Source organism: Streptomyces sp. NPDC017202 (assembly GCF_044331705.1).
In the GTDB taxonomy this organism is placed as follows: Bacteria; Actinomycetota; Actinomycetes; order Streptomycetales; family Streptomycetaceae; genus Streptomyces.
Genome location: NZ_JBIRNP010000033.1, coordinates 1 through 46,057 on the forward strand (window position 1 = coordinate 1; position 46,057 = coordinate 46,057).

The following is a 46,057-nucleotide window of genomic DNA, read 5'->3' on the forward strand; positions in this document are numbered from 1 at the left end:
GGACACCGGGGGCGGGACGCGCGGACCGCGAAGCCCACGGCCACGCCCTCGCCCTCGGCCTCGGTCTCGCCGACGACCCCTCCCGCCACCGCGGCACCCCCCCCCGCCCCGCCCCCCGCGCCCCCCCCCCGGGCGCCCCCCCCCCCCCCCCCCCCCCCCGACCCCCCCCCCCCCCCCCCCCCCCCCCCCCCCCCCCCCCCCCCGGCCCGCCCCCCCCCCCCGCCCCCCGCCCCCCCCGCCGTCGGTCACCTGTGTCTCACGCCGTGGAGTCGCGCTCCCAGCGGTAGAAGCAGTGCGCCATCGCGTCCTTCGGCGAACGCCAGGTCGCGGGGTCGTAGGCGCTGACGTACGCGGTCAGCCGCTCACTGATGGCCCGGAACTCCGGATGCCCGGCCAGCTCGGAGATGGCGGGCGTCGGGTCCTGCTCGGCCTCGACGAGATGCATGTACACGTCGTCGAACTGGAAGAGGCTGCGCCGCGAGACGCCGATGAGGTGCGGCAGCTCCCCGCGGTCCGACTCCGCGAACAGCTTGGCGATGTCCGGGGCGGACCCCGGGGCCATCCGGGCGACGATCAGGGTCTGGTGCGTCATCCTGTCCTCCGTCCGGCTCAGTCGGCCAGGCTCGGCACGGGCCGGTGCTCCGTGGCCGCCTGCTCGATGCGGTCCCGGATCAGCGCCATCTGGACCTTGGAGTTGCGGTTGATGTTGTCCGTCATCCAGGCGTCGTCGACGGGGGCCTCGGGCTTCATCTCGAAGTCCTGGGTCCACACCATCCGGGTGCCCTGCGGCACCTCCTCGTAGCGCCACCGGATGTTCATGTAGGCGAACGGTCCGGTCTCGACGCGGCGGGCCCGCACGGTGAGCGCGGCGCGGTCCGCCTCCCGCTCGGAGACCCAGCTCCACACCTTGCCGTTCTCGTCGGGGTGCATGGTGAGCCGGAAGGTGGTCTTCCCGTCCTCCTGCTTCAGGATCTCGGCCGAGGCGTACTCGCTGAACAGCTGCGGCCAGTTCGCCACGTCGTTGGTCATGTCCCAGACCAGGTCCAGCGGCGCGGCGATGACGATCTCGTTCTCGGTGTGTCCGGACATGTCACGCCCCTGCCGGCAGAGCACTGTTGACCTGGTCGAGGAACTGCCGGGGCGTCTTGCTGCGCTCCGCGTCCTGGGGCATCGGCGTGCCGTAGCGGTTCTCCAGCTCGCCCACGATGCCGAGCAGCCCGAGCGAGTCGATGCCGAGGGCGTCGAAGCCGACGTCGTACTGCCGCTGGAGGTCGTCCGGGGCGACGGTGACGCCGACGGACTTCTTCATCAGTTCGGCCAGTTCCTCGACCGTGATGCGGTCACTCATGCGGTTCCTCTCCTTCTGCTGTGTTGCTGCTGCTCCGTGCTTCCTGGACGCGCCTCGTCACGAGGCGCCGGTGGCGCCGTGCCGCAGCACCAGCGCCGAGTTCGACCCCATCAGGCCCCGGCTGAGGACCAGTGCCGTGCGCAGTTCGGCGGGGCGGGCCCGGCCGGTCACCAGGTCGAGGTCGTGACAGACGTCGAAGACGTGCGGGGTGGGCGGGATCAGGCCGTGCTCCATGGCGAGCACCGCCGCCGCGGTGTCCAGCACCGGCGCCGCGCAGTAGCCGCGGCCGGTCCCGGTCTTCGGCGCGGTGACCGGCACCCGCCTGCCGTGCGCGCCGAGGGCGTCGGCGATCGCCAGCGCCTCGGCACGGTCCGCCTCCGGCACGCCGAGCGCGTCGGCGAAGACCACGTCGATCTCCTCCGGCGCGCACCCGGCGTCCGCCAGTGCCGCGCGGACGGCTTCCGCGAGGCCCTCCCGGGACCGCTCCCACCGGGAGGCGCCGGTGAACGTCGCCGCGTGCCCCGCGAGGGTGGCCCGCACCCGCGCCCCGCGTTCCCGGGCCGCGGCCTCCTCCTCGACGACGAACATGGCGCCGCCCTCGGCCGGCACGAACCCGCAGGCCCCCTCCGTGAACGGACGGTAGGCCCGCTCGGGGTCGTCGACGGTGCTCAGCTCCTCGTAACCGAGCTGGCACACCACCGAGTACGGGGCGAGCGGCGCCTCGGTCGCGCCGGCCACGATCACCCCGGTGCCGCGTCGCACCGCCCGCGCCGCGTGCGCCAGGGCGTCCAGCCCGCCGGCCTCGTCGGAGGCGACGACCGAGCACGGCCCCTTGAAGCCGCGCCGGATGGAGACCTGGCCGGTGCTGGCGGCGTAGAACCAGGCGATCGACTGGTACGGCCCGACGAAGCGGCTGCCCTTGCCCCACAGCTGCTGGAGCTCGCGCTGGCCGAACTCACCGCCGCCGGAACCGGCCGCGGTGACCACGCCCACCGAGTACGGCGCGTCACCGGTGTCGGCCTGGCCGAGGCGGGCGTCCTCCAGCGCGAGGTCGGCCGCGGCCAGCGCGAAGTGCGTGAACCGGTCGGTCTGGACGAGGTAGCGCTCCTCGACCGCGGCCGTCGGCTCGAAGTCCCGCACCTCGCCCGCCACGCGCAGCGGGAGGTGTTCACAGCCCTCGCGGGTGACCCGGCCGAGGGCGCTGATGCCCTCCTGGGTGGATTTCCAGAACGACTCGGTGCTGGCTCCGTTGGGCGCGACCACACCGATACCGGTGACGGCGGCACGCCGCGGACGGGGTTCGGTCATCGTTCCCTCTCCCTCTCCCTCGGCCGGTTGAGGACCACCGCCGACTGGAAACCGCCGAACCCGCTGCCCACGGAGAGCACGCTGTTCAGCTTCCGCTCGCGCGCGTCACGCGGCACGTAGTCCAGATCGCACTCGGGGTCCGGGGTCTCGTAGTTCGCGGTGGGCGGCACCACCTGGTGGACCAGGGCCAGCACACAGGCGACGACCTCGATCGCGCCGATCGCGCCCAGGGAGTGCCCCACCATCGACTTGATGGAACTCATGGGCGTGGCGTAGGCGTGCTCGCCCAGGGTCCGCTTCACGGCGGCGGTCTCGTGCCGGTCGTTCTGCTTGGTCCCCGAGCCGTGCGCGTTGACGTAGTCGACCTCGGTGGGGTCGACCCGGGCGTGGTCGAGGGCGTCCTCGACGGCCCGCGCCATCTCCAGGCCCTCGCTGGTCAGACCGGTCATGTGGTACGCGTTGCCGAAGGTCGCGTAGCCGCCCAGCTCGCAGTAGACGTGCGCACCGCGGGCCCTGGCGTGCTCCAGTTCCTCCAGGACGAGCACCGCACCGCCCTCGCCCATGACGAAGCCGTCACGGTTGGCGTCGAAGGGACGCGAGGCGTGCGCCGGATCGTCGTTGTTGCACGACGTGGCCTTGATGGCGTCGAAGCAGGCCATGGTGATCGGGGAGATCGGCGAGTCCGAGGCGCCGGCGATGCAGATGTCGGCCCGGCCCTCCTCGATCGTGTGGAAGGCGTACCCGACCGCGTCGAGCCCGGAGGTGCAGCCCGTCGACACCGTCTGCACCGGCCCGCGCGCCTCGAACCGCTCCGCCACCGTGGAGGCCAGCGTGCTGGGCGAGAACGCGCGGTGCAGGTGCGGCCGGGCCCGGCTGTGGTCCACGTCCCAGCGCTGTCCACCATGGCTGACCAGCACGTAGTCGTGTTCCAGGCGGGTGGTGCCGCCGACCGCGGTGCCCAGCGAGACACCCACCCGCCAGGGGTTCTCCCGGCCCAGGTCGAGACCGGAGTCCCGCACCGCCTCCTCCCCGGCGACCAGGGCGAACTGGATGTACCGGTCGCACCGGGCGACCTGCTCCGCGTCCAGCCCGTGTGCCGCCGGGTCGAAGTCGCACTCGGCCGCGATGCGCGACCGCAGGCCCGCCGGGTCGAAGAAGGTGATGCCCCGCGTCGCGGTGCGCCCGTGGGACAGCAGGTCCCAGAACGCCGGCACCCCGATGCCGCCCGGAGCGACGACGCCTATGCCGGTGACGGCCACCCGCCGGTTCATGAACCGACCTGCCGTCGTCCTGCCGTGCGGACCGCACCGCCGTGGGCGCCGTCCGCCGCCGCGGCGACGGGCTCGGTCTCCTCCGTGTCGACGTGACCGAGCGGCGGGCTCGGCGCCAGCGGGCCCAGGTGGAAGACCAGGCGTGCCTCGACCTTGCCCACGTTGCGGAACCGGTGCCGCATGTGCATCGGGATCATCAGCCCCTGCTCGGGCTGGAGCGGGTGCGGTTCGCCGTCGAGGTCGACCTCCAGCTGCCCGCACACCACGTACACGAACTCCTCGGAGTACGGGTGGTAGTGCTCGCCGATGCGGTCACCCGGCTGGATGAGGGCCACGCCCATGAAACCGCTGGTGGCGCCGGACGTGGTGGGTGTGAGCATGGCGCGCAGGTCACCGCCGCGCCGGGTATTGGGCTCGACCTCGCTGAGGTCCACGATTCTGGGACGGGATGTGATCACGACGTTGCTCCGTTTCGTGTGCTGTGTCGGCGGGGGCGGCCGGCGCCCCGCCTGCCGGACGGCTCAGGCGTCGGGCGAGCGGCGGTCGGTGACGAGCTGCATGCGGGCGAGGGTGAGGAGACGGTCGGCGGCCCCGTCCCGCAGCGCGGAGGCGTCCACGCCGACCGCGGAGGCGTCCAGCAGTGCCGTCAGCTCCGCCGTGCGGGCGCGGTCCGTCATGCCGAGCACCTGACCGGCGTCGGGGTCTCCGCCGCGCACGTCGACCAGGCGCACCACGACGTCGTCGCGCTGGAAGATCGTGCTGCGCAGCACCGGGCTGCCCGGGTCGTCCGCGGCCTTCTCGTCCTGCTGGGCGAGGAGTTCGGCCAGCCGCAGGCCGCCGCCTTCCCGCGCCGGGTAGTACAGCGCGTGCCGTACGGCGTCCTGCCGCTCCTCGCCCGCCGACACGTGGTGGACGGCCGGCAGCGCCGCACGGGTGAAGAAGACCCGGGCCGACTCGGGGTCGTCGAGGTCCCGGTCCTGCTCCAGGTAGGGGTTGATGGCCTCCTCGACGGCCCGCACCTCGGGCTGCCGGGCGACGTGCCGCAGCGCGGCGAGCAGGTCGCCCCGCACCTCGATGGCCCGCACCACCCGGTTGCCGTGCATGAAGAGGGAGGTGCGGATCAGGCGGGTGGTGTCGTCGACCCGCGGTTCCGGCGAGGCGTAGTCGCTGAGGATCTTCGCGACGGCCTCCTCGCTGCCCGGCTTCACCGTGAAGGTGAGCGCGTGACGGATCACGCCGTCGCCGATCCGGGGCGAGGACTGGAGCCGGCGCTCGCCGGGCTCGGCCAGTGCGGCCGGGCCGCCCGTCTCGCGGACGACGTGGAACCGCAGCGACCTGGTGTCCCGCACGCAGCTGTGCAGCGGCTCCACCATCCGGACGTGCTCCTCGCTGTTGACCCAGGTGAGGAACGGCGGGGCACTCTCCCACTCACTGGTGATGAGCCACTGGGAGGGGTTCTCGATCGACTGGCACAGCTGGTCGCTGACGTGCCCGGGAACCGCCGCGATCTGGTTGCAGAGCTGCTCGTACGCCTCCAGGAACTGCTGCTGGGCCCCGTCGTAGACGTCCACCAGCAGGACGACCCGCAGGTGGGAGCCGTCGAAGACGGACTGGGAGACGCGCTGCGACACCTGGCGCGTCAGGTGTTCGGAAGCGGGGGCGGACGTGGTGGTCATGGTGGGGATCTCCTTCGGGGGGCGAGGCGGAACCTCGGCCGCGGTGAGGCGACGTGAGCGTGTCTTGATCCTGTGGCGGTCCGCACCGGTGCGCGACCGGGAGGGACTGGGTGGGTGACCGGCTCCCCTCGTCCGTGTGAGGTTGCGTCACCTGAGGTGCGCGAAGACGACGAGGTTCTCCGTGTAGTCCTTGATCGTGCGGTCGTAGTCGCCCGCGCAGGTGATGAGCCGCACCTGGGCGTCGGGGGTGTCCCCGTAGACCCGTTGGCTGGGGAAGTGGTCCTTGTCGAACTTCTCGACGCTGTCGACCACGAAGACGGGCGTCCGTCCGTCGGCCCGCCGCACCCGGAAGACGTCACCCTTCTTGAGCGCGTTCAGTTCGGCGAAGACGGCGGCGGAGGTGGCGGTGTCGACGTGCCCGGCGATGATCGCGGTGCCCGTCTCACCGGGCGAGGCGCCCTTGGCGTACCACCCGACCAGGTTGGTGTCGTGCGGCGGCGGGGCCTGGAGCTGCCCGCCCGCGCCGATGGCGAGGTCGGTGAAGGGGGCGTCGACGGAGATCTTCGGGATGAGCAGCCGCACGGGGCTGGACCGCGGCAGGTGTTTTCCCACCGGCCCGGTGCCGGGCGAGGCCGGTGCGGCGGCCCGCGGGTCGGACGGCGGACTGGGCGCGCCCGCCTGCGGGGTGTCGTTGCCGAGCAGGCGCACCGCCAGCAGCAGCAGGCCCCCGGCGCACAGCATGGTCAGGCCCCGACGGGGCCGCCGGGCCGGTGCCGACCTGTCGGAGGGGGAGGCGGAGGAGTGGACGGCCATCTGAGGTGACCTCACTAGCTGGTTCACGGCGGCGGGACGGGCGGGGGGCGGAAAGCGATCCGGGCCGCCACGTCCAGCTCAGGTGGCGGCCACGGCTGCTATGTCGCCCGGCACGGGTCAGGCCAGGCCGGCGGCCGACTTCTTACGGCGCGCGGCGTACAGGCCGGTCGCGGCGACGGCCAGGACGGCCAGGCCGCCCGCGGTCGTGGCGGGCGCGTCGAGCGCGCCGCCGCCGGTGTGCATGCCGCCGCGCGGCTTCTCCTCGTCGTCCTTGCTCCAGGAGGAGTCCTTGCCGTGCTCGCTGTCCTTCTTGTACGTCTCCGGGTCGTGCTTCGGGTCGCGTGCGGTGCCCCAGTCGTCGGCCTTGATCGTGTTCAGCGCGCCGCCGCCGGTGTGCATGCCGCCGCGCGGCTTCTCCTCGTCGTCCTTGCTCCAGGAGGAGTCCTTGCCGTGCTCGCTGTCCTTCTCGGACGTCTCCGACTTGGACGCCTCCGACTTGGACGCCTCCGAGTCGTGCTTCGGGTCGCGCGAGGTGCCCCAGTCGTCGGCCGTGACCGCGGTCAGCGCACCGCCACCCGTGTGCATGCCGCCGCGCGGCGCGTCGTGCTTGCTGCCGTGCTCTTCCTCCTTGCTGTACGAGGAGTCGTCCTTGCTGCCGTGGTCCTCTTCCTTGCTGTACGAGGAGTCGTCCTTGCTGCCGTGGTCCTCTTCCTTGCTGTACGAGGAGTCGTCCTTGCTGCCGTGGTCCTGCTCCTTGCTGTAGGAGGAGTCGTCCTGCTCCCAGTCACCGCCCGCCGCGTACACGCCGGGCGCGGCGATGGCGAGGGCGGCCGAAGCCGCCGCGGTGGCCAGGATCATGCGTGTCGAGCGCATATGAGGGTCCTTCCGTCGGCCGGGCAGCTGGCAGTTCGTCAGCTGAGAGAACCCGGCCCCGACGTGATCCACCGTCAGCCACTCCGCCGGGTTCCACCACTCGAAGCGCTCAGCCGGGTGAGGGCGGGTGGCACTCGGGGGAACGACGAGGGGGCTGTGCCGGCCTCCCGGGGGAGAGCCGGCACAGGCCCCGCGGACACCGCCACGGCATCCGACGACCGGTCAGGCGAGGTCCAGCACCGTGGTCAGGACGCGCCGCAGCACCGGTTCGGGATCCGGGACCGGGCCGGGCGAGCGCCAGGCGACGAACCCGTCCGGCCGCACCAGGACGGCACCTCCGACCGCCGTGCCGTGCCGTTCCCGCCAGTCCGCGCCGTCCTCGGGCACCAGCGCGGCGTCGGGTCCCGCTCCCACGCGGTACGACACGAGGGGGACGGACAGTGCCTCGGCCAGCCGGACGGCTGCCTCGTGCCAGCCGTTCGGCCCGTCGGCCCCGGCATCGCCGTCGCTCAGCAGGACCAGGGACCGCTCGTACAGGTCGAGCGTGGACAGCCGCCTGCCCTCGTGCCGGACCCACAGGTGGGGCGCCCGGGTGCCGGGGGCGCCGTCGAGGGCGAGCTTCTCCGGGACCACCGGCGAGGTGGGGTCGGTGCCGACGACGGCGCCCTGCGGGTAGCGGTAGCCGAGGGCCACGTTGAGGATGCCGCGCTGCGGCCCGCCCGCGCCCGCGCCGGCCGGCGGGGCGAAACCGGGGTGGCTGTGCTCGGCCGACCGGACCGCGGCGCGGGCACTGGTCGCCTCCGCCACGGGGCGGCGCTCGAGGTCGTAGGAGTCCAGCAGGCGGTGCCCCGCCCAGCCGCCGAGCACCGCCGCCAGCTTCCAGGCCAGGTTGTGCGCGTCCTGGATGCCGGTGTTGGAGCCGAAGGCCCCGGTGGGGGACATCTCGTGGGCCGAGTCGCCCGCCAGCAGGACGCGGCCCGAGCGGTAGCCGCGGGCCACGCGCTGGGCGGCGTGCCAGGGCGCCCGCCCGGTGACCTCGATGTCGAGGTCCGCCCGGCCGACCGCCCGCCGGATGTGCTCGGCGCAGCGCTCGTCGGTGAAGTCCTCCAGCGTCTCGCCGCGTTCGGGGTGCCAGGGGGCGTGGAAGACCCAGTTCTCCCGGTTGTCCACCGGCAGCAGCGCGCCGTCGCCGTCCGGGCTGGTGAGGTAGCAGACGATGAACCGGCGCTCGCCCACCACGTCGGCGAGGAGACGGGAGCGGAAGGTGATGCTGACGTTGCTGAACAGCTCGCCGGGGCCGCTCTGGCCGATGCCGAGCTGCTCGCGGACGGGGCTGCGGGGGCCGTCGGCGGCGACCAGGTAGTCGGCGCGGATCTTGGTGTGCTCACCGGTCTCCCGGTTCTTGACCAGCGCGGTGACCCCGTCGGAGTCGGTGTCGAACGACAGCAGTTCGGTGGAGTACCGCAGGTCGCCGCCGAGCGTCGTGGCGTGGTCGAGCAGGACCGGCTCGAGGTCGTTCTGGCTGCACAGGCACCAGGAACTCGGGCTGAAGCGGGCCAGGCCGCCGCCCGGGTCGATGTCCTTGACCAGCCACTCGCCCGCGTCGTCGACCAGGTCGCGCGCCTGGAGGATGCCGTGGTTGTCGGCCAGGGTGGCCGCGGCCCGGTGGATCGCCGGCTCGACGCCGGCCACCCGGAACAGCTCCATCGTGCGGACGTTGTTGCCGCGTCCGCGGGGGTGGCGGGAGGTGCCGGAATGGCGCTCCACCAGGGTGTGGCGCACCCCCATCCGGCCCAGGAACAGCGAGGTCGACAGGCCCACCAGGGAGCCGCCGACGATCAGGACGGGGACCCGGTGGATCGGGCCGCCCGGTTGGTCGGTTCTGTGTTTCATGATGTGTCTCCAGCACGTCGTGTCCGCCGACACGGCCGTTTGCGGCCGGACGGCCGGGACTGTCATGCATGCCCCGCCCGGCGAACGGCGGCCCAGGCTTCACCCGCCTGACGGTGCGTGACCGCGGTGGCCGGAGCTCCGGCGCGCGCGAGGGCCGCCGCACGCGCCGGGGAGACGGTTCCGGCGGCGGCGACGGCCCTCGCGGGGTCCGTCCGGGCCGTTCACGACGGCCCTTCGGAGGCTGCTACGGGTCGCTCAGATGCCCGATCCGAGGGAGTTCGTCGTGTAGGCGCACTCCGTGTAGATGTAGCCGGACTCCAGCTTCGCGGTGTCCGTGGCGGGCGTGGAGGAGGTGGAGGAACCGCTCGACGCCGACTTGTGCACGAAGTAGGTGGTGCCGGGGGGCAGGCTGATCGTGCGCTGCGGGTAGTTCTTGCCGCCGCTGCACGGCTCGAAGCCGGGGGTGAGGGTACTGCCCAGGGAGTACGCCTTGCAGCCGCCGCAGGCCTTGAGGGTGAGGCTGCCCGTCACCGGGCCGGTGTAGAGGACGGTGACCTCGTCGGGGCTGTCGTTCTTCACCGTGACCGAGATGCTGCCGCCGGACCGCGTCGTGGGCAGGGTCTTGCCCGCGGCCGGCAGGGTCTGGGCGATCTCCGCCGCGATCGCTATCTTCTTCGCCCGGGGCGTGTTCTTGGCGGTCCGGTGGGCCGAGACGTACTCGTTCATCGTCGTCTGCGCGGCTTCGAAGTCACCGTCCCGGTACTGGTCCACACCGCAGGTGTACGTGCCCGAGTCGGCGCTGCTCGTGGCGCGTCCGGCGTCCTTGGTGAGGGCGGCCTCGATGCCCGCCTCGTCGCCCGGCAGGTCCGCGATGCTGGAGCCGAGGTCGCGCAGCCGCTCGACCGCCGTGCAGGGTTCGGCGCCGGAGAGGCCCTTGACCTCGCGGGTGACGGCGGCGGCCACGGCCGGCTGGACCTTGGCGGCCTGGTCGGAGTCGGGGAAGGTGGTCAGCAGTTCGCCGAACTGGGACGCCCAGGTGGACTGGTCGGAGGCCAGGCCCCGTGAGGCGCATTCGTACAGGGAGGTGGCCAGCCGGTCGTCGGGCCACTTCTCCAGGGTGCCGAGGTCGGTGGAGGGCAGGGCCTCGGGGACCGTGCGCAGGTAGGTCAGGGGCGCTATCGCGGTGCAGTAGTCGGCGTCCTCGTACGGGGCGGCGACCGTGGTGTAGAAGGTCTTCATCCGGGTGGGCACCCGCTGGGCGGCGCGCGAGTCGGGGTGGTCGGACCTGAGGTCCTCGTAGGCCTTCAGCGCCTTGCGGTAGCCGGCCCGGCCGCTGCCGAAGTCCTCCTTGCCGGACGCCGTGACCAGCCTGTCGGCCTCGTCGAGCCGGTCGAGGAGCATCTGCTCCGTCGCCTCCTCCCGCGCGTCGTCGTACAGCACGACGCCGCCGGCCGGTACGGCGAGCAGGACCAGACCGAGCAGCAGGGCGAGGGGTGCCCGTCGCACGATCGCCGTGCGGGAGCGCAGGCCGACGAGCGCGCCGTGCGCCGCGACCCCGGCGAGGAACACGGCGTACAGCAGGAGGGCCGCCACCGGGACGCCGTCCGGGTCGGCCGGGAGGGCCACGAGCAGCAGCACGGCGGTGGCGGTCCAGCACAGCAGCATGAGCACCCAGCGGCGCAGCAGCGCGTACCCGAGTCCCAGGCCGCTGAGGTTGAGGACCGCGACCGCGACGGCGCGCGCGCCGTCCGGTGGCGCGGGCGGTGCCGGTGGCGGCGCCGACGGCATGGGCGGCACCTGGAAACCGTGGTCGTGCATGCCGTACTGATCTGCGGACATGGCTGTCCTCCCCCATCAACAGCGCCCGGACTTCGGTGACTTGTCAGTCTACGGGTGCCGTTGCCCTGCTGACAGGGATGTCCGGCGCCCTCTCTGCCCGGAGGGACCGGCGCGCTGGAACGGAATGGGGGCATCCGCGCGACCCCCGGCCCGGCGCGGGGGACCGCGCGCCGACGGGACTAGTAAATGAAAATGGTTATCGATAGCGTGTGGGGGTGCGCGGCTCGGCGTCCCCACCCTCCGGTGGGGCTTCGCCGGGCTGCCCCGACGTCTGAACCCGCCGTGGGAAAAGGGGAACTGTGGCTCATCTGCTGATGGTCGAGAGCTGGGTCGGATCGATGAGCAGGCTGCTGCCCCGGGCGATCGGGGAGGGCGGGCACACCTTCACCTTCCTCACCCGCGACCTGCACCACTACCTGCGCTCGGCCCCCGAGGGCGCGGCGCACCCGCTGCTCGGCGCCCGCAACGTCATCACGGCGGACACCAACGACGTCGAGGCCCTGCTCCCCGAGGCCGAACGGCTCCACACGGCCCTGCGCTTCGACGGCGTCCTCACCTCCTGCGACTACTACCTGCCGGCCGTGGCCCGCATCGCCGACCGCCTCGGCCTGCCCGGCCCCGGCCCCGAAGCGGTCGGCAACGCCTGCCGCAAGGACGCCACCCGTCGCGTCCTCGCCGAGGCCGCGGTGCCCGGCCCGCGCTTCGCCCTGCACGAGGAGTGGGACGACCTCGCCCGGTCGGCGCGGGAGATCGGCTACCCGCTGGTCGTCAAGCCGGTCGACCTGTGCGCCGGCATGTACGTGCGCCGCGTGGACGACGAATGCGAACTCGCCGACGCCGTACGGGCGCTGGCCGGATTCCCGGTGAACGCCCGCGGGCAGCGGCGGTCGTCCGCCGTCCTGCTGGAGGAACTGCTGGACGGACCCGAGGTGAGCGTCGAGACGGTGTCGCACGCGGGCGCGGTCCAGGTGGTCGGCGTCACCGACAAGAGCGTCGGCGGGGCACCCGCCTTCATCGAGACCGGCCACATGTTCCCCGCCGACCTGCCGCCCGCCGACACCGAGGCCGCCGAACAGACCGCCCTGGGCGCGCTCAAGGCCCTCGGCCTGACCGACGGGGTCGTGGCGCACACCGAGATCAAGCTGACCCCCGACGGACCCCGCGTCGTCGAGGTCAACCCCCGTCCGGCCGGCAACCGCATCACCGAACTCGTCCGCCACGTCACCGGCGTCGACCTCGCCGCCGCGTTCGTGGACGTCGCCCTCGGCCGCGCCCCCGACCTGCGGCCGGCCGACACCGGAGTGCGCAGCGCCGCCATCGGCTTCCTGGTGCCGGACCGCGCCGGCACCCTGGAGGCGCTCGACGGCACCGGCGTCCGGGACGCGGACGGCGTGCTCGAGGTGGAACTCGCCGAGCCCGGCCGGGCGGTGCGGGCCGCGGGCAGCAACAACGAGTACCTGGGGCACGTCATGGCCGCCGACACCCGCGGCCCCGGCGCCCGCGCCCGCGTCGAGGACCTGCTGACCGGCCTGCGCACGGGACTGGTGGTCCGATGACCCCCACGACCCTCCCCACCTACGACACCTACGACGACCTCGTCGCCCGCGTCCGCGACGGCGCCCTCGGCCCCGACCCGGCCACGCTGCGGATCGCCGTCGCCTTCACCACCCGGCAGGCGGTACGCCACGACGGGCGCGGCACCGGCTACCGCAACGAGGTGCTCAGCCTCCGCCTCGGCGAAGCCGTCGGCTCCTGCGCCGTCGAGCCGGGAGAACTGCCGGACAGCGTCCTCGACGACTGCGTCGGCGCCGACGTGGCCCGGCTCCTGCGCCACCCCCTGCCGCCGGTGCGGGTCGCCGCCCTCGACGCCTACCTCATGCGGGTCACTCCGCACACCCCCGAGCACGGCGCCCGGCCGGTCCCGCTGCCCGCCGGATCCTCCCTGGTGAAGTCCCGCGCCCGTGCCCGCGCCGTCGTCGACCTGCTCGACCTGCCCGCCGGGGCGACGGTCCTCGTCGTCGGCGTCGTCAACTCCCTGCTCGAAACGCTCCGTTCCCGCGGACTCAGGTACCTCCCGAGCGACCTCAAGGGCGGCACCACCGAGTGGGACGAGCCGGTCCTCACCGACGCGCTCGCCGCGGCCGGCCGCTGCGACGCCCTCCTCGTCTCCGGCATGACCCTCGGCAACGGCACCTTCGACCCCCTGCGCCGGCACGCGCTGACGCACGGCAAGCAACTGGTGGCGTTCGCCCAGACCGGCAGCGCCGTCCTGCCCCGCCTCCTCGGCCACGGGGTGAGCGCGGTGTGCGCCGAGCCCTACCCCTTCTTCTGGCTCGACGGCGGGCCGGGCACCGTCCACCGCTACGGCTGTCCGGGAGGTGTGCGATGACGACGACCGCCGTCCTGCCCGACGCGCGCCGGGAACTCCTGGCGCTGCTCGGCCGTACGCCCGTGGTGCGCGTCACCGCCGACCTGCCCGGCGCCCACCCCGGCTTCTGGGCCAAGCTGGAGGCCCTCTCGGCCGGCGGGATGAAGGCGCGGGCCGCGGTGTCCATGCTCCTCGGCGCCCGCGAACGCGGTGAACTGCGCCCCGGAGCACCGGTGGTGGAGTCCACCTCCGGCACGCTCGGCATCGGCCTCGCCTTCGCCGGACAGGCCCTGGGCCACCCCGTCGTCCTGGTCGGCGACCGCGAACTGGAACCGTCCATGCGGCAGTTGCTGCGCGCCCACGGCGTCCGCCTGGAGATCGCCGACCGGCCCGCCCCGCAGGGCGGCTGGCAGGCCGCCCGCCTGGCCCGGCTGCGCGAACTCCTCGCCGAACTGCCCGGCGCCTACTGGCCGGACCAGTACAACAACCCCGACAACAAAGCCGGTTACGCCTCCCTCGCCGCCGAACTCGCCACCCAGCTCGACCATCTGGACATCCTGGTGTGCAGCGTCGGCACCGGCGGTCACAGCGCGGGAGTCGTCGCACCGCTGCGCCGCCACTGGCCCGCACTGCGGCTGATCGGCGTCGACGCCACCGGCTCCACCATCTTCGGCCAGCCCGCCCGCCCCCGCCTGATGCGCGGCCTCGGCAGCAGCATCCATCCGCGCAACGTCGCCTACGACGCCTTCGACGAGGTCCACTGGATCGGCCCCGCGGAGGCCGTCGACAGCTGCCGCAGGCTCGCCCGGGGCAGCTTCGTCACCGGCGGCTGGAGCACCGGCGCGGTCGCCCGCGTCGCCGCCTGGGCGGCCCGCGTGCACCCCGGCGCGGTCGTCGCGACCGTCTTCCCCGACGGACCGCACCGCTACCTCGGCACCGTCTACGACGACGACTTCACCACCGCGCACGGCCTCGATCCCGCCACCGCCGCCACCCGGCCCGTGGAGATACCGCACCCGCACACCGCCGAGGCGACCGGCTGGGCCCGCTGCACCCGGGTCACCGACCCCCTCGGAGCCCTCCCCGCCCAGGAGGGAAGCCGGTGAGGACCGACCTGCGGACCGTACGCCTCGTGCTCGCCGAGCCGCTGCGGATCTCCCGCTCCACCATGGCCGCCCGCGACGCCGTGTGGCTGACCGTGGAGCACGACGGACTGCGCGGCCACGGCGAGGCCGTCACCAGCGTGTACTACGGCCTCGACACCGCCACCCTGCTGCGCCTCCTGGCCGCCGTCGACCTGGACCGCTTCGCCGACCCGGAGAGCGCCCTGGAAGCCCTGCCCCGCGTCGTCCCCGACGCGCCGCCGGCGGTGACCGCCGCCGTCGAGGCCGCGCTCCTCGACCTCGTGGGCAAGCGCGCGGACACGCCCGTCCACCGGCTCCTCGGGGCACCCGCGCCCCCCGTGGCCGCCACCGCCCGCACCCTCGGCATCACCTCCCTCCCGCACGCGGCGGCCGAGGCCCGGCGGCTCGCCGCGAGCGGCTTTGGGATCATCAAGGTCAAGGCCGGCGCCCCCGACCCCGAGGACGACGTCGAACGCGTCCGCGTCGTCCGGGACGCGGCGCCCGGCGTACGGCTGCTCCTCGACCCCAACGGGGCCTGGACGCTCGGCCAGGCGGAGGCGCTGCTGCCCCGCTTCGCCGACCTCGGCGTCGAGGCCGTCGAACAGCCCCTCGCCCCCGGCGACCCCGAGACGCTGGCCGCCCTCGCCGAACGCTCACCCCTGCCCGTCATCGCCGACGAGGACGCCGTCGGCCTGGAGGACGCCCGCCGCCTCGCCGGACGCGTGCACGGCGTCAACGTCAAGCTCGCCAAGTGCGGCGGCGTCCGGGCGGCCCTGCGCGTCGCCGAGGCCGTCGAGGGCAGCGGCACCGCGCTGATGCTGGGCTGCCTCACCGCCAGCAGCCTCGGCCTCGCGCCCGCCGTCCACCTCGCCGACCGGGCCCGCTGGGCCGACCTCGACGGACACCTGCTGCTCGCCCACGACCCGTGGAGCGGCATCGGCGGCACGGACGGATTCGTCCGCGCGAGCGACCGGCCGGGACTGGGGGTGACCCGTGCGGACCTGGCGTGAGATACGTCGCTTCCCCTTCGCCGTCCGGCTCCTGCTGGTCAACCAGCTCGGCGTGAACACCGGCTTCTACCTCCTCGTCCCCTACCTGGCCGTCCACCTCGGCGAGAACCTGGGCCTGTCGGCGGCCGTCGTCGGCATCGTCCTGGGCGTGCGCAACCTCAGCCAGCAGGGCCTGTTCCTCATCGGCGGCTCCGCGGCCGACCGGCTCGGCGCGCGGGGCGTCATCATCGCCGGGTGCGCCCTGCGCACGGTCGGGTTCGCGCTGTTCGCACTGGGCGACGGGCTGCCGGTGCTGCTCGCCGCGTCGGTGCTCAGCGGACTCGCCGGCGCCCTGTTCAACCCGGCCGTGCGCACCTACCTCGCACAGGAGGCGGGGGAGCGCAAGGCGGAGGCGTTCGCCCTGTTCAACGTGTTCGCCACCACCGGCGCCCTGATCGGCCCGCTGCTGGGCAGCGCGCTGCTCCTCGTCGACTTCCGCACCTGCGCGCTGACCGCCGCCGGCGTCTTCGCCGTCCTCACCCTGGCGCAGGCACTCGTGCTGCCCGCGCGGACGGTGCCGCCCAGCGGGGGCGGTGTCCTCGCGGACTGGCGCGAGGCGGCCGGCAACCGGGCCTTCCTCGGCTTCGCCCTCGCCATGGTCGGCATGTTCACCCTGGAGAACCAGCTCTACCTGCTGCTGCCCGACGGCGCCCGGCGGGCCACCGGCTGGGACGGCGCCGCGGGCCTCGTCCTCCTCGTCGGCACGCTCACCAACCTCACCCTCCAGCTGCGCGTCACCCGCGCCCTCAAGTCACGCGGCCACGGCGGCCGTTGGATCGCCGTCGGGCTGACCCTGATGGGCCTGGCGTTCCTGCCCCCCGCGGCGGTGTCCGGCTCGTCGTCCGACGGGTGGCTCGACGCCGTGCCCGTCCTGCTCGGCGCCCTCCTGCTCCACCTCGGCATCATGATCGCCTCGCCGTTCGTCATGGAGCTGATACCCGGCTTCGGCCGCCCCGAGCTGACCGGCACCTACTTCGGGATCTTCTACGTCGTCTCGGGTGTCGCCGCCGCCCTCGGCAACGCGCTCGTCGGCCAGGCCATGGACACGGGCGGGCGGACCGGTGCCGGGTGGCTGCCGTGGGTGTGCTGCGCCCTCCTCGGCCCGGCGTCGGCGGCCGGGGTGGCCCGGCTGTACCGGCGCGGTGCGCTGCCCGGAAGCCCCGGAAGCCCCGGAAGCCCCGGAGCCGTTGCCGTGGCGTCGGCTGCTCCGACGGCTGCACCGGCCTCCCCGGCGCCGTCGGCTGCCCCGGTGGCTTCCGCGGACCCGGCGGGTCCGGCCGGGGAGAGGAGCAACGCGTGACGGTACCCCCGGGCACGAACCTCCTCACCGACCGTCCCGCGCTCTACGAGGCCCGCTTCCCCGACCCCGACCGGCTGGCCGGACGCTGGGCCGAGGACCGCCTGCGCCGCCACCACGCCGGTCCGCGGGTCCTCGACATCGGCTGCGGCACCGGTCGCGACGCCGCCCACCTGCACCGGGCCGGCCGCACCGTGACCGGCGCCGACCTCTCCGAGGCGATGCTCGGCCATGCCCGCGCCCACCACCCGGGTCCGGCCTACCTGCGGGCCGACCTGCACGGCTTCGACCTCGGCCGGGCCGCCTTCGACGCGGTGATCTGCCTGGACAGCTCCCTGCTGTACTGCCACACCAACGAGCAGCTCGACGGCTTCCTGGCCTCCTGCCGGCACGCCCTCGGGCCCGGCGGGCTGCTGGTCGCGGAGATGCGCAACGGCGCGTACCTCCTGGGCCGCACGGACCTCCTCGACACCCCCAGGGCCGACACCTTCACCTGGCGGGGCGTCACCCACCGCTCCGTCACGACCCTGTCCGTCGACCGGCACGCCCAACTCCTGCGCCGGGTGCGGGTGTGGGACGCCGGCGACGGCACACCGCCCGTCGAACAGCACTCCGCCTGGCGGCTCCTGTTCCCGCAGGAGCTGCGGCACCTCCTCGCCGCGCACGGCTTCGAGGTCCTCGAACTCCACGACGGTCCGGGCCCGCGCACCGAACCCCCGTGGCGCGAGGGCGACCCGCCCCGCACCACGGCCGACGGGGACCGGCTGCACCTCGTGGCCCGCCTGAGCAGCGCTCCCCGAGCAGCCCGCGCCCCGTTCGGCTCCGCCCCCTTCCACCCGTCTCCACCCGATCCCACTCCGAGGAACAGCCATGCATGACGAACATCTCCCCGGCCTGCGCCGACGCGGCTTCCTCGCCGCCGGGACGGGGGCCGCCGCCCTCGCCCTCGTCGGCTGCGGCAACGGCACCGGCGACGACCGGGCCGACAGCGGGGACGGCAAACCCCGCAAGGGCGGGCGGCTGCGCGCCGCGTTCGCCGGCGGCGGCGCGAGCGAGACCCTCGACCCGCACCTGGCCAACCTGTTCGCCGACGTCGCCCGCGCCAAGGCCCTCTACGACAAACTCGCCGACTACGGCCCCGACCTCTCCGCGCGGCCCCGCCTCGCCGCCTCCTGGGAACCCGACAGCACACTCGCCCGCTGGCAGGTCACCCTGCGCGAGGCCACCTTCCACGACGGCAGGCCGGTCACCGCCGAGGACGTCCTGTACAGCTACCGCCGTATCGCCGACCCGAAGCAGGCGTACCGGGCGAAGGCGTCCCTGGAGCCCGTCGACCTCGACGCGAGCCGCGCCACCGGCACCCGCGGCATCGAGTTCGTCCTCAAGCGGCCGACGGCCGAATTCCCCAACGTGCTCGCCGCGTTCGGCGCGTACATCGTCCCCGCGAACGCCGGCGGCCTCGACACGAAACCGGTCGGCTCCGGGCCCTTCCGGTTCGTCTCCTTCGCGCCGGGCCGCTCGGCCGTCTTCCGCCGCAACGACGCCTACTGGGACGGCGCCCCGCACCTCGACGAGCTGGAACTCGTCGTCGCCAACGAGGAGTCGGCCCGCGTCAACGCCCTGCTCGGCGGCCAGGTCGAGTACGCCCACGAACTCAGCCCCACCACCGCCCGCGCCCACGAGGACGGGGGGCGGATCGACATCGTGCGGCTGCGGGGCAGCGCCATGCAGGGCTTCTGCATGAAGACCGACCGCGCCCCCTTCGACGACAGGCGGGTGCGCGAGGCGTTCTTCCTCATCGCCGACCGCCGGGAACTCGTCGACGGCGCCCTGTCCGGCGCGGGCGTCGTCGGCAACGACCTGTTCGGCAAGGGCTACGAGTACTACGCCGACGGCCTCCCGCAGCGCACCCAGGACCTCGACCGGGCCCGCGCCCTGCTGAAACAGGCCGGCGCCGAGAAGCTCAGGGTCACCCTGGACACCTCGGCCGTCGCCGCAGGATTCACCGAGGCCGCCGGCATCTTCCGCGACCAGGCCGCCCGGGCCGGAGTCACCGTCGACGTGCGGACGGGCAGCAAGGACTCCTACTGGAGCGACATCCTCGACAACGGCACCCTGTGCTGCTACCGCTCCGGCGCCATGCCCATCGAGGCCCACATCTCGCAGCGCCTGCTCACCGGCTCCACCACCAACGCCACCAAGTGGCGGCACCAGGACTTCGACGCCCTGTACCAGCAGGCGCAGTCCACCCGCGACAAGACCGAACGGGCCGCCGTCTACGAGCGCATGCAGCGCCGTCTGCACGCTGAGGGCGGTTTCCTCATCTGGGGGTTCGCCGACTGGATCATCGCAACCGCCCGCAACGTCAAGGGCGTCGAGACCGCGGCGCCCGCCAACACGCTCGACTGGGCCCGCTTCGACAAGGTCTGGCTGGCGTGACGAGAAGCCCGAAGGCGAGCGGCCCGCGCTCGTTCGTCGTCCGGCGGCTGCTCCTCGGCGTCGCACAGACGGTGGCCGTCGTGCTGCTGGTCTTCGCGCTCACCGAGGCGCTGCCGGGCGACGCGGCCGTCGCCCTCGCCGGCGACCAGCCCGACCCCGCGCGCATCGCCGCGATCCGCGAGGCCATGGACCTGGACCGGCCGGCGTACGCGCGCCTCGCGGACTGGGCGGCCGGCCTGTCGCACGGCGACCTCGGCACCTCCCTGACCTCCGGCCGCCCGGTGTCCGGCTACCTCGCCGACGGCTTCGGCCCGACCCTGCTGCTGGCCTGCCTCACCCTGGCCCTGCTCGTCCCGCTCGGCCTCGGCCTGGGCGTGCTCGCGGCCCGCCACGAGGGCCGGTTCGTGGACCGCCTGGTCAGCTCCGTGACGCTCGCCGTGTACGCGGTCCCCGAGTTCGCGCTCGGCGTCCTGCTGGTGACGGTCGTCGCGCTGGAACTGGCCTGGCTGCCACCGACCGCCGTCGGCTACGGCACCGACCTGCTCGCCCACCCGGCCGCCCTGGTCCTGCCGGTGCTCGTCCTGCTCGCCCGGCCGGTCTGCTCCCTGTCCCGCCTGGTCCGCGCCGGCATGGTCGACGCCCTCGCCTCGCCGTACGCCGCCCACGCCCGCCGCTGCGGCGTCCCCGGCGTCCGGGTCCGCTACGGCCACGCCCTGCCCAACGCCCTCGCCCCGGCCGTGCAGCAACTGGCCCGCACCGCCGACTGGCTGCTGTGCGGGGTCGTCGTCGTCGAGGCGCTGTTCGTCGTCCCCGGCCTCGGCACGGTCCTGCTCGACGCCGTCGCCGAACGGGACGTACCGGTGGTGCAGGGCCTGGCCGTGGTCTTCGGGGTGCTGACCGTCCTGCTCAACCTGGGCGCGGACCTGGTGACCCACCGGCTGACGCCCCGCGGGGAGGTGGCGGCGTGACCCGCGGCCGCTTCGTCCTCGGCCTCGCCGTCGTCGCCGTCCCGCTCGGCCTCGCCCTCCTGGGCCCCGCCCTCGCCGGCGAACCGGGCCCCCGCGCCCTGTCCTTCGCCCCGGGCGACGGTCACCCGCTCGGCACCGACTTCGTCGGCCGCGACGTGTGGCGGCAGGTCCTGCTCGGCGGCCGTACGGTCGTCCTGACCGCGCTCGCCGCGACCGCCCTGGCCTACCTGGTCGCCCTGCCCGTCGGACTGGCCGCCGCGCTCACCCACGTGCGGCGCCTGGAGGAACTGCTGATGCGGCCGCTGGACGTGCTGCTCGCCGTACCGTCCCTGCTGCTGATCCTGCTCGTGGCGTCCGTGTTCTCGCCGGGCGCGGCCGGGCTCGCGCTGCTCGTCGCGCTGGTGAACGTGCCCGACGCGGCCCGGATCGTGCGGGCGGCGGCGGGCGAGGCCGCCGCCCGTCCCGCGGTCGAGGCGCTGCGCATGCAGGGCGAGACCCGGTGGCGCATCGCCGTGGGCTACGTCGGCCGGGCCGTCCTGCGCACCCTCGCCACCGACGCCGGGATCCGGCTGACCGGTGTGCTGTACCTGGTGTCCACGGCCGCCTTCCTCGGGGTGGGCGTCGCACCGGACGCCGCCGACTGGGCGGTCATGGTCGACCGCAACCGCACCGGACTGTTCGTGCAGCCCTGGGCGGTCGTGGTGCCCGCCCTGCTGATCGTGGCGCTGACGACGGGCACGAACCTGCTCTTCGACGCCGCCCTGGAGAAGACCCCGCGACGGAAGGGACGACGTCCGTGAGCCACGACACCGCCGCCGCGGCGGAGATCCGGGACCTGCGCGTCGAGATCGACGGGCGGGCCGTCGTCGACGGCGTCAGCCTGCGGGTGCCGCCCGGCCGGGTGACCGCGCTGGTCGGGGCCTCCGGCAGCGGCAAGACCACCACCGGACTCGCGCTGCTGGGGGAGTACCCGCCCGGCGCCCGCGTCACGGGCGAGGTGCTCCGCCCCGGAGACGGACCTGTCGGATACGTGCCCCAGCACCCCGCGGCCGTCCTCAACCCGGCCCGTCGCACCGGTGCCCTCCTCCACGACATCGCCCGCTCCCGGGTCCGTCATCTGCCGCGCGCCGAACGCCGCACGGCGGCCCGCGAGCTGGTCCTGCGTGCTCTGGACGACGCCCAGCTCCCGGACGGCGAAGAGCTGCTGCGACGCCGTCCGCACCAGCTCTCCGGCGGCCAGCAGCAACGGGTCGTGCTCGCCCAGGCCCTCCTGCTCGGCGCCCGCGTCGTCGTCGCCGACGAACCCACCACCGGCCAGGACGCGTCGACCAAGGAACGGATCGTCGCGCAACTGGCGGCGGTCGCGGCCCGGGGCATCGCGGTCGTGCTGCTCAGCCACGACCTGGACGTGGTGCGCGCCCTCGCCGACGAGGTCCTGGTGATGCGGGCGGGCCGGGTCGTGGAGTCGGGCCCGGCCGAACGGCTGTGGCTCGCCCCCCGGCACGAATGGACCCGCCGGCTCCTCGACGAGAACCGGGCGCGACCAGCACGGGACACCGGCGCCGAGGCCGCCCGGCCCGTCCTGACGGTGCGCGGCCTGACCGCCGTCCACGGCGCCACCACGGTGCTGCGCGTCCCACGGCTCACGCTGGGAGCCGGCGAGTGCCTGGCCGTCGTCGGCCGGTCGGGCAGCGGCAAGACCACGCTCGCCCGCTGCCTGGCCGGGCTGCACCGCGACCGCACCGGCGAGATCCTGCTCGACGGGACACGGCTCCCGCACAGCCTGCGGCACCGCGACCGGGACCGGCTCGCCGCCGTGCAGTACGTGTTCCAGGACGCCCGCGCCGCGTTCGACGAGTTCCGGCCCGTCCTCCCGCAGGTCGCCCGCACGGCGGTCCGGCTGCGCGGCACCGACGAACGCACCGCCGACGCGGAGGCATCGGCGACCCTGGCCCGCCTCGGCCTGCCGGCGGACCTCGCCCACCGCCCGCCCGGCACCCTGTCCGGGGGCGAACTCCAGCGGGCCGCCCTCGCCCGCGCCCTGCTCGCCCGGCCCCGCGTCCTCGTCTGCGACGAGATCACCTCCGGCCTCGACCCGGTCACCCGGCGCGGCATCCTCGACCTCCTCGCCGGCCTCGTGCGCGACGGTGACGGCCTCGCCCTGGTCCTCGTCACGCACGACCTGGACACCGCGCGCCTCGCCGACCGCATCGCCGTACTGGAGGCGGGAGAACTGGTCGAACAGGGCCCGGCACAGCGGATACTGACGGCCCCCCGGCATCCGTTCACCGTCTCGCTGACGGAGGCCGCGGCACGTCCGGGGGCGGGCACGCGTCCGTGACGGGAGTCAGGGGCCGGGATGCCCGCCGGGCGTGCCGGCCGGCCCGGCCGTGACACCCGGCGGTACCCGGGCCGTGACACCCGGCGGTACCGAAGAGGGGCGGCCGCCCGGCGGTACCGGGCCGGGCCCCCGGTCGCGGGCTCAGCCCCCGGCCAGCAGCGCCGCCAGGTCCTCCGGGCTGCGCGGTCCGACCCTCCCTCCGGACAACAGGCCCTGACCGGCGAGCAGTCGGGCGACCGCGATGCCCCAGGGCAGGCGCAGGCCCGCCTCGTGGAGCAGGTCCGTGCGGGCCAGCGAGACGTCCGCCGGACCGGTGTGCGCGCCGGACGGGGTGAGCAGGGCCGCGTCGTCGGCCCAGCGCAGGGCGAGATCGACGTCGTGGGTGGCCATCACCACCGTCGTACCGGACGCGCGCAGCCCGTCCAGCGTGGCGAGCAGCCGTTCCTGGCCGTCCGGGTCGAGCCCGGCGGTCGGCTCGTCGAGGATCAGCACGCGCGGCCGCATCGCGACGGCGCCCGCGATCGCGGTCCGCTTGCGCTGTCCGTAGGACAGCAGGTGAGTGGGCCGGTCGGCCAGGGCGGTGATGTCCAGCGCGGCGAGCGCCTCCTCCACCCGGGTCCGCACCTCGGCGTCGGGCAGCCCCAGGTTCAGCGGCCCGAACGACACGTCCTGGGCGACGGACGCGGCGAACAGCTGGTCGTCGGGGTCCTGCACCACCAGCTGCACGGTCGTCCGCAGCCGGGTCAGCCCCTTGCGGTCGTACCCCACCGGCCGTCCCTCGACCGTCAACGTGCCGGTCCGCGGGCGCAGTCCGCCGCTGAGCAGCCGCATCAGGGTCGTCTTCCCGCTGCCGTTGCGGCCCAGCAGGGCGAGGGCGCGCCCCGCGCGTACCGTGAAGTCGAGATCCTCGAGCACGGCCGGGCCGTCCTCGTACCCGAAGGAGACACCCCGCAGGGCGACCAGCTCGCTCATGACAGGGGCCTTTCCAGGACGAGGGTGAGGGCGGCCAGAGCCACCAGGAGGGCGGCCGCGGCCACCGTGAAGCGCGCGGAGACGCGGGCCTCGGGCACCAGGACGCGCAGGGTGCCGTCGTAACCGCGTCCGGCGAGCCCGGCCTGCAGCCGCGCCGCCCGGTCGAAGGCCCGCACGAACGCGGTGGCGCCGAGCCCGGCGAGCGAACGCCACTCGGCGGCCCGGCTCGTGTGCCCGAGCCGGGCCGCCTGCGCCTCCCGGATCCGGCGCATCGAGTCCAGCAGCAGGAAGCTCATGCGGTACGTCACCAGGGCGACGTCGACGACCGGCGCGGGCACGCCCGCCCTCACCAGGCGGGGCAGCAGATCCGACATGGGCGTGGTGAACGCGAACAGCAGCACGCCGAGTGAGGCGGCCGAGGTGCGCAGCATCAGCTCCCCGGCCCGCACCGGGCCACCGTCGGCCGGGGACACGAACCCGTCGGGCCCGCCCACCTGGACGAGGAGGGTGAGCGCGCCCGTAGCGCAGAAGCCCAGCGGGACCCGGTAGGCGCGCCACAGCCGGCGGGGCGGCACCCCCGCCGGACCCAGCAGCAGGGCGAGTGCCGTCAGCAGTACCAGGGCCGCGCCCGGCCAGGGCGGCAGGGAGACCGCGAGCAGGGTGAGGCCGAGCCCCAGCACGGCCTTGTCCACGGGATGGCGGTGGCGCCAGCGACTGCTGTGCGCCGCCGCGTCGATCGGCAGCACGTCCGATCAGACCCGTTCCTGCGGGGACTTGCCGGCGTCGGGCGCGCTCACGTCGTCCCGTGCCTCGGCCCCGTCCCGTGCCTCGGCCCCGTCCCGTGCCTCGGCCCCGTCCCGTGCCTCGGCCCCGTCCCGTGCCTCGGCCCCGTCCTGTTTCTCCTCCAGGCGGGCCAGCGCCCGCAGTTCGCCCTGGCGGCGGCCACGGCGCACCCCGAAGTAGTAGGCGAGGACGCCCGCGCCCAGGGCCGCCTGGAGGGAGAACAGCGCCGACTCGATCTCCCCGGACGGAGGCTCGTACAGGGGCGAGAACCACGGCTCGTAGTCCGGCTCCAGCTCGGTGATCGCCGTCTCCGCCTCGCCGTCGGAGCCGGTGAACGGCTGCTCCTTGTGGTCACCGAGACCCAGGGCCAGCGGCAGCACCGCGAGCGCGAGCACGGCGAGCAGCAGCAGGAGGTTGATCTTCGTGTTCCGCTTCACCGGGTCACCGCCCCGGTCGTGTCCGGCTTCCGGTTCCGGCCCCCGGTCACCAGCACGCCCAGCCGGGTCAGTTCGCCCTTGCTGGACTGCACGAGGAGACGCATCACCAGGACGGTGAGGAGCCCCTCGCTCACGGCCAGCGGGATCTGCGTGACGGCGAAGATGGACCCGAACTTGCCGAGCGCGCCCAGGAACCCGCTGCTCGGGTCGGGGAACGCCAGCGCCAGCTGCACGCTGGTCACGCAGTAGGTGGACAGGTCGGCGACGAACGCGCCGGCGAACACCGTGACCATCAGCGGCAGGCCGTAGTGCCGCAGCAGGCGGTACACGCCGTATCCGGCCCACGGTCCGACGATCGCCATCGAGAACACGTTGGCGCCGAGCGTGGTCAGGCCACCGTGCGCGAGCAGCAGGGCCTGGAAGAGCAGGGTGATCGTGCCCAGCACGGCCATGATCGGCGGCCGGAACAGGACGGCGCCCAGGCCGGTGCCGGTGGGGTGCGAGCAACTCCCGGTCACCGACGGGAGCTTGAGTGCGGACAGGACGAACGTGAAGGCGCCGGAGGCACCGAGCAGCAGTGTGCTCTCGGGATGCTCCCTGACTTCACGGGTGAGCGACCGGGCTCCGTGGACGACGAACGGCGCCGACGCGACGCTCCAGGCGACCGCGTGCGCCGGAGGCAGAAAACCCTCGGCTATGTGCATGGCTCAGCAGACCCTCTCCAGCACCTCGTGGATGGTTGACGCGCCTTGGCCGGTCTCCTGGCTGACGGGTACCACCGCCCGTGCTCCGCCTTCCCGGGTCCGTGAGGACCCAGTGGCTGCCCGCGAGGGCCGGAGCCGGACTTCCCGATCACAGTGGCGAGGGCCGCACCGGCATCACACCGGATTTCCCGTTCACCAAGGCGTGGTGACAGTAGTGCGAGGACAGGGGCGGTGACAAGCGGGAACGGGGGCGCACGGGCGGCGGACGCGGGGTGCCGGCCCGGCGCACACCGGCCCCGCCGGGGCCGCACCGGGGCCGCGCGGACACCGGTCGGCGGCCCTTTCGGCCGGGGTGCACCGGCCGGTCGGCGGCCGTGCCGGTTCCGGCACACCGGTCGGTCGGCGGCCGTGCCGGTCCGGAATCCGGAGGGTCAGCGGCCGTGCCAGTCCAGGCACACCACGAGCGCGTCGTCCTCCGTCACGGACCCGCCGCGGTGCCCCGCCAGTTCGCGCAGCACGGCACGCGGGACCTCGGCCGCCGGCAGCAGCCGGGTGGCGGTGATCGCGCGGGCCAGGGCGGCGTCCCCGTACGTCCCTCCACCGGGCGGGGACACGGCGTGGACGCCGTCGCTGACGAACACCAGCCGGTCCTCGGGCTCCACCTGGAACGGCTGCGCCACGTAGTCGGTCTCCTCGAACATGCCCAGCGGCAACTGGGCGTCCAGGTCGACGGGTTCGACGGTGCCCGCCCGCAGCCGCAGCAGCCGCGGTGAGCCGGCGTCCACCACCTGGGCCCGGCCCGTGGCGACGTCGACCTCCAGCATCAGCACCGGCAGGTGGCGGCGGCCCCGGTAGTGGGCGTGCACCGCCTGGTCGGCCAGCGCCGCCTGGTCGGCGATCGGGAGGCCGGCCCGCCGCGCGTTGCGCAGCGCGCTGACCGCCAGGTTCGTCAGCAGCGACGCCTCCGTGCCGTCGCCCATGCCGTTGTTGACGTACAGGGTGAGGCGGTCGTCCGTCGCGGACCAGTCGAAGTTGTCGCCGCGGACGGCGTAGGCGGGCTCCAGCTGGGCGCCGAGCGCGTATTCGGGGCCGGTGCCGGAGCGGGCCGGGAGGAGCTGCCACTGCATCTCCGCGGCCAGGGTGAGCCGTCCCCTGCGCCGGGCCCGCAGGTACAGGTCGGTGGCCCGCTCGGCCACGACCACCTCGTGCCCGAGCACCTGCGCGACCTCCGCCAGCTCGCCCAGCACGTCCCGCACCCCGCTGTCCTCGGGCAGCGTCACCGACAGCACCCCGAGCCGGTCGCCGCGCACCGAGACCGGCAGGTGCGTCCGCACCCGCCCGCTCCCGGCCGGTTCGACGTACGGCTCCTGCGCGCCGAACGCCCGGCCCGCGGCGCTGCCGTGCACCGGCACGGGCTCCTGGTCCCGGGGTCCGGCCACCGGCTGCAGCGACGTCAGACCGTAGTCCGCCATGAGCAACTCGGCGGAGAGGGCCGCGTACTGCTCGACCAGCGCACGGCGGACGGCCTCGACCAGTTCATGAGGTGCCGCCTTCCGCAGGGCACGCTCGGCGGTGACGAATCTGTTCGTGACGGGGGATACCACGACGGGAATAACACCGATCCTTCGCTCGGGGGCCGGTTCGCCGGCCGGGGGTGTCCCGCGCGCCGGGCGGCGCGGCGGGTTCGAGGGGTGCCGGGGGCGGGGGAGCCGCTGGGGCCTCTCGTGGGGATCAGGCCGCGCTCGCGGGCCCCGGTGCCTGATCCGGCCTGATCCCCGCGAGAGGCCCTAGTACCCTGGCGGTCGTCCCAGTGCCTGCGAGAGTGTGACCGTGACTGCCTTCCGCCATCGCCCGGACCCCGACGAGGTCGCACGGGTGACCGCGACGGCCGCCGAGCTGCTGGAAGTGCTGTGGGGGCGGGCCTCGACGGCGCCCGCGTCCGCGTCCCAGCTGCGCGTGCTGTTCGTCCTGGAGCACCAGGAGGGCATCAACCTGCGCACCCTCGCCGACTCGCTGGCCTCCACCCCGCCGTCGACGAGCCGCCTGTGCGACCGGCTCCAGGCCGCCGGGCTGGTGGAGCGGGTGGTGAGCCCCTCCGACCGGCGTGAACTACGGCTGCGGCTCAGTGGCCGGGGGCGGGCCTTCCTGGCCGACCTGCGGGAGCGCCGGGAGCGGGAGCTGCGGGCGGTGCTGGCGGGGATGCCCGCGGGGAAGCGGAGCGCGTTGCTGGAGGGGCTCGACGCGTTCTGCGAGGCGGCGGCGGCCCGGGCGCACGACGGGCTCCCGGACTCCGGCAGCCGTACGGCCTGACCGGCGGACCGCGGCCGCGACCGTGGCCGCGCCGGCACCGGCCGGCGCCGGGAGCCGGCATCCGGGGCGGCGCCCCGACCGGGACCTGCACACAAAGCACACATATGAGCACTGCTACCCCGAGCCGCCGCGAACCTGTACGGGCCGTGGCCGGGATCTCGGGGGAGACGGGAAGGGCATGGACCGGCCCGCGCGGGTTACTCCGTCCCTCATGGCACGGACATCGAGAACCCGACCCGACGAGCAGGCGGACCGCCCGGGGCCGGACGAGCAGGTGGAGCGCCGGGCGCCGGACGATCCGAGCGGACTGCCCAAGCGGTCCTGGTCGGCGGTGCTGAAGGGCACGCTGAAGGAGTTCAAGGACGACGAGCTCACCGACCGGGCCGCCGCCCTGACCTACTACGGGGTGCTGTCGCTGTTCCCCGCCCTGCTGGTCCTGGTGTCGCTGCTGGGGGTCGCCGGCAAGTCGGCGACCGACCAGGTGCTGGAGAACCTCCAGAAGCTCGCCCCGGGGTCGGCCCGGGACATCATCAGCGACGCGGTCACCCAGCTCCAGGGACGGGGCGGCGTCGGCTCCGTCATGGCGCTCGTCGGCATCGTGCTGGCGGTGTGGTCGGCCTCCGGTTACGTCGCCGCCTTCATCCGCAGCGCGAACGCCGTGTACGACATGCCGGAGGGCCGGCCGGTGTGGAAGGTGCTGCCGGTCCGGGTCGGCGTGACGGTGGTGCTCCTCGTGCTGGCCGTGATCAGCGCCCTGATCGTGGTGTTCACCGGGGGCATCGCCCAACGGGCCGGTACGGCGCTGGGCATCGGCGACACCGCGCTGACCGTCTGGTCGATCGCCAAGTGGCCGGTTCTGGTCGTCCTGGTCACCATGATGATCGCGCTGCTGTACTGGGCGACGCCCAACGTCAAGGGCCGCGGCTTCCGGTGGATCACGCCGGGCAGCGTGCTGGCCCTGCTGGTCTGGCTCGTCGCCTCGGCGGGCTTCGCCTTCTACGTGGCCAACTTCGCCTCGTACAACAAGACCTACGGCACGCTCGCCGGTGTCATCGTGTTCCTGGTGTGGCTGTGGATCAGCAACATCGCCATCCTGCTCGGCCTCGAGTTCGACGCGGAAATGGCCCGCCAGCGGGCGGTCGCCGGCGGACTGCCCGAGGACGAGGAGCCGTACGTGCCGCCCCGGGACACCCGTGCCTGGAGCGAGGAGGACCAGCGCCGTATGGAGTGACGGGCGCTCCACGGTCTTCCGTTAGGGACCGCCCGACGCGGGAAGTCGCAGCTCATGGGTGTTCGGGAGGATCTGAGGGACGGCGACCACCGACTGACGCGGAAGGTGGCGTCGTGGCGGTCGCCCGCCGCGCGGCAACTGCTTCCGGCGGTGGAGGAGGCGGCGCAGCACACCAAACTCTGGTGGGGCGCCGCCTTCGTGATGGCCGCGGCCGGGGGCCGGCGGGGACGCCGGGCCGCCGTGGCGGGCGTGGTCAGCATGGGCGTGGCGGAACTGGTGTCCAACGGCGTGGTCAAGCAGCTCCGGTACCGGCCCCGGCCGCCGAAGGAGTGGATCCCGCACGAGGAGGTCCACGACCGGCCCGACTCCTCCTCGTTCCCCTCCGGGCACACGGCGGCCGCCGTGGGCTTCACCGCCGCCGTCGCGGCGGTCTGGCCGCCGGCCGGCGCCCTGTGCGCGGTGCCGGCGGTGATGGTGGCCGGCGAACGCGTCCACACCGGAGCCCACTACCCCTCCGACGTCGCCGTCGGCGCGCTGATCGGCCTGGCCGCCGCCGCGCTGACCCACCGCGCTCCCCGCCCGGCCGTCCGCGCGGCCGTCCGCGCGGCACTGTCGTGAGGCGCCCCGGGAACGCCGCCGCCGCGGCGCTCCCGCGGGGGCTCTGACGTGTGAGCGCTGACGTGGAGCCGGACAGCCGGGGCCGGGCAGCCGTGTTCATGAGCGGACCCCGCCTGCTCCCGCGGGCCGGTTCCGTCAGCCGGCGAGCGTGCGGTGCGGCGGGCGGCCGTACGCGGAGCGGTACAGGCCGGCGAAGCGGCCCGGATGGAAGAAGCCCCAGCGGGCCGCCACGTCGGTGACCGTGGTGCCGTCGAGCGGGTTCGCGGCCCGCAGGTCGTCGTGCGCGTGGGCGAGCCGGACCCGGCGCAGGTACGCCAGCGGCGTGGTGTCGAGGTGCCGCCGGAAGACGTACTGGAGGGCCCGCACGGTGACGTGTGCGGCCGCCGCGATGTCGGCGACCGTGACCGGTTCGGCGGCGTGGTCGTCGATGTAGGCCAGCGCACGGCGCAGCGTCGCCGGCCGGGCGTCGTTGCGGTCGGTCGCGGTCGGCTCGGTGAGCGCCGTGTTGGGGAACGCGGCGAGGACGCCCGCCGCGAGGTGCTGGGCGGCGGTCGCGGCGACCAGCGGCTGGTCGGCGACGCCGGGCGCGGCCAGCACGTGGTCGCGCACGTAGCCGATCGTCTGCCGCAGCTGCCGGGCCGCGGCCGGGGAGTGCGGCCGGTGCCCGGTCAGCCGGACCGGCCCCGGCCTGCGGCCCGGGGCGGTGGCGGCCACCTGGGCGAGCAGGTCGGTGTCGAGCATGGTGATGTTGTAGCGGGCCGCGCAGATCCGCCCCGAGTACGGCAGCTCCGGCGGCGCGAAGGACACCACGTCGCCCGGCCCGAAGGCGTCCTCCACTCCGTCGAAGGTGTGGTCCCGGATGGTGCCCTCGTGCACGAGGCACAGGCAGATCCGGCCCAGCGGGGTGACGGAGTAGCTCATCTCGAAGCCGAGGTCGAGTTCGTCGACGGTCACCGAGGGCATCGCGGCGCGGCTGACCCTCGTCCGGCCGGCCTCCGGCCCGCCGCTGCCGATGCGCATCCTGGCGTAGGCCCGGCTGAGGAAGTCCTCGGTCAGGCCGAGGTCCTCACTGTCGAAGAGCAGCGTGTCCATGAATCCTTCGTCCGGCGGGTCGAGCGGCCCGCACACGGTGCGGAGGGGCGGCAGCCGGCCGGCTCCCGCCCCTCCGCACATTTTCCCCGCATCCCGGTGCGCATTCGTTTTCCGGATCGCCACCGGTGATGTTGTTCGTCCGCGGTGCGGCCGGACCGGCCCGTGCTGTGCAGGCTGGACAGGGACGGCGCGGTGACGCCGCACTGGCCGCCCGCGCCTTCGCGGGCTCCTGACGAGGGGAAACACACGTGGAATGCGACATGGCCCCGGAGGAGGACGTCGAGGCGCGGGTCGCCGCCCTGCAGGAGGAGGTGGCCCAGCTGCGGCAGGCCGTCGCCTCCCACGCCGTGGTCGACCAGGCGATCGGAGTGGTCGTCGCCGTGGGACGGCTGCGGCCCGAGCAGGGCTGGGAGGTGCTGCGGGAGGTCTCCCAGCGCACCAACACCAAACTGCGCGAGGTGGCCGAGTACGTGGTGCAGGGCGCCCACTGCCGCTGGCTCCCCGACGAGATCCACCGGGCGCTGACGGACGTGCTGGCCCGCGTGCGGTCGGCGTCCGCCGGGCGCTGACAGGCGCGTCGGCCCGCGTGCGGCCGGCCGGGGCGGACATCCGGCACGGTACCCGCGACCTGCGGTTTCCCGACTTCCGGACGAACTCTCGGTAACCCCGACGGTGACGTAGGGTCGGCCTCCGGGGAGTGACACCGGAGGGGGAAGACGTGCCGCTGGAATCCGTGCGGTTCGCCGTCCTGGGGCCCGTGCGCGTGCACCGGGGCGAGACCGAGCTGGAGCCGGCCGGGCGGCAGGAGCGGGCCTTCCTGGCCCTGCTGCTGGTCGGAGCGGGCCAGCCGGTCGGCATGGACGAGATCATCGACACCCTGTGGGGGACCGCCCCGCCCCGCAGCGCGGTCAACGTGGTCCGCCGGCACGTGGGGTCGCTGCGGCGCCTGCTGGAGCCCGGCCTCGCCGCCCGCGCGGAGGGCCGCTGGCTGCTGCGGGACGCCGGCGGCTACCGGCTCGCGACCGACGCCGACTCACTGGACCTGGCCCGCTTCCGCGCCCTGCGCCGGGCCGCGGAGCGGACGGCACGGGAGTCGCCCGAGCGGGCCCTCGACACGCTCACCGAGGCGCTCGCCCTGTGGCGGGGACCGGTCGCCGCCGGCCTGCCCGCGGCGGCCCGCGCCCATCCGGCCTTCGACGCGGTGGACCGCGAACGCCTGGCCGCCGTGCGCGAGGCGGCCGACGCCGCCCTGCGCGCCGGACGTCCCGCGGCCGTCCTGCCCCACCTGCACCGGGCCGCCGCCGCCCATCCCCTGGACGAACCCGTGCGGGCCGCGCTGATCCTCACCCTGGCGGCGGCGGGCCGCCGGTCCGAGGCGCTCGCCGTGTACGACGCCGTACGGACCCGGCTCGCCGACGAACTGGGGATCGATCCCGGTGCGGAACTGCGCCGGGCCCGCGAGACCGTGCTGCGGCCGGGGCCCGGCGTGGGCGGGGCCGCGGGGTCCGGACCGGCCGACGCGCGGCCGGGCGCGGACGCGTCCGGCGCTCCCCCCGCGGGACCGGGCGGACCCCCCGTCCCGGCCCCCGGGGAGACCACCGCCGCTCTCTCCGCCCTCCCGGTCCCCGCCCAGCTCCCGCACGACATTCCGGCGTTCACCGGCCGCAGCGGCGAACTCGACGAGATCCTCGCCCTCACGCCCCGCGACGCGACCGCACCCGACACCGTGGTGATCAGTGCCATCGGCGGCATGGCCGGCGTCGGCAAGACCACCCTCGCCGTGCACTGGGCGCACCGCGTCGCCCACCGCTTCCCCGACGGCCGGCTCTACGTCAACCTGCGCGGCTACGACCCCTCCGGCGCGGTCATGGAGGCCGGCGAGGCCGTCCGCGGCTTCCTGGACGCCCTCGGCGTACCGCCCGACCGGATACCGCACGGCGTGGACGCACAGGCCGCCCTCTACCGCAGCGTGCTGGCCGGGCGGCGGGTCCTCGTCGTCCTGGACAACGCCCGCGACAGCGACCACGTACGGCCCCTGCTGCCCGGCTCGCCCGGCTGCCTCACCGTCGTCACCAGCCGCGACTCCCTCTCCGGGCTGGTCGCCGCGCACGGCGCCCACTCCCTGACCCTGCGGCCCTTCGACACCGGGCAGGCACGGGCCCTCCTCGTCCGCCGCCTGGGCGCCGAACGGGTCGAGGCCGAACCGCGCGCCGCCGACGAGATCACCGAACTGTGCGCGGGACTGCCCCTGGCCCTCGCCTGCGTCGCCGCGCGCGCCGCCGCACACCCGCACTTCCCGCTGTCGGCCGTGGCCGCCGAACTGCGCGAGGCGCACGGCAGCCTCGACGCGTTCGCCCGCTCCGACGCCTCCGTGGACGTCGGCACCGTCTTCTCCTGGTCCTCCCGCCGGATCTCCGACGCGGCGGCCCGGCTGTTCCGGCTGCTCGCCCTGCACCCCGGCCCCGACTTCACCCTGCCGGCCGCCGCCGCCCTGGCCGGACTGCCGGTCCGCCGCACCCGGCCGCTGCTGGCCGAACTGACCGGCCTGCACCTCGTCACCGAGCACAGCCCCGGCCGGCACGCCTTCCACGACCTGCTGCGCGCCCACGCCGGCGAACTCGTCGAGGAGCGGCACACCCCCGCCGAACGGCGGGCGGCCCTGCACCGGCTGCACCACCACTACCTGCACACCGCCCACGCCGCCGACCGGTTGCTCGCCCCCAACGCCGACCCGCCCACCCCACCGCCCGCACCCGAGGGCGTCCACCCCGAACCGCTCGCCGACGACGACCGGGCCCTCGTCTGGCTCACCGCCGAACACGCGGTGCTCCTCGCCGTCGTCGACCACGCCGCCACCACCGGGCAGGAACGTCTCGCCTGCCATCTGGCCTGGTCCCTGGAACCGTTCTTCGACCGCCGGGGCCACTGGCACGACGCGCTCACCGTCCAGCGCACCGCCCTCGACGCCGCCCGACGGCTCGCCGAACCCGCCATGGAGGCCCGCGGGCTGCGCGGCCTCGCCCGCATCGAGGGCCGGCTCGGCCTGTACGACCGCTGCCGGCCCCGCCTCGAAGAGGCCCTCGACCTGTTCACCGCCCTGGGCGACGACACCGGCCGTGCCCACACCCACCGCAGCCTCGGCTGGGAGAGCGAGCAGCGCGGTGACCTGCCCGGCGCCCTGCGCCACAACCAGCTCGCCCTCGCCCTGTTCCGGGCCCTCGGCGACCGGGCCGCGCAGGCCAGCGCCCTCAACTCGGTCGGCTGGTACCACGCGCTGCTGGGCGAGCACCGGCAGGCGCTGACGCACTGCTTCGAGGCCCTGACCACCCTCCAGGACCTCGGCGACCGCTACGGCCAGGCGGCCACCTGGGACAGCATCGGCTACGCCCACCAGCACCTCGGCCGCCACCCGCACGCCCTCCTCGCCTACCGCAACGCCCTCGCCCTCCTCGGGGACCTCGGCGCGCCCTACGCCGAGGCCGACATCCTCGCCCGGGCCGGCGACACCCACCACGCCATGGGCGACGAGGACAGCGCCCGCGCCGCCTGGACCGAGGCCCTCGCGCTCCTGAGAACCCTGGACCACCCCGACGCCGAGCGGGTCCTGGCCCGGCTGGAAGGACGGGACGGGCAGGCCGGTGCCTGCTGACCCCGTCGTGACGCGGTTCGAGGTGCTGGGACCGGTGCGGGTGTGGCGCCGGGACGCCGAACTCGACCTCGGGTTTCCCCAGCAACGCGCCCTGCTCGCCCTGCTCCTGGCCTGCGCGGGCCGGCCGGTGCCCACCGGTGAGCTGCTCGCCCTGCTGTGGCCGGGGCGACCGCCCGCCAGCGCGCCGAACGTGGTGCGCCGTTACCTCGGCGCGCTACGGCGCCTGCTGGAGCCGGAACTGCCGCCCCGCGCCCCCGGCCGACGCCTGCTGCGCCGTCCCGGCGGCTACCTGCTGGACGCCGCCCCGGACGAGGTCGACCTGCTGCGCTTCCGCGAACTCACCCGGCAGGGCAAGCGGGCGGCCGCCACCGGCCGGGCCGAGACGGCGGCCCTGCGCCTCGTCGGGGCACTGGGGGAGTGGCGCGGACCGGTGGCGATGGGCATCCCCGCCGCCGCGCGCGAGCACGTCCAGTTCACCGCCCTCGGCCGCGAACTCCTGGAGACGGCCCGGCTGGCGGCCGACGCCGCCCTGCTCTGCGGCCGGGCCGCACAGGTCCTGCCCGCCCTGCGCCGGGCCACCGCACTCGATCCGCTCGACGAACCGCTGCACGCCCGGCTGGTCCTGTCCCTCGCCGCCTGTGGCCTCCAGGCGGAGGCCCTCGCGGCGTACGAGGAGGTCCGCCGCCGGCTCGCCGCCGATCTCGGCACCACTCCCGGTGCCGAACTGGCGGCGGCCCACACGCGCGTGCTGCGCCAGGACGTGGGCCGGCTGACGGCGGGGCCGCGCGTGCGCCTCGGCCGGCAGGCCCCGGCAGTACGGGTGGGCCCGGACCCGCGGGACGCCGACGGCACGTCGGGCGCCGCCCCCGCCGTACCGGACCGGACGGCGTCCGCGGGGCACGCCCGGCTCCCCCCGGATCCCGCCCGCTTCACCGGGCGCGCGGCCGAGCTGGAGTGGCTGACGGCGGCGTGGGACGCGGCCGAGAGCACCGTGGGGACCCCGGCGGCCGTGCTCGTCGGGGGCATGGCGGGCGTCGGCAAGACCGCCCTCGCCGTGCACTGGGCCCACCGGGCCGGCGGCCGCTTCCCCGGCGGTCACCTCTACGTCGCGCTGCGCGGCAGCGACCCGGCGGGGCGCGCGGTACAGCCCGAGGAGGCGCTGCGGACGGTGCTCACGGCCCTCGGCGTCCCCGCGGCCCGGATGCCGGCCGGGCCGGCCGCCCTGACCGGCCTGTACCGCACCCTGCTGGCCGGCCGGCGCGTCCTCGTGGTCCTCGACGACGCGGCCGGCACGGAACAACTGCGTCCGCTGCTGCCCGCCGCACCGGGCTGCCTGGCGCTGGTCACCAGCCGCCACGCCCTGCCCGGCCTCGTCGCCTCGGGCGCCCGCCCGCTGCGTGTGGAGCCGCTCCCGGCCGAGGACGCCCGCGCGATGCTGGCCGGGCTGATCGGCGACGGCCGGACGGCCGCCGAGCCCCTGGCCGCCGACGAGATCGTCGCCCGGAGCGGCCGGCTGCCCCTCGCGCTGGCCGCCGTCGCCGAACGAGCGGCCGACCGCCGGATGTCCCTCACCGACCTCGCCGCCCACCTGCGGGCGACGCGGGGCACCCTGGAGGCCTTCGCCGACCCCGGTGGAACGGCCGACGTCCGGGCCGCCTTCCTGGGCTCCTACCGACTGCTGAGCCCCGAGGCCGCCCGGCTGTTCCGGCTCCTGCCCCGCCACCTCGGGACCGACATCACCCCGGCGTCGGCGGCGACGCTCACCGGGCTGCCGGTCCGCGGGACCCGCCGGCTCCTCGGCGAACTCGCCGAAGCCCACCTGATCACCGAACCCGCTCCCGGCCACCACACCCTGCACGACCTGCTGCGCGCCTTCGCCGCCGAGCGCGCCGAACCCGCCGAGCGCGCCGAACCCGCCGAGCGCGCCGAACCCGGCGAGCGCGCCGAACCCGGCGAGCGCGCCGAACCCGGCGAGCGCGCCGAACCCGGCGAGCGCGCCGAACCCGGCGAGCGCGCCGAACCCGGCGAAGGCGCCGAGCCCGGCGAAGGCGCCGGACAGACCTGACGAGCCGAGCGCGCGGCGCCGTCACTGCGTTGTCACTCTTTTTGCACATCCCCCGGCCTACCGTCCGGACGACGCGTCAGACAGCCGTTCGCTCAGGAGGCACCGCCGGAAGATGTCCACCACCAGCACGATCGACACACCCGTCTGCCGGACGCCCCTGGGCGTCGAGATCATGACCGCCGAGACCGGCCCCGGCCGGCTGCCGGGCGAGCGGACACCCCGGCCGGAGCACCGGCCGCACGCACGGGACGCCGGCGAGTACCTCTTCGTGGGACTCCGGGCCGCCGCCCGCCTGCCGGCCCCCGACCCGGTGGGCGTGCGTCTCGCCCCCGGCGACATCTGCTTCTACGACGCCCGCCGCCCGCCCGCCCTGGACTTCCCCGAACGGTTCCGCGCCACCGTCTTCCTCGTGCCGACCGACCTGCTGGGACTCACCCCCGCCGACGCGGGACGGATCACCCGCACCCCGGTCGCCCGGACCTCCCGGCTCGGCGCGCTGCTCTCGCCGCTGCTGTCCGGCCTGGCCCGCACCGCGGCCGAGGCCCGGCCGCCGGTGGGCGAGATGCTCGCCGGGAACGCCGTGAACCTCCTGGCGACCCTCGCCGCCGAACAGCTCGGCGCCGTCACCCCGGCACCGGGCTCCCAGGCGCCGCCCATGACGGCCCGCATCATGGAGTACGTCGAACTGCACCTGACGGAACCGGAACTGTCGCCGGAGACCCTCGCCCGAGCCCACCACATCTCCGTGCGCTACCTGCACAAGCTGTTCCAGGACGAGGGCACCACGGTCGGCCGCTGGATCCTGCGCCGCCGCCTGGAGGAGTGCCGCCGCGACCTGACGCGCCACGGCCGCGGAAGCCGCACCATCGCCGCCGTGGCAGGCCGCTGGGGCTTCACGAGCGCCACGCACTTCAGTCGCGTCTTCCGCACCGCCTACGGCATGTCCCCCCGTGAGTGGCGGGACCGCGCGGGCCGGGGCTGACGACGTTCCGGGGCGGTGACGGCACCGGCACCGGCTTCGTCACCGGCTTCGTCACCGGCACCGGCACCGGCACCGGCACCGTCGCCGGCTCCGCCGTCGGCGAGGTCGGCCGGACGGCACGCGCTGTGCGCTCTGAGCACACTGCCGTTGCACCTGCGGACAACTCCCGTCCGTGGAACGCCCCTAGCGTGAATGCGCAGGACAGACGCACACCCCCGACAGCAGGAGAATCTCATGTCCGACGTCGTCGAGCCGGCCGCGCCGGTGCTGGAACCCGCCGCCCAGGCGTTCGTGGAGGCGACCGCGAACCCGCCGTACCTGTTCGACCTGGCGCCGGCGGAGGGACGCAAGGCCGTCGACGAGGTGCAGTCCGGCGAGATCGACAAGCCCGCCGTGGACGAGGAGTGGATCACCGTCTCCGGCGGCCCCACGGGCAGCGTCCGCGCCCGGATCGTCAAGCCGGCCGGCAGCCGGGGCACCCTGCCCGTCATCCTCTACATCCACGGCGCCGGCTGGGTCTTCGGCAACGCCCACACCCACGACCGCCTGGTGCGCGAACTCGCCGTCGGCGCGGGCGCGGCCGTCGTCTTCCCCGAGTACGACCTCTCGCCCGAGGCCCGCTACCCCGTCGCCATCGAGCAGAACTACGCGGTCGCCCGCTGGATCGTCGAACAGGGCGCCACCAAGGGCCTGGACGCCACCCGCATCGCCGCCGCCGGCGACTCCGTCGGCGGCAACATGACCGCCGCCCTCACCCTCATGGCCAAGGAACGCGGCGACGTACCGCTGGTGCACCAGGTCCTCTTCTACCCGGTGACCGACGCGAGCTTCGACACCGGCTCGTACCACCAGTTCGCAGAAGGCTACTTCCTGCGCCGCGACGGCATGCAGTGGTTCTGGGACCAGTACACCACCGACCCCGCACAGCGGGCCGAGATCACCGCCTCCCCGCTGCGCGCCACCGTCGAACAGCTCACCGGCCTGCCCCCGGCCCTGGTCGTCACCGGCGAGGCCGACGTCCTGCGCGACGAGGGCGAGGCCTACGCCAACAAGCTGCGCCAGGCCGGCGTCCCCGTCACCGCCGTCCGCTACCAGGGCATCGTCCACGACTTCGTCATGCTCAACGCGCTGCGGGAGACCCACGCCGCCGAGGCCGCGATCACCCAGGCCGTCACCACCCTCCGCACCGCCCTGCACACCGCCTGACCCGAGGAGACACCCGACATGAGCACCACCCCCACCGTCCTCCTCGTCCACGGCGCGTTCGCGGACGCCACCAGCTGGTCCGGTGTCATCACCGAACTCCAGCGCGACGGCATCCCCGTGATCGCCCCGCCGAACCCGCTGCGCGGCCTGGCGTCCGACGCGGCGTACGTCGCCTCCGTCGCCGCCCAGATCGACGGCCCCGTGATCCTCGTCGGCCACTCCTACGGCGGCGCCCTCATCACCGTCGCCGGCGTCACGGAGAACGTCGTCGGCCTCGTGTACGTCGCCGCCTACGTCCTGGAGGAGGGCGAGAGCCTCGGCGAGCTCCAGGGCCGCTTCCCGCTGTCCCCGCTGGTCGACAACCTCAGGCAGTGGACGTACCCGGTGCCGGGCGGTGAGCCCGCCGCCGAGGTCACCATCGCCGAGGACGCCTTCCCGTCCGTGTTCGCCGCCGACGTGCCGGCCGAGGTCACCGAGGTCCTCGCCGCCGCCCAGCGCCCGCTGGCGGCCGCCGCGTTCGAGGAGAGGGCCGCCGCGGCCGCCTGGAAGGACAAGCCCTCCTGGGCGCTGATCGCCGGCGCGGACAACGCCATCAACCCCGAGGTCGAGCGGTTCGGCGCCGAGCGCGCCGGTGCGACGGTCGTGGAACTCGACGGTGCCTCGCACGCCGTCGCCGTGTCCCGGCCGAAGGAGGTCGCGGACCTGATCCGCACCGCGGTCCGCGCCACGGGCTGACACCGGGCGCGCAAGTGGCTCCCCTTCCTCGTGCTCCTCGTGCTCCTCGTGCTCCTCGTGCTTCTCGTGCGAAGGGGAGCCCGGCGCAGGTGTGAGAGTGTCCGGACACGCGGGCCGGCTCCGGACGGCCGGTACGGGACCCACGGTCAGGCGGCGTGCAGCTGGTACACGTTGAACGCCCGCCGGATCACCGGCTGGGCCACGTTGCGCACCCGGACCCCGCCCGCGGTCATCCCGTGCTCGGTGCCCAGGTGGGCGTGGCCGTGGACGGAGAGGTCGGCGCCGGCCGTGTCGATGGCCTCGGCCAGCAGGTAGCTGCCGAGGAACGGGTAGATCTCCGGCGGCTCGCCGGCGAGGGTGTCGGCGACGGGGGAGAAGTGGGTGAGCGCGACCCGGACGTCGCAGCCGTCCCGGCCCAGCTCCGTCAGCGCGCCGTGCAGCGCGTCCGCGCTGTGCCGGGTGCAGCGGACGAACTCCTTCATCAGCGGCTCGCCGAACTCTCCGGCGCTGCGGCCCACGAACCCGCCGCCGAAGCCCTTGGTCCCGGCGACGCCGACCCGCGCGCCGGCGCACTCCACGACGGTCCCCTCGCCCTCCAGGACCGTCACGCCCGCCTCCTGGAGGATGCCGGTGACCTTCTCGGGCTGCTCGTCGTGATGGTCGTGGTTGCCGAGCACGGCCACCACCGGCACCGGCAGCCCCCGCACCTCCCGGGCCACCACCCGTGCCTCCTCGGGGGTGCCGTGCCGGGTCAGATCGCCCGCCAGCAGCAGCAGGTCGGCGCACTGGTCCAGGGTTTCGAAGGCGGGCCGCAGCAGGCCCTGGCTGTCGGAACCCATGTGGATGTCGCCGACGGCCGCGACGCGGATCATGGCAGGTCCTCCACATGGTCGGGCGAGGCGGTCCCGGCCACCACCACGTCGGTGTGCACGGCGAGTCCGGCCAGTTCCTCGTGGACGGTCCGCAGCAGCGCCTCGCGGCACTGCACGGAGGGCACGGTGCCGGTCACCACCACCGACCCGGCGCGCACCTCGGCGCGCACGCCCAGTTCGGCGAGTTCCTCGGCGGCGAGCCGGTCGTGCAGATGGGCGACGCGGTACTCGATGTTCCCGGCGTCCCCGGCGTCCCCGGCGGGCGGGCCGGCGCTGTCGGCACCGCCGCCCGCGGGCTCGGCGAAAGGCTTCATCACCGGTCCTCCTCCGGTTTCGGTTCCGGCCTCGTTCCCGGCCTCGGCGGAATGACGTCCAGCCGTTCCAGGAAGTAGAAGAACGCGTCGGACATCGGCTCGTCGCCGCAGTCCCGGCGCACCCGGTCCCAGTCGACCTTCTCCCGGAGCACGCGGGCAATCGGCAGGACCGCCCCGAAGTCGCAGTGGTGCTCGGAGAAGGCGGCCACCCGGCTGTGCACCAGGTCGGTCGGCGACAGGACCGGCATGAGGACCGAGTCGACGGAGAGCCGCTCGGCCCGCTCCAGCAGCTCCGTGTCGACGGGCCGGTGGGCCAGTTCGAAGATGAGGTCGACCTGCTGGCCGAGGCAGCCGGCCTTCAGCAGCCAGTCCTCCGGCGGCTCGTACACCGTCAGCCCCGCCTCCCGCAGCGTCTCCGCGACGGCTTCCGCGTCCTCGGGGCGGATGGCGAAGTCGACGTCGTGCTGGAGGTTCTGGGTGCCGCCGTGGGCGTACACGGCGACGCTGCCCGCCAGGGCGAACGGGTGCCCTGTGCGCTTCAAAAGGGAACCGACCTGTTTGGCGGCCTGGAGGATCGCCTGGTTGCGGTCGAGCGGCAGCTCCTGCGCGGGCACGCCGTCCGGCGGGGCGGGATCCGGTTCTCCCGTCGCCAGCCGCAGTTCCGCGACGCCCGCGGGCCGGTCCAGAGCGTCGTCGTCCGCGTGCTGCGTCATCGCTGCCCCCTTCTCCTGGACGGTCCGTCACCCGGCGCGTCCGGCGGGCCGGGTCCGGGGAGGACCGTGACGTCGAGATCTTCGGGTACCCGGCGTGACGCCGTCGACACGGGTGTCCGCCGGACCGGGCGTCGGACGCCGTGCCCCCGCCCCGCGAGCCGGCGGTGCACGGCGTTCTTGCCGGCCGGGGTGATGCGGGCCGGCCCGTCGACGCGCGGGCCCTCGTCCTCGTGGAGAACGGTGCCGGTGACGCTGGCGGTGACCCGGGTGGCGAGGTCCTCCGCCGTGCGGGCCGACAGGGAACCCCGCTCCCACTCCGTCCGGGCCCGGCGGGCCGCCGCCGGGTCGTGCCGCTCGGTCTCCGCCGGCCGGGCCGGAACCAGCCGCTCCACGGTGTCGCGCTCCTCGGACGGGGAGACCCGCCGCGAGCCCTCACGGTCCGCGTCGTCCGCGCCGCTCGCGTCCTTCACGTGGTTCGTGCGGGCCGGGTGCCCCGCAAGCGACGCTTCCCCCGGCCGCCTTGCCCGTTCCCCGCCCCTGACGCACGCTGGACGCATGGGTGCGCAGGGCGGGCCGACGCTGATCACGTCCGTCCAGCGGGCCTTCCGCCTGCTGGAGGCGGTCGGCGCGCACGAGAACGGCGCCCCGGCGAAGCAACTCGCCCGCGAGACCGGCCTGCCCCTGGCGACCGCCTACCACCTGCTGCGGACGCTGGTCCACGACGGCTACGTGCGCAAGCTGGAGGACGGCGGCTTCGTCCTGGGCGACAGGCTCCGGACGCTGCACTCGACGGGCCGCGGGCAGGAGCTGCTCAACCGGGTCCGTCCCGCGCTCGCCGCGCTGCGGGACGAGCTGGCGACCGCCGCCTACCTCACCTTCTACGAGGACGGCGAGATCCGGGTCGCCGAGATCGTCGACGGCCCCCGGACACCCCGCGTCGACCTCTGGGTGGGCTTCGAGGACGCCGGGCACGCCACCGCGCTCGGCAAGTCCGTCCTGCGCGAGCTCGACGACGAGGCCCGCCGCGAGTACCTCTCCCGCCACCACCTCCGCGACCTCACCCCGCGCACGATCACCAGCCCGGCCGAGCTGCTGCGCCGCCTGGACGCCGCGCCGATGGCCCCGGCCGTCACGGACCTGGAGGAGTACATCCTCGGCACGGTCTGCGTCGCCGTCCCCGTCTACAGCGGGGACACCCTCGGCTCGCTCGGGGTGTCCCTGCCGGCGGACCGGCTGCCCCGGCTGCGGGAGATCAGGGAGCGGCTCATCCCGACCGCGAGCCGGGTGACCAGGGGCCTGTCGCTCACTATCTGAAAACCCTCTCCTTGTGACGCGCGGGTCGAACCCGTATTCCTGGAGGAAACAGGAGTTCCGGGGGCGATCCTCCACGCACGGATCTCCATGCAAGCTCCCCCTGCACAGACCCCCCTGCACAGACCCCCCTGCACAGACCCCCCTGCACAGACGAGGACTGCGGACACCCCATGAGCCAGGCCCGAGACCGTCGTGACGGCCACCGGACCGTGCGGCCCTTCCACCGACGCGCGCGCGTCCCCGGGGCATCGGCGGTCCGGCGGGCCGTCGTGTGGCCGGCCGCGGCGACGGCCGTACTGCCGGTGCTGCTCGTGACCGTCGTGGTGCTGGCCGTGGACCTCGCCGGCGGAGCCGGGGTGATCTGGCTGCCGCTGCTCGCGGCCGGGCCCGCGCTGGCCGCCACCACCAACGGTCCGCGCGGTGTCCTGTGCGTCGGCCTGCTCGCCGCGGCGTTCGGCGTCGTCCACGGCCTGCGGCACGGCGTACCGGGAGGTGACCTGGCCGCCGTGCTCTCCGTCCTGGTCGCCGTCACCCTGGCGAGCGGCCTGGCCAGCGTGTTGCGCGGGCGCCGGGAACGGGTCCTCGCCGCCGTGCGTTCGGTCGCGGAGACCGCCCAGCACGCGCTGCTCGTGCCGGTGCCGCCCACGGTCGGCCCGTTCCAGGTCGCCGTCCGCTACAGCGCCGCCGCGGCCGAGGCCCGGATCGGCGGCGATCTCTACGCCCTGGTGTCCACCCCGTACGGCGTCCGCCTGATCGTGGGCGACGTGCGGGGCAAGGGGCTGCCGGCCGTGGGCACGGCCGCGCTGGTGCTCGGTGTCTTCCGGGAGGCCGCGCACGACGAACCCGACCTCCTCGCGGTCGTCGACCGGATCGAACGCAGCCTGGCGCGCAACCTCGGCCCCGACGACTTCGTGACCGCCGTGGTCGCCGGACACCCGCGTCCCGGACAGCTGGAGGTGGTCAACTGCGGACACGCGCCCCCGCTGCTGGTCCGCGCGTCCGGCGGTGTCGTCCCGGTGGATCCGCCCCGTCCGGCCCCGCCGCTCGGCCTGCGCGCCCTCACGGACCAGACCCCCGACCTCGATGTCCTGCCGTTCACCGACGGCGACCAGTTGCTGCTCTACACCGACGGCGTCACCGAGGCCCGCGACGGCGACCGCGAGTTCTATCCCCTCCACGACGGGCTGGCGCGGACGCTGACCGACGAGCCGGTACGCACCCTCACCGCGCTCCACGACGATCTGCTCGCCCATGTGGGCGGCCACCTGCACGACGACGCGGCGCTGATCCTGATCCGCAAACCGCTCCTGCCCCACCAGCCGGTTCACGCGTGCGCGCGCGGCGGTGAGGAACCCGTCGTACGGGTGGCGGACTGAGGCCGGCGGCCCTCCTCGGGCCGTGCGTCGGGAAGGGCCGCCGGCCTCGGGGCGCGGTGCTCACGCCAGGGCGTGGGTGAGCCAGCGGTGCAGCGTCGACTGCACGCCGTGGGGCAGGGCGCTGAGCTGCTCGATGGCCTCACGGTCACCGGGCATCGGGGCGATCCCGGCGGTGGTGAGGACCGCGTGGAGTTCCAGGCGGCGCACGTCGCGGGGGTCGAGCGGCAGCTCGAAACGCCGGGCGGGCTCCGGTGGCGCGAGGAGGAAGTCCTCGCTCGCCCAGGAGGGCCGGCTGTGCGTCGTGGTGAGGTGGGTCATGGCGGTTTCCTCTCGTGCACGGGTTGCGGAGGTTGCCGGGAGTGACTCCTCGGCCCGGGGTCCCGGTTGCGGTACGCCGCCGGGACCACCCGGATGCAGCAGCGGGCCCCGTGCGGGAGCCGGAGGCACCTGCTGCGGCCGCCCGGTGTACGGCGCCCTGGCGGCGATGCCGGCGGCCGGCACGGGCCCTGGCCCGGGACGCCGTCGTCGAACCGGCGCTGCGGGACCTGGACCGGGGCGACCGGCGGGGCCGGACGCTCGACGAGGTGGCGGCAGGTGACGGTGACGGTGCCGGGCCGGCGGCCCGGACGACCGATCCCGAAGCCGCTCCCCGCGGCGGGGAATCCGTGGCGGGAATCCGTGGCGGACGCCCGCGGCCGGGTCACCGCCCGGCCGGACGGGCTGCCGCCGGACGCGGGACCGGTGCCGGCCGGGGCGGAACAGACCGTGGCGCGGGCCGCGGTGCTGCGGGGGCTCGACGCGCCGTTGTCGTCGTCCCGGCGCGTGGACGTCCCGCCGCTGTCCGCGCCGCGTCTCACCGGCCGGAGCGGCCGCCGGAACCCGCGGACGGGTGCGCCCGCCGGCGAGGACGTCGGCGCGGACGGCTGGAACCGTCGGCGCCGACGTCCTCGCCGGCCGATCGTCAGTGGTGGGCGTGGGCGACGGCGTGGCCCTTGCCGCGGCCGATCATCCACTTGTTGACCGGCGTGGTGATCAGGAAGGCGACCGCGAAGCCGCCGAGCAGGGACGACCAGAACAGCCCCTCGGAGAGGTGGGCCTCCATCGCGCCGGGGACGAGGGCGATGATGCCGTTGTCGACGAGCTCCATCACGGCGATGGAGACGGTGTCGGCGGCGAGCGCCACCTTGACCGCGCTCCTGAGGTCGAGTCCGGCCCGGACGACGGCGAAAAGGGTGAACGAGTAGCCGAAGAGGAACGCCAGCGCGATCGCCAGGACCATGGTGGCCACGTTGCCCCACATCAGGGCGGTGCCGATGACCATGCCGAGGATCTCGCCGACGGCGCAGCCGGTGAGGCAGTGCAAGGTCGCCCTGACCGCCGTGCCCCAGGACGCTCCCGGCCCCGCGTCGCCGTGGTGGCCGTGGTCCTCGTGCGGCGCGGGGTGGTGCCCGGTCGTCGTGTGGTGAGCGGTGTGGTCCATGACCGTCATCCTCGTTCCCGTCGAGTGCGGCCCGTCCTCCTGGGCCCCACAGTCGTCGACTGTATACCCCCAGGGGGTATGTGGCAAGGGTGTGGTGGAGGCTTTCGCCGCCCGTCGGCGACGGTCTCGGGGACCGCCTCGTCGTCAGCGGGGCGGACCTGTTCCCCGGCTGCCGCGGTCCGGGACGGGGCCGCTGGGTTCCGCGCCGGAACCGGCCCCGGCACCAGAGTGTCCGCGTGATCAGGATGGAGTGGGACGGCCTCACCGGCCGCGAACGTTCCGGCGACCGGTACCCGCGGGGACGGGACCGCTTCGCGGACACGGCCCGGGACGCCGACCGGAACGGCCTCTTCGAGGAGTTGGGGAGTCGTCCGGAGCGGGTCGATCTCCCGCGGCCCGGCAACCGGAGCGGCTTCGCCCCGCTGCACCAGGCGGCCTGGCACGGCGCGGACTTCGCGGTCGTGTCCGGCCCTGGAGTCCTGGCTCGGACACCAGCCGCAAAGTCAACACCGTTGCGTTAGCGCTGTGACCTGCGAGGCAAGAGAGGCTGTACGAGACAACGGGACTCCTGTAGATCAACGATCGGCGAGAAAGTCG

At 74.8% G+C, this 46,057-nt stretch carries 45 protein-coding genes and 1 riboswitch; of the genes, 22 read left to right on the forward strand and 23 right to left on the reverse strand.

Features of this window, described 5'->3' with window-relative positions; translation table 11 throughout:
• Positions 1-256 precede the first annotated feature (256 nt).
• The 11 genes from ACH4N1_RS33475 to ACH4N1_RS33525 form a co-directional block, all read right to left on the reverse strand.
• The gene (locus ACH4N1_RS33475) at positions 257-592 is read right to left on the reverse strand and encodes a TcmI family type II polyketide cyclase (RefSeq protein ID WP_398104012.1); all 336 of its coding nucleotides are present in this window, start codon (positions 590-592) and stop codon (positions 257-259) included.
• A gap of 17 nt (positions 593-609) precedes the next feature.
• Complete coding sequence (locus ACH4N1_RS33480) at positions 610-1,089, reverse strand: SRPBCC family protein (RefSeq protein WP_398104015.1); 480 nt, start codon at positions 1,087-1,089, stop codon at positions 610-612.
• Between the two features lies 1 nt (position 1,090).
• Positions 1,091-1,348 (reverse strand): acyl carrier protein, encoded by a 258-nt coding sequence (locus tag ACH4N1_RS33485; protein WP_398104018.1) that lies wholly within the window; start codon positions 1,346-1,348, stop codon positions 1,091-1,093.
• A gap of 57 nt (positions 1,349-1,405) precedes the next feature.
• Positions 1,406-2,656: a ketosynthase chain-length factor gene (locus tag ACH4N1_RS33490; protein WP_398104021.1), complete on the reverse strand. Its 1,251-nt coding sequence runs from the start codon at positions 2,654-2,656 to the stop codon at positions 1,406-1,408.
• On the reverse strand, positions 2,653-3,927 hold the full coding sequence (locus ACH4N1_RS33495) for a beta-ketoacyl-[acyl-carrier-protein] synthase family protein (protein ID WP_398104024.1): 1,275 nt from the start codon (positions 3,925-3,927) through the stop codon (positions 2,653-2,655). Before ACH4N1_RS33495 ends, ACH4N1_RS33490 begins: the two co-directional genes overlap by 4 nt.
• The gene (locus tag ACH4N1_RS33500) at positions 3,924-4,385 is read right to left on the reverse strand and encodes a cupin domain-containing protein (protein ID WP_398104026.1); all 462 of its coding nucleotides are present in this window, start codon (positions 4,383-4,385) and stop codon (positions 3,924-3,926) included. The genes ACH4N1_RS33495 and ACH4N1_RS33500 overlap by 4 nt, the downstream gene beginning before the upstream one ends.
• Positions 4,386-4,448: 63 nt before the next feature.
• Positions 4,449-5,603 (reverse strand): SchA/CurD-like domain-containing protein, encoded by a 1,155-nt coding sequence (locus tag ACH4N1_RS33505; protein WP_398104029.1) that lies wholly within the window; start codon positions 5,601-5,603, stop codon positions 4,449-4,451.
• Positions 5,604-5,750: 147 nt separating this feature from the next.
• Entirely contained in the window at positions 5,751-6,416 is a 666-nt protein-coding gene (locus ACH4N1_RS33510) for a class F sortase (protein ID WP_398104032.1), read from the reverse strand.
• A 117-nt stretch (positions 6,417-6,533) separates the two neighbouring features.
• On the reverse strand, positions 6,534-7,289 hold the full coding sequence (locus tag ACH4N1_RS33515; protein WP_398104035.1) for a hypothetical protein: 756 nt from the start codon (positions 7,287-7,289) through the stop codon (positions 6,534-6,536).
• Between the two features lie 222 nt (positions 7,290-7,511).
• Entirely contained in the window at positions 7,512-9,182 is a 1,671-nt protein-coding gene (locus ACH4N1_RS33520; RefSeq protein WP_398104038.1) for an FAD-dependent oxidoreductase, read from the reverse strand.
• A 255-nt stretch (positions 9,183-9,437) separates the two neighbouring features.
• On the reverse strand, positions 9,438-11,021 hold the full coding sequence (locus ACH4N1_RS33525) for a hypothetical protein (RefSeq protein ID WP_398104040.1): 1,584 nt from the start codon (positions 11,019-11,021) through the stop codon (positions 9,438-9,440).
• Between the two features lie 299 nt (positions 11,022-11,320).
• Between ACH4N1_RS33525 and ACH4N1_RS33530 the strand changes: the two genes are divergently transcribed.
• The 10 genes from ACH4N1_RS33530 to ACH4N1_RS33575 are packed head-to-tail and all read left to right on the forward strand — an operon-like array spanning position 11,321 to position 22,607.
• On the forward strand, positions 11,321-12,577 hold the full coding sequence (locus ACH4N1_RS33530; protein WP_398104043.1) for an ATP-grasp domain-containing protein: 1,257 nt from the start codon (positions 11,321-11,323) through the stop codon (positions 12,575-12,577).
• Entirely contained in the window at positions 12,574-13,410 is an 837-nt protein-coding gene (locus ACH4N1_RS33535; protein WP_398104046.1) for a Rossmann-like domain-containing protein, read from the forward strand. Before ACH4N1_RS33530 ends, ACH4N1_RS33535 begins: the two co-directional genes overlap by 4 nt.
• Positions 13,407-14,495 (forward strand): PLP-dependent cysteine synthase family protein, encoded by a 1,089-nt coding sequence (locus tag ACH4N1_RS33540; RefSeq protein WP_398104048.1) that lies wholly within the window; start codon positions 13,407-13,409, stop codon positions 14,493-14,495. Before ACH4N1_RS33535 ends, ACH4N1_RS33540 begins: the two co-directional genes overlap by 4 nt.
• Positions 14,492-15,523 carry a mandelate racemase/muconate lactonizing enzyme family protein gene (locus tag ACH4N1_RS33545; RefSeq protein ID WP_398104051.1) on the forward strand — a complete coding sequence of 344 codons (1,032 nt, stop codon included), beginning with the start codon at positions 14,492-14,494 and terminating at the stop codon, positions 15,521-15,523. The genes ACH4N1_RS33540 and ACH4N1_RS33545 overlap by 4 nt, the downstream gene beginning before the upstream one ends.
• Positions 15,507-16,862 carry an MFS transporter gene (locus tag ACH4N1_RS33550; protein WP_398104054.1) on the forward strand — a complete coding sequence of 452 codons (1,356 nt, stop codon included), beginning with the start codon at positions 15,507-15,509 and terminating at the stop codon, positions 16,860-16,862. The genes ACH4N1_RS33545 and ACH4N1_RS33550 overlap by 17 nt, the downstream gene beginning before the upstream one ends.
• On the forward strand, positions 16,859-17,737 hold the full coding sequence (locus ACH4N1_RS33555) for a class I SAM-dependent methyltransferase (protein ID WP_398104057.1): 879 nt from the start codon (positions 16,859-16,861) through the stop codon (positions 17,735-17,737). The genes ACH4N1_RS33550 and ACH4N1_RS33555 overlap by 4 nt, the downstream gene beginning before the upstream one ends.
• Positions 17,730-19,298 (forward strand): ABC transporter substrate-binding protein, encoded by a 1,569-nt coding sequence (locus tag ACH4N1_RS33560; RefSeq protein WP_398104060.1) that lies wholly within the window; start codon positions 17,730-17,732, stop codon positions 19,296-19,298. The genes ACH4N1_RS33555 and ACH4N1_RS33560 overlap by 8 nt, the downstream gene beginning before the upstream one ends.
• Complete coding sequence (locus ACH4N1_RS33565; RefSeq protein ID WP_398104063.1) at positions 19,295-20,266, forward strand: ABC transporter permease; 972 nt, start codon at positions 19,295-19,297, stop codon at positions 20,264-20,266. The genes ACH4N1_RS33560 and ACH4N1_RS33565 overlap by 4 nt, the downstream gene beginning before the upstream one ends.
• A complete protein-coding gene (locus tag ACH4N1_RS33570; protein WP_398104065.1) occupies positions 20,263-21,066 on the forward strand; it encodes an ABC transporter permease in 804 nt (267 codons plus the stop codon). Before ACH4N1_RS33565 ends, ACH4N1_RS33570 begins: the two co-directional genes overlap by 4 nt.
• Complete coding sequence (locus ACH4N1_RS33575; protein ID WP_398104068.1) at positions 21,063-22,607, forward strand: ABC transporter ATP-binding protein; 1,545 nt, start codon at positions 21,063-21,065, stop codon at positions 22,605-22,607. The genes ACH4N1_RS33570 and ACH4N1_RS33575 overlap by 4 nt, the downstream gene beginning before the upstream one ends.
• A 141-nt stretch (positions 22,608-22,748) precedes the next feature.
• Here the strand turns inward: ACH4N1_RS33575 and ACH4N1_RS33580 are convergent, their stop codons facing one another.
• From ACH4N1_RS33580 to ACH4N1_RS33600, 5 genes are all read right to left on the reverse strand, one after another.
• Complete coding sequence (locus ACH4N1_RS33580; protein WP_398104071.1) at positions 22,749-23,579, reverse strand: energy-coupling factor ABC transporter ATP-binding protein; 831 nt, start codon at positions 23,577-23,579, stop codon at positions 22,749-22,751.
• On the reverse strand, positions 23,576-24,325 hold the full coding sequence (cbiQ, locus tag ACH4N1_RS33585) for a cobalt ECF transporter T component CbiQ (protein WP_398104074.1): 750 nt from the start codon (positions 24,323-24,325) through the stop codon (positions 23,576-23,578). The genes ACH4N1_RS33580 and cbiQ overlap by 4 nt, the downstream gene beginning before the upstream one ends.
• Before the next feature lie 6 nt (positions 24,326-24,331).
• Positions 24,332-24,799 (reverse strand): energy-coupling factor ABC transporter substrate-binding protein, encoded by a 468-nt coding sequence (locus ACH4N1_RS33590; RefSeq protein ID WP_398104077.1) that lies wholly within the window; start codon positions 24,797-24,799, stop codon positions 24,332-24,334.
• Positions 24,796-25,503: an energy-coupling factor ABC transporter permease gene (locus ACH4N1_RS33595; protein ID WP_398104080.1), complete on the reverse strand. Its 708-nt coding sequence runs from the start codon at positions 25,501-25,503 to the stop codon at positions 24,796-24,798. The genes ACH4N1_RS33590 and ACH4N1_RS33595 overlap by 4 nt, the downstream gene beginning before the upstream one ends.
• 29 nt (positions 25,504-25,532) lie before the next feature.
• Positions 25,533-25,718: riboswitch (cobalamin riboswitch) on the reverse strand.
• 216 nt (positions 25,719-25,934) lie between these two features.
• The gene (locus ACH4N1_RS33600; protein ID WP_398104083.1) at positions 25,935-27,107 is read right to left on the reverse strand and encodes a PP2C family protein-serine/threonine phosphatase; all 1,173 of its coding nucleotides are present in this window, start codon (positions 27,105-27,107) and stop codon (positions 25,935-25,937) included.
• Between the two features lie 220 nt (positions 27,108-27,327).
• Between ACH4N1_RS33600 and ACH4N1_RS33605 the strand changes: the two genes are divergently transcribed.
• From ACH4N1_RS33605 to ACH4N1_RS33615, 3 genes are all read left to right on the forward strand, one after another.
• Complete coding sequence (locus ACH4N1_RS33605; RefSeq protein WP_366061523.1) at positions 27,328-27,813, forward strand: MarR family transcriptional regulator; 486 nt, start codon at positions 27,328-27,330, stop codon at positions 27,811-27,813.
• A gap of 211 nt (positions 27,814-28,024) precedes the next feature.
• Complete coding sequence (locus tag ACH4N1_RS33610) at positions 28,025-29,044, forward strand: YihY/virulence factor BrkB family protein (protein WP_398104086.1); 1,020 nt, start codon at positions 28,025-28,027, stop codon at positions 29,042-29,044.
• 54 nt (positions 29,045-29,098) lie between these two features.
• Positions 29,099-29,662: a phosphatase PAP2 family protein gene (locus tag ACH4N1_RS33615; protein ID WP_398104089.1), complete on the forward strand. Its 564-nt coding sequence runs from the start codon at positions 29,099-29,101 to the stop codon at positions 29,660-29,662.
• Between the two features lie 135 nt (positions 29,663-29,797).
• Here the strand turns inward: ACH4N1_RS33615 and ACH4N1_RS33620 are convergent, their stop codons facing one another.
• On the reverse strand, positions 29,798-30,754 hold the full coding sequence (locus ACH4N1_RS33620) for a helix-turn-helix transcriptional regulator (protein WP_398104091.1): 957 nt from the start codon (positions 30,752-30,754) through the stop codon (positions 29,798-29,800).
• A gap of 260 nt (positions 30,755-31,014) precedes the next feature.
• Here ACH4N1_RS33620 and ACH4N1_RS33625 point away from each other — a divergent pair, with 260 nt between their 5' ends.
• The 6 genes from ACH4N1_RS33625 (at position 31,015) to ACH4N1_RS33650 (ending at position 39,391) form a co-directional block, all read left to right on the forward strand.
• Positions 31,015-31,323, forward strand: a complete 309-nt coding sequence (locus ACH4N1_RS33625) for an ANTAR domain-containing protein (protein WP_398104093.1) — start codon at positions 31,015-31,017, stop codon at positions 31,321-31,323.
• A gap of 149 nt (positions 31,324-31,472) precedes the next feature.
• A complete protein-coding gene (locus tag ACH4N1_RS33630) occupies positions 31,473-34,403 on the forward strand; it encodes an AfsR/SARP family transcriptional regulator (protein WP_398104095.1) in 2,931 nt (976 codons plus the stop codon).
• Positions 34,393-36,468 carry a BTAD domain-containing putative transcriptional regulator gene (locus ACH4N1_RS33635; protein ID WP_398104097.1) on the forward strand — a complete coding sequence of 692 codons (2,076 nt, stop codon included), beginning with the start codon at positions 34,393-34,395 and terminating at the stop codon, positions 36,466-36,468. The genes ACH4N1_RS33630 and ACH4N1_RS33635 overlap by 11 nt, the downstream gene beginning before the upstream one ends.
• Before the next feature lie 112 nt (positions 36,469-36,580).
• Entirely contained in the window at positions 36,581-37,450 is an 870-nt protein-coding gene (locus tag ACH4N1_RS33640; RefSeq protein ID WP_398104099.1) for a helix-turn-helix domain-containing protein, read from the forward strand.
• Positions 37,451-37,684: 234 nt separating this feature from the next.
• On the forward strand, positions 37,685-38,656 hold the full coding sequence (locus ACH4N1_RS33645) for an alpha/beta hydrolase (protein ID WP_398104101.1): 972 nt from the start codon (positions 37,685-37,687) through the stop codon (positions 38,654-38,656).
• 18 nt (positions 38,657-38,674) lie between these two features.
• Positions 38,675-39,391, forward strand: coding sequence for an alpha/beta fold hydrolase (locus ACH4N1_RS33650; RefSeq protein WP_398104103.1), 717 nt, complete (start codon positions 38,675-38,677; stop codon positions 39,389-39,391).
• Between the two features lie 146 nt (positions 39,392-39,537).
• Here ACH4N1_RS33650 and ACH4N1_RS33655 read toward each other — a convergent pair whose 3' ends face one another.
• Genes ACH4N1_RS33655 through ACH4N1_RS33670 form a run of 4 tightly spaced genes read right to left on the reverse strand, consistent with a single transcriptional unit; the run spans position 39,538 to position 41,760 of the window.
• A complete protein-coding gene (locus ACH4N1_RS33655; RefSeq protein WP_398104105.1) occupies positions 39,538-40,263 on the reverse strand; it encodes a metallophosphoesterase in 726 nt (241 codons plus the stop codon).
• The gene (locus tag ACH4N1_RS33660) at positions 40,260-40,577 is read right to left on the reverse strand and encodes a hypothetical protein (protein ID WP_398104107.1); all 318 of its coding nucleotides are present in this window, start codon (positions 40,575-40,577) and stop codon (positions 40,260-40,262) included. Before ACH4N1_RS33660 ends, ACH4N1_RS33655 begins: the two co-directional genes overlap by 4 nt.
• The gene (locus ACH4N1_RS33665; RefSeq protein WP_398104109.1) at positions 40,577-41,290 is read right to left on the reverse strand and encodes a nucleotidyltransferase family protein; all 714 of its coding nucleotides are present in this window, start codon (positions 41,288-41,290) and stop codon (positions 40,577-40,579) included. The genes ACH4N1_RS33660 and ACH4N1_RS33665 overlap by 1 nt, the downstream gene beginning before the upstream one ends.
• Positions 41,287-41,760: a hypothetical protein gene (locus ACH4N1_RS33670; protein WP_398104111.1), complete on the reverse strand. Its 474-nt coding sequence runs from the start codon at positions 41,758-41,760 to the stop codon at positions 41,287-41,289. The genes ACH4N1_RS33665 and ACH4N1_RS33670 overlap by 4 nt, the downstream gene beginning before the upstream one ends.
• 85 nt (positions 41,761-41,845) lie before the next feature.
• Between ACH4N1_RS33670 and ACH4N1_RS33675 the strand changes: the two genes are divergently transcribed.
• Complete coding sequence (locus ACH4N1_RS33675; RefSeq protein ID WP_398104113.1) at positions 41,846-42,604, forward strand: IclR family transcriptional regulator; 759 nt, start codon at positions 41,846-41,848, stop codon at positions 42,602-42,604.
• 170 nt (positions 42,605-42,774) lie between these two features.
• The gene (locus tag ACH4N1_RS33680) at positions 42,775-43,980 is read left to right on the forward strand and encodes a PP2C family protein-serine/threonine phosphatase (protein WP_398104115.1); all 1,206 of its coding nucleotides are present in this window, start codon (positions 42,775-42,777) and stop codon (positions 43,978-43,980) included.
• A gap of 60 nt (positions 43,981-44,040) precedes the next feature.
• Here ACH4N1_RS33680 and ACH4N1_RS33685 read toward each other — a convergent pair whose 3' ends face one another.
• On the reverse strand, positions 44,041-44,298 hold the full coding sequence (locus tag ACH4N1_RS33685; protein ID WP_398104117.1) for a hypothetical protein: 258 nt from the start codon (positions 44,296-44,298) through the stop codon (positions 44,041-44,043).
• Positions 44,299-44,941: 643 nt separating this feature from the next.
• Positions 44,942-45,469, reverse strand: coding sequence for a DUF4396 domain-containing protein (locus ACH4N1_RS33690; protein WP_398104119.1), 528 nt, complete (start codon positions 45,467-45,469; stop codon positions 44,942-44,944).
• Between the two features lie 227 nt (positions 45,470-45,696).
• On the opposite strand from ACH4N1_RS33690, the gene ACH4N1_RS33695 reads away from it, so the two are divergent.
• Positions 45,697-45,981 (forward strand): hypothetical protein, encoded by a 285-nt coding sequence (locus tag ACH4N1_RS33695; protein WP_398104121.1) that lies wholly within the window; start codon positions 45,697-45,699, stop codon positions 45,979-45,981.
• Positions 45,982-46,057 lie beyond the last annotated feature (76 nt).

Excerpts from the sequence above, each read along its gene's own strand:
- ACH4N1_RS33475 (WP_398104012.1), bottom strand. The coding sequence starts at position 592 with ATGACGCACCAGACCCTGATCGTCGCCCGGATGGCCCCGGGGTCCGCC.
- ACH4N1_RS33480 (WP_398104015.1), bottom strand. The coding sequence starts at position 1,089 with ATGTCCGGACACACCGAGAACGAGATCGTCATCGCCGCGCCGCTGGAC.
- ACH4N1_RS33485 (WP_398104018.1), bottom strand. The coding sequence starts at position 1,348 with ATGAGTGACCGCATCACGGTCGAGGAACTGGCCGAACTGATGAAGAAG.
- ACH4N1_RS33490 (WP_398104021.1), bottom strand. The coding sequence starts at position 2,656 with ATGACCGAACCCCGTCCGCGGCGTGCCGCCGTCACCGGTATCGGTGTG.
- ACH4N1_RS33495 (WP_398104024.1), bottom strand. The coding sequence starts at position 3,927 with ATGAACCGGCGGGTGGCCGTCACCGGCATAGGCGTCGTCGCTCCGGGC.
- ACH4N1_RS33505 (WP_398104029.1), bottom strand. The coding sequence starts at position 5,603 with ATGACCACCACGTCCGCCCCCGCTTCCGAACACCTGACGCGCCAGGTG.
- ACH4N1_RS33510 (WP_398104032.1), bottom strand. The coding sequence starts at position 6,416 with ATGGCCGTCCACTCCTCCGCCTCCCCCTCCGACAGGTCGGCACCGGCC.
- ACH4N1_RS33515 (WP_398104035.1), bottom strand. The coding sequence starts at position 7,289 with ATGCGCTCGACACGCATGATCCTGGCCACCGCGGCGGCTTCGGCCGCC.
- ACH4N1_RS33520 (WP_398104038.1), bottom strand. The coding sequence starts at position 9,182 with ATGAAACACAGAACCGACCAACCGGGCGGCCCGATCCACCGGGTCCCC.
- ACH4N1_RS33525 (WP_398104040.1), bottom strand. The coding sequence starts at position 11,021 with ATGTCCGCAGATCAGTACGGCATGCACGACCACGGTTTCCAGGTGCCG.
- ACH4N1_RS33535 (WP_398104046.1), top strand. The coding sequence starts at position 12,574 with ATGACCCCCACGACCCTCCCCACCTACGACACCTACGACGACCTCGTC.
- ACH4N1_RS33540 (WP_398104048.1), top strand. The coding sequence starts at position 13,407 with ATGACGACGACCGCCGTCCTGCCCGACGCGCGCCGGGAACTCCTGGCG.
- ACH4N1_RS33560 (WP_398104060.1), top strand. The coding sequence starts at position 17,730 with ATGCATGACGAACATCTCCCCGGCCTGCGCCGACGCGGCTTCCTCGCC.
- ACH4N1_RS33580 (WP_398104071.1), bottom strand. The coding sequence starts at position 23,579 with ATGAGCGAGCTGGTCGCCCTGCGGGGTGTCTCCTTCGGGTACGAGGAC.
- ACH4N1_RS33595 (WP_398104080.1), bottom strand. The coding sequence starts at position 25,503 with ATGCACATAGCCGAGGGTTTTCTGCCTCCGGCGCACGCGGTCGCCTGG.
- ACH4N1_RS33610 (WP_398104086.1), top strand. The coding sequence starts at position 28,025 with ATGGCACGGACATCGAGAACCCGACCCGACGAGCAGGCGGACCGCCCG.
- ACH4N1_RS33615 (WP_398104089.1), top strand. The coding sequence starts at position 29,099 with ATGGGTGTTCGGGAGGATCTGAGGGACGGCGACCACCGACTGACGCGG.
- ACH4N1_RS33620 (WP_398104091.1), bottom strand. The coding sequence starts at position 30,754 with ATGGACACGCTGCTCTTCGACAGTGAGGACCTCGGCCTGACCGAGGAC.
- ACH4N1_RS33625 (WP_398104093.1), top strand. The coding sequence starts at position 31,015 with ATGGCCCCGGAGGAGGACGTCGAGGCGCGGGTCGCCGCCCTGCAGGAG.
- ACH4N1_RS33640 (WP_398104099.1), top strand. The coding sequence starts at position 36,581 with ATGTCCACCACCAGCACGATCGACACACCCGTCTGCCGGACGCCCCTG.
- ACH4N1_RS33645 (WP_398104101.1), top strand. The coding sequence starts at position 37,685 with ATGTCCGACGTCGTCGAGCCGGCCGCGCCGGTGCTGGAACCCGCCGCC.
- ACH4N1_RS33650 (WP_398104103.1), top strand. The coding sequence starts at position 38,675 with ATGAGCACCACCCCCACCGTCCTCCTCGTCCACGGCGCGTTCGCGGAC.
- ACH4N1_RS33655 (WP_398104105.1), bottom strand. The coding sequence starts at position 40,263 with ATGATCCGCGTCGCGGCCGTCGGCGACATCCACATGGGTTCCGACAGC.
- ACH4N1_RS33660 (WP_398104107.1), bottom strand. The coding sequence starts at position 40,577 with ATGAAGCCTTTCGCCGAGCCCGCGGGCGGCGGTGCCGACAGCGCCGGC.
- ACH4N1_RS33665 (WP_398104109.1), bottom strand. The coding sequence starts at position 41,290 with ATGACGCAGCACGCGGACGACGACGCTCTGGACCGGCCCGCGGGCGTC.
- ACH4N1_RS33675 (WP_398104113.1), top strand. The coding sequence starts at position 41,846 with ATGGGTGCGCAGGGCGGGCCGACGCTGATCACGTCCGTCCAGCGGGCC.
- ACH4N1_RS33680 (WP_398104115.1), top strand. The coding sequence starts at position 42,775 with ATGAGCCAGGCCCGAGACCGTCGTGACGGCCACCGGACCGTGCGGCCC.
- ACH4N1_RS33685 (WP_398104117.1), bottom strand. The coding sequence starts at position 44,298 with ATGACCCACCTCACCACGACGCACAGCCGGCCCTCCTGGGCGAGCGAG.
- ACH4N1_RS33690 (WP_398104119.1), bottom strand. The coding sequence starts at position 45,469 with ATGACGGTCATGGACCACACCGCTCACCACACGACGACCGGGCACCAC.